The following is a 42,798-nucleotide window of genomic DNA, read 5'->3' as shown; positions in this document are numbered from 1 at the left end:
ACCTCCACGAAACCGCAAACCAACAAGGCATCCGCGCCCGCAAAATCCCCGTCGACTACGCCTCCCACACCACCCACGTCGAACACATCCAAACCCAACTCGCCCACCTCCTGGACGGACTGCAACCCCAGCCACCCCAGATCCCCATGTACTCCACCTACAAAGCGGCCTGGCTCGACCACACCACCCCCCTCAACGCCACCTACTGGTACGACAACCTCCGCCACCAAGTCCGCTTCGCCCAATCCATCCAAGCCCTCATCCACGACAACCACCGCACCTTCGTCGAGATCAGCGCCCACCCCGTCCTGACCACGGCGATACGCGAGACCGTCGAGGGACGGCCCGGGTCGCCGTCCGTCGTCGTGGGGACGCTGCGGCGCAACGACGGCGGGCCCGAGCGGTTCGCGACCTCGCTCGCCGAGCTGTACGTGCGCGGCGTGGACGTCGACTGGCGCGGTCTGCTCGGCCACTCCTCCGGTCTCGACGCGGGGGTGGCCGCGGCCCTTCCCACCTACGCCTTCCAGCACCGCCACTACTGGCTGGAGCAGCGCCGGCCCTCGGGCCCGGCACCCGACGATCTCGAAACCCTCTACCAGGAGAGCGACATGGCCACCGACGTACAGGACCAGGAGACCTTCATCGAACGCCTTGCCGCGCTGGACGCCGACGAGCGTGCCCAGGCGCTCCTCGACCTGGTGCGTGCCGAGACCGCCGCCGTCCTCGGGCACGCCGACGCCGACGCGATCGACGACGACGAGGCGTTCTTCGACATCGGCTTCAACTCGCTGACGGCGGTCGAGCTGCGCAACCGGCTCGCCACCGCCATCGGCACCGAGCTGCCGGTGATGCTCCTGTTCGACCAGCCCACACCCGGGCTGCTCGCCGAGTACCTGCTCGGCGAGGTGGCCGTGCCGGCCGCCGAGCACGCCTGAGCCCCGCCGACCGAACCCGACCACACCGCGAAGGGAACGAATCAAGCGATGTTCGACATCGACCACTATCTGGCAAAGCTCGGCCACAGCGGCCCCCGGCCGGCCCCCACTCTGGAGACGCTACGACGGCTGCACAAGAGTCACCTGATGACCGTGCCGTTCGACAACTTCCTCAACGAGGCGCGGGGCACGGCGATTTGGGCGGGCGTGGATATCGACGTCGACGCCGTCTACAAAGAGGTGATCGTCGGCGGGCGCGGCGGGGTCTGCTACGAGCTCAACGGACTGTTCCGTGCCCTGCTGACCCGGCTCGGGTTCGAGGTTGTCGTGTTCTCCGCCGGGGTGCGCGGGCCGGACGGCTCGTACGGGCCGGAGATGGAGCACCTGTTCAACGGCGTGCGGATCGACGGCGAGTGGTATCTGGCGGACGTCGGCTACTCGGGCCCGTCGCTGATCGAGCCGGTGCGGGTGTCGGAGGAACCCCAGGAGCAGTACGGGACCGAGTTCCGGGTCCTGGAGGGCGACGACAGCTTCCACTACCTCGAGCGCCGGCCGCGCGACGGCGAATGGGGCGTCATCCACCGCTTCCTGCTCAGGCCGCGCAAGTTCTCCGAGTGGCTGGACGCCGACAACCCGGCCCTCGACGCGTATGCGGAGATGCTCGCCGCCCATGTGACGTACATCCGCGGACGGGCCCTGGAGAACGGTCAGATGACGCTGACCGGCCGCCGTCTGCTGATCGTCGAGGACGGCCGTGAACGGGTGCGGGTCCTGGTCAAGAAGGACGACTTCGACGCCGTACTCGACGACATCCTGCTGCGGGCCCCGTCCGCGGCCGCCTGAGGGGAGGGCAACACGATGACGGCAACGGCTGCCGGCCACCACTGGTGGCCCGACGACGTGGCGGACCTGCTGATCGTCGGGTACGGGCCCGTGGGCCAGGTGCTGGCGAACCTGATGGCGCGGCGCGGCCGGCGCGTGATCGCCGTGGAGCGGCACCCGAGGCCGTACACGATGCCCCGCGCGGTGGCGTTCGACGGCGAGGCAGCCCGCATCCTGGCCGCGGCCGGGGTCGCGGACCACCTGGCGGCGGTCGGCGAGCCGTCCGGCGACTACATGTGGCGCAACGGCGAGGGCCGTGACCTGCTCTACATCGACGCCGCCGAGGTGCACGGGCGCAACGGCTGGCCGGAGTCGACCTCCATGTACCAGCCGGGCCTGGAGGAGGCGCTGATCGCGTACGGCAAGCAATTGCCGAACCTCACCGTCCTGCGGGGATACGAGGCCGTGGAACTGTCGGGGACCGACGACGGGGCCGTACTCGACGTGGCGGGCGACGACGGTGTGCGGCGGCGGCTGCGCGGCCGGTGGGTCGTCGGCTGTGACGGCGCGAACAGCTTTGTGCGCCGCGCGATCGGCTCCGACTTCGACGATCTGGGCTTCCACCACGAGTGGCTGATCTGCGACCTGGTGCTCCACGACCGGCGCGAGTTCGTGCCGAACAACCTGCAGATCTGCGATCCGGCCCGGCCGCGCACCCAGGTGTCGGCGGGCCCGGGGCACCGGCGCTGGGAGTTCATGCTGCTGCCCGGCGAACGCAGCGCGGACATGGACAACCGCGAGACGGCGTGGCGGCTGCTCGGGCAGTGCGGGATCACCCCGGACGACGGGTTGATGGAGCGGCACGCGGTGTACACGTTCCAGGCCGCGACCGCCAGGCAGTGGCGCTCGGGGCGGCTGTTGATCGCCGGTGACGCGGCGCATCTGATGCCGCCGTTCGCGGGCCAGGGCATGAGTTCCGGGTTCCGTGACGTCACCAACCTCGCCTGGAAACTGGACCTGGTGCTCGCCGGGCGGGCCGACGACGCGCTGCTGGACACGTACGCCGAGGAGCGGCGGGCGCATGTGCAGCACGCCATCGGGATGTCGGTGAACCTCGGCAAGGTGATCTGCCAGACCGACCCCAAGGCCGCCGCCGACCGGGACGCGGTGATGATCGCGGCCCGCGAGCGCAAACTGGCGCGGCCGCAGCAGTCGCCGTTCCAGCCGCTCACCAAGGGCCTGGTGTGGCGCGACGAGAAGGGCCGCAGGCGGCGCGGTGCGGGCGACCAGATGCCTCAGCCGCGGGTCGCGACCGGCTCGGTGGAGGACCTGTTCGACGAGGTCGTGGGCCGCGGTTTCGTCTTCGCGTCCCTCGACGACCCCCAACAGGTGCTCGACAGCGGGCAATTGACGTTCCTGGAGTCGCTCGGGGCCCGCCTCGTACGGCTGTTGCCCGCCGGCACCGACCCGACGGCGGCCCCCGCGGGCAGCGTGGTCGACGTCGAGGGCGGCTTCCGCGCCTACCTCGATGGCATTGCGGCCCGCAGCGTGCTCGTACGGCCCGACACATACGTGTACGGGGCGGCGGGCGACGCGGCCGCGGCCGGTGAGCTCGTGGACGCGTTGCACCACGCCCTCCAGCCCGCCCTGGAGCCCGCGTGAGATCCCCCGCGAACCCCCTCCGACCTGCGCGATTACCGCGCGGTTGCCGGACGGTGGCCCCCGGCGTGGCGTACTTGATCCACGCGCGGGCGCGAGTGAAGGCGCGCCGGCGGTGAGCCCTCGGTCCGAGACCTGATCACGATGTGACGACGAAAGAAGTGAGTGATGACCCCCCCGAAAGCACAGGCCGCCTCGCGCGGCCTCGCGCTCACCATCCTCTGCGCGATGCAGTTGATGATCATCCTTGACGGGACGATCGTCACGGTCGCTCTTCCGACCATCCAGAACGGGCTCGGCTTCTCCCAGAGCGGCCTGTCCTGGGTGGTGAACTCCTACCTCATCGCCTTCGCCGGACTGCTGCTGCTGTCGGGCCGGCTCGGCGATCTGATCGGCACGAAGAAGGTGTTCCTCAGCGGTCTGGTCACCTTCACCGCCGCCTCGCTGGTGTGCGGTGTCGCGGGCAGTCCCGAGATGCTGATCGCGGGCCGGTTCCTGCAGGGCGTCGGCGCCGCGCTGGCGTCCGCCGTGGTGCTCGGAATGATCGTCGGCCTGTTCCCGGAGCCGAACGAGCAGGCCAAGGCGATGGGCATCTACAGCTTCGTGTCCGCGGGCGGCGGTGCGCTCGGCCTGATCGCGGGCGGCGTCATCACCGACACGTTCGGCTGGCACTGGGTGTTCCTGATCAACCTGCCGATCGGCGCGGTCACCCTCCTCGCGGGCCTGAAGCTGCTGGCCGAGCACCCGGGTCTCGGCCTGAGGGCGGGCGCCGACGCGATCGGCGCGGTCCTGGTCACGGCCGGTCTGTCGCTGGGCGTGTTCACCATCTCGCAGGTGTCCGAGGACAAGTTCAGCGCCGGGCAGCTGTCCCTGTACGGCCTGGTGTCGGTGCTGCTGCTCGCGGCGTTCGTCTGGCGGCAGGCCACGGCCCGGCGTCCGCTGCTCGCGCTGCGGATCTTCCGCAGCCGGGAGATCGTCGGCGCCAACATCGCGGTGGTGCTGGTCTTCTCGGCCGGTTTCGGCTTCCAGTTCCTCAACGCCCTCTACCTCCAGCGGGTGCTGGGCTTCGACTCGATGCAGACCGGCCTCGCCTTCCTGCCTGCCCCGCTGGTGATCGGCACGATGTCGCTGTTCTTCACGGCGAAGCTCACCGCGCGCTACGGCACCCGCCGGGTGCTGCTGACCGGTCTGCTGTTCCTCGGTGTCGGTCTGGTGTGGCTCAGCCGGGCCCCCGTCGACGGCAAATACTGGATCGACATCGCGCCGACGCTGGTCATCCAGGGCCTCGGCATGGGTCTGACCGTCCCGTCGGTCATCATGCGGGCCATGTCGGGCGCACAGCCCGAGGACGCGGGTCTGGCCTCCGGTCTGAACAACACCGCCCAGCAGGCGGGCGCGGCGGTCGGCCTCGCGGTCCTCGCGACGGTCGCCACGTCGCACAGCAACTCGCTCCTCGGCCAGGGAAGGCCCGAGGTGCAGGCGCTGCGCGACGGGTACAGCCTGGCGTTCCTGTGCGCGGCCGCGTTCGTGTTCGTGGCGTGGTTCGTGACGTTCTTCGTACTCAGGGACGCGAAGCAGCCGGCGCCCGCCGGGACGGAGGCCGTGGCGGACGCACCGGCCGCGGGTGCTCCCGCCGGGACGGCGACGACGTCCTGACGTCACGTCACTGGGTCGGAGCGTGACCGGGATCGGCATTTCCCGGTCACGCTCCGACGCGTATGCCAGGTTCTCAACGAAGCACAGTAGCCACGCACTGAACGCACCGAACGCACCGAACGCACCGAACGCACCGAACGCACCGAACACTGAACGAGAGGTATCAACCGTGGCGGACAGGATCCGAGTGGGAGTCGTCGGCGCACACGCCGAGCGGGGGTGGGGCCGTGGCATCCATCTGCCGGCGCTGTCGGCGCTCGACGACTTCGAGGTCACCGCGGTCGCCGGCACCAGTGAGGAGTCGGCGCGGGCGGCGGCCGGGGTGTGGGGCGCCCGGAACGCCTACGCCGACGCCCGCGCCCTGATGGCCGACCCGGACGTCGACCTTGTCACGATCGCCGTCCAACTGCCGCAGCGTGACGGCCTGGTGGAGGCGGCGATCGCGGCGGGCAAGCACGTGTACAGCGAGTGGCCGCTGGCCCTGGACGCGCCGACCGCACAGCGGTTCGAGACGGCGGCGCGGGCGGCCGGCGTGCAGCACGCGGTGGGTCTGCAGAGCAGGCACCATCCGGCCGTACGACTGCTGCGGGACCTGCTGGCGCAGGGCCTGATCGGCGAGGTCCTCTCGGCCTCCCTGCTGTACTCGCTGTCCACGCCCGAGGTGTGGTCTCAGCGGTATGCGGCGCTGTTCGACAAGACCAAGGGCGTCAACCACGTGGCGGTGGTGGGCGGCCACTCGCTGGACATGTTCCAGTACGCCGTCGGGAACTTCACCGAGGTGTCGGCGACGCTGACGACGCGGATCGACCGCATCACGATGGAGGAGACGGGCCGGGAGATCGAGGTGACGTCGCCCGACCAGATCGTGGCGGGCGGGCTGCTGGAGTCCGGTGCGGCGGCGTCGGCGCACTTCATGACGGGCGGGCCACGCGGTGACGGCTTCCGCATCGAGGTGCACGGGCGGGCGGGACGCCTCGTCCTGGTCTCCTCGGACGACTCGCTGGTCGGCCCGCAGTTCACGCTGACGCACGCGACGGCAAACGGCTCGCCCGCGGTGGAGGTCCCCGTCCCCGACACCTACCGCCCCCTGCTGCCGGGTCCCCCGTCCCCGGTGAGCAACGTAGCCCAGGTGTACACGGACCTGGCGACGGCGATCCGCACGGGCGCCCCGTTCGCACCGGACTTCTCGACGGCGGCCCGCACGCACCGCTTGCTGGACGCGATCAAGTCATCGGCGGAACAGGGCGTCCGAGAGCGACTCACCTGCTGACGTCCGTACGCCCACATCTTGGGGCCGCCTCCCGTTCGTTCCGGGAGGCGGCCCCAGCGTTGTACTCACGAGGCCGACAGTCCCGCAGTGCCAGGCCTCCGAGCTGACCAGAACCACGCAGCCACGAGCCACAAGCCGCCAGGCCGCAAGCCCGGGGCCGCAAGCCCGGGGCCGCAAGCCCGGGGCCGCAGACCCGGGGGCCGCAGACCCGGGGGCCGCAAGCCGCCAGACCACCAGACCACAGGCCGCAGGCCGCAGGCCCGGGGGACCACAAGCCGCAGGTCTGAGAGCCACACAGCCGCGCGACACCAACCACAAAGCCCGCCAGGCCGCAGCCGCAGGCCGCCAGGCCGCAGGCCGCCAAGCCGCCAAGCCGCCAAGCCGCCAAGCCGCAGGCCACCAGGCCACCAGGCCGCAGGCCGCCGGCCACAGGCCGCCAGGCCGCCAGGCCGCCAGGCCGCCAGGCCGCCAGGCCGCCAGGCCACACAGCCGCGGGACGCGCCCCAAAGCCCGGCAGGCCGACAGCCCGCCAGGTCTGAGAGGGCGCCAGGCCCAAGAGGCCGGAGCCCGCAGCGCGGGCTTCGGCCTCTCCGGGCTTCGCGGCCCTCAGGTATTCGCGGCCTTCGCCGCGTTCACACGCTGCGCGGTGTTCCGGCGAGCCTCACGGGCGCGGTGGCGTGCTCCTGCGCCCCGCTCGATCAGCCACCACTCCGCGATGAGCAGCGGCAGGATCCAGCCCGGCCAGGATGCGAGGCCGGCGCGTTCCTGGCCCCAGGCGATCAGGGTCGCCACGTCCTGGGTGTGGGGCGGGGGCAGGATCGTGTGGTCGTAGACCACGCCGAGGACACGGCTCACGACGATCGACAAGGTGAGCGCGAAGCTGCGCACCATCCAGCGGCGATGGTCGGCGAGGCGGCCCTGCCGCGCCATGCGAAAGCCCGCCACGGCCGTGCCGATCCACAGCACCGACGTCGTCATGGTGCTCATCTGCATCGACAGACCAGACGGGCTCGCGTAGGCCACCGCGAGGCCTGCAAGGCCGCCCGGCAGGACGCCCGCGGCCACGTACAGCCGTCCGCTGATGCGGTGCACCTTCGGACAGTGCGCGCGCAGCGCCGGCCACACCTGCAGACAGCAGGTCACGATGGCGACCGTGCCGCACAGCACGTGCACCACCAGCACGGGGTAGTGCCAGGGGTACTGCGGGTTCGGCGGGATCTTGGACTTGGCCGGGTCGAAGGTGAGGTAGCGCGGGATGCCCATGACCAGGAACACCGCCACCACCAGTGCCAGCGGACCCACCCAGGGACGCCGCCACCAGCGCGGCGCCGCGTCCTGGCCGTCGGCCGTGCGGCGGGGGCCCGCCTCGTCGCCCGGGGACCGGCCCCGCTCCGTCGTCGTGATCGTCACGCCGTTCTCCTGTCCGTCCCCGAGTCCGTCCGGGACCGGGTCAGTCCGTGGCAACCAGGGCTTCGCCCGTTGCCTGGTCGGTGATGTGGATGGCCCGGTAGGGGCAGTAGTCCGCGGCGTCGAGCACGTCCTCGTCGGGCTCGATGCTGGACTCGACCGGCTGCGCCTTGCCGCCGACGAGACGGAACCGGTCCGGCAGCGTGCCGTTGCACAGCCCGGCGCCCATGCAGGAGCGCCGGTCGACCTCGATCTGCCAGGTCACGGCGGTCACCACCGCACGGGCAGCGCGGCGACACCGCGCACCACGTGGTCGCGCTTCCAGGGCACCTCGGCGGCCGGCACGGCCAGTTCCAGGCCCGGCACCCGGCGCAGCAACGTGCTGAGCGCGACCTGGAGTTCGAGCCGGGCGAGCGGCGCGCCCAGGCAGTGGTGGATGCCGTGGCCGAAGGCGATGTGCGGGTTGTGGCCGCGGGTGAGGTCGAGCTCCTCGGGGCGTTCGAAGACGCGCGGGTCGCGGTTGGCGACCGCGGGGAAGACCATGACGGCCTCTCCGGCCTTCACCAGCTGTCCGCCGATCTCGATGTCCTCGACGGCGATACGGGTGTTCTCCGAGTACGGGCTGAGCGGGGTGACACGCAGCAGTTCCTCGATGGCGGTGGGCAGCAGCTCCGGCGCGGCGACCAGGCGCTCCCACTCCTCGCGCCGGCTCAGCAGGATGTAGAGGTGGTTGGCGAGCTGGTTCGCGGTGGTGTGGTGGCCGGTCGCGAGGAGCGCGATCGACATCGTGATCAGCTCTTCCTCGCTGAGCCGGTCCTCCTCGTCGCGGGCGGCGACGAGCGCGGACAGCAGGTCGTCGCCGGGCCGGGCGCGCCGCTGGGCGATCAGTGAGGACATGTACTCGGGCAGCTTCTCGAAGCGTGCCTCGTTCATCTCCTCGAGCGTGTGCTCGTTGCCGATCGTCAGCCAGGTGTCGATCCAGCCGCGGAACTTGTAGTGGTCCTCCAGTGGCACGGCGAGCATCTCGCAGATCACGGTGATCGGCAGCATCCAGGCGTACTGGGCGGCCAGGTCGCCGGTGTTGTCCTCGGACGCGAGCAGCTTGTCGAGGAGTTCGTCGGCGATCTCCTGTGCACGCGGGCGTATCTGCTCCACACGGCGCACGGTGAACGCCTTGGCGACGAGCTTGCGCAGCCGCGCGTGCTCGGGGTCGTCCATGGAGACGATGTTCTGCTCCTCGTACGCCTTGCGCACTCGCGGCACGTCCTTGCCGACGGTGGCGGCGCGGCTGAAGCGCGGGTCGGCGAGGACGGTCTTGATGTCGGCGTGCCGGGTGGCGAGCCAGGCCTCGCCGCCGTACTGCATGTTGACGCGGGTGAGGGCCTGCTCGGCGCGCACCTCGGCGTACTTGGGGTGCAGATCGGTGGCCTCGGGCTCGCCGAAGGGGTAGTTCAGCACCTGGTGCATGGGGCATCCGGGCGGCGGCGTTGCGGCTTCGCCGGGCCGGTTGCTGGCGTGGTCGGTGACCGTCATCGGAGGGTCGCCCTTTCTTCCGCAAGATGTGTGAAAGGTGGCTGTGATGGGGTGATGCGAGGGACCGTCAGTTGCCGATGGCGCGCGGGAAGTCGAACAGCCGGTACGGGTCGTAGGCCCGCTTGAGCGCCTTCAGGCGGTCGTAGTTGGCGCCGTAGTAGGCGTTCTGCCAGCCGCCGAGGTACTGGTCGGGGAAGTTGATGTACGACTGTCCGTCGGACAGCGGGTCGATGACGGTGAAGCCCTTGGTGGCCCAGTCCACGGCGGCGCCGGACTCCTCCTCGCTCGGTGTGGCGGTGCCCAGGGCCACGCCGTAGCCGACGTGGAAGAACGCGTCGCGGTGGACGAACGCGGTGTCGCCCGGCGCGTGGTCGCCGACGGCTCCGCCGAGGCCCATGAAGCTGAGGTAGCGGGTCTGCCCGGAGCGCGGTTCGGCCTCGTACGCCCTGAGCGCCGCGGCGGTGCCGGCCGCGCCGAGCGGCCTGCCGACCAGGCGGGCCCGCATGCGCTGCCACTGGGTGCGCGGGTGGGAGCCGCCCTCGGCGAGTCCGTACACGTACTGCATGCCCTCGTCGAAGGCCAGGTCGAGGACCCTGCTGGTCGCGGGCTTCGCCCCCACGAGCGAGGCGAGTTGTGCGAGCCCGGCGTCGGCCTGCTGCTTGGTGCCGTAGTAGGCGCCCTGCTGGAGGATGACCGGCGGGTTTCCGGAGCCCGCGTCCGGCTGGATGACGATGACCTGGCCGTTGGACTCACGCGGGGTGGTGACGTACCACTCCTGCCAGACGGTGAGGAACTTCTCGGCGTCCGCCCAGTCCCACGTCTGCTCGTAGAACACCATGCGCGGCGCGGAGATCGGCCGGATCTCGAAGTCGACGACGACGCCGAAGTTCCCGCCGCCGCTGCCGCGCAGCGCCCAGAACAGGTCGGGGTTGGAGACCTCGCTCGCGGTCACCAGGCGGCCGTCGGCGAGCACCACCTTGGCGGAGACGAGCCGGTCGGAGCCGACGCCGAAGCCGCGGCTCTGGAAACCGAGGCCGCCTCCGGACACGAAGCCGCCGACCGCTACGTCGTGGCAGGTCCCCGTGACCAGCTGCTGGTTGTGCGGCTTCAGCGCGTTCAGCGCCTCGATGCTCCAGGTGCCGGGACCGACGTGCACGGTCGGGGAGCCGCCGCCGCTGACATGGTTGATGCGGCGTACGTCGAGGATCAGCTCTCCGGAGGACCAGCCGAGGAAGTTGTGGCCGCCGCTGCGCACCCGGGGCTTGATGCCGTTGTCCCGGGCGAAGCGTACGGCCGCCTGGACGTCCTTGGCGTTCTCGGCGTACACGATGCCCCGCGGGGCCAGGTTGTCGAACTCGCCGATGGCCAGCTTCTTGGCGGTGTCGTACGAGGCGTCGCCGGGCAGGACGACATCGCCGCTGATCGCCGCGCGCAGCCCCTGCCAGTCAGGGGTGGAGCCGGCCGCCCGGATGGCGGCGGACGCCGACTTCGTGACGGCCGACCCCGCCGCCGCCGACGCGGCGAGGACGCCGCCGGCACGGAGCAGGTTCCTTCGATCGAGCATGTTTCCTCCGGTCATTGGGGGGGGCAGAGCGGTCACCGAATGCGATGAAGCCGTGAAGCCGAGAAGCCGAGAAGCCGAGAATACGCGAGAACACTATGGGCAGCGGGCCGGAACTGAATTCCCCTGACACCCCCCTGATTTCATACATGGCGCCCAATAGGGGAAATCTACGGGTGTCACCGGCTCCCGGCTCCTCCTAGGCTCCCTGTCCAGCCACCCCCACCGCAGTCATCTGAATTCACCGCCCAGGGAGAATCGGGAGAACACCGTGACCGCTACCATGCCGGATCTGGATTCCGGCCCGCACATACGCAACCGAAAAGCACTTCCGTCCCTGACGGGCATGCGTTTCTTCGCCGCGCTCCTCGTGTTCTTCATCCATGCGCTGCAGCCGATCGGACCCGTCGACCCCACCGGTCCGGTCAATCCGTTCGCCGACAAGTCGATCGCACAGGGACTGCTGAAGTTCTTCGGACCGGCAGGTTATCTCGGGGTTTCCTTCTTCTTCCTGCTGAGCGGATTCGTCATCACATGGTCGGTGAAACCCGGGGAGCGGGTCACCGCGTACTGGCGTCGCCGGATCGTGAAGATCTTCCCCAACCATGTGGTGATGTGGGCGGCCGCGATGATTCTCTTCGCATCCGCCTACACACCGATGAGCACCTGGCTTCCGAATCTGTTCCTGGTGAATTCATGGATCGACAAGTTCACGGTGCAGATGAGCGTGAACGCGCCGTCCTGGTCGCTCTGCTCGGAATTCCTCTTCTACATGTCGTTCCCGCTGCTGCTGCTCGCCGTGCGGCGCATCAGGGAGGAGCGCCTGTGGTGGTGGGCGGGTGCCATGGTGGCGGCGACGGTCGGCGTCGGTGCGGTGACGACCCAGCTGCTCCCGGACACCCCGCGGCTGCCGGTGATTCCGCTCTCCCCGACGCAGAACTGGTTCAACTACACGTTCCCGCCCATGCGGATGTTCGAGTTCGTGCTCGGGATGCTGCTCGCCCGGATCGTGATCGCGGACCGCTGGCCACGCATCCGCGCCGTGTGGGTGGTGGCGCTGCTGGTGGCCGGCTACGCCGCGGCGATGTACGTGCCCGCGCCGTTCAACTTCGTCTCGGCGACCATCGTCCCGTTCGGGGTCGCGATCGCCTCCGTGGCCGACGCCGACGTGCGCGGGGTACGCACGCACCTCGACGGCCGGGTCCTGGTGTGGCTCGGCAATGTGTCCTTCGGCTTCTATCTGTGCCAGGGCGTGGTCATTTTCTGGGGCCGCCAGGCGCTGCTCGGCAACGGACAGTTCAGCACGCCGGTGGCGATCCTGGTGATGATCGGCATGTTCGCGGCGACGCTGCTCGGCGGCTGGATCCTCTACGCCTTCGTGGAAACCCCGGCGATGCGGTACTTGAGCAAGTCCCGCCGTTCCGGGGGCCTCGGCCCGGAGCGGACGGCCGCGCAGGTCGCAGGGACCGCCGCCATGGCCGGGAGCACGCCTGCCGCTCCTGCGGCGCAGACCGCGCCACCCGTGGGGCAGAGCTCCGTCCGCTCCTCCTGAAGACCCCCTTCGTACCCGTCCATTCCCCCGCCCGGGTACGGAGGGTCCCCCCTGCGGCGGGCGCGGCACCTGCCGTGCCCGCCGCCCAGCCGTATGCCGAGGTCCACGCCATCGCCGTCGCAGAACGGTCATCCGCGCATCAACTCAGCGACGAGGAAGGCAAGTTCGACGGACTGTTCTGGGTTGAGCCGTGGGTCGCAGAGGGTCTCGTAGCGGGCCACGAGCGAGGTGTCGTCGAGCTCGCAGGCACCGCCGAGGCACTCGGTGACCGGGTCGCCGGTGAGCTCCACGTGCAGCCCGCCCGGGTGGGTGCCGAGCGCGCGGTGCACCTCGAAGAAGCCGCGCACCTCGTCGAGGATGTCGTCGAAGTGGCGGGACTTGTAACCGCTTGCCGTCTCGTGGGTGTTGCCGTGCATCGGGTCGCACTGCCAGACGACGCGGTGGCCGAGCGCGGTGACCTTCTCCACGATGGGCGGCAGGACTTCGCGGACGAGGCCGCGGCCCATACGGGAGATCAGCGTGAGCCGGCCGGGTATCCGGTCGGGGTCGAGCCGCTGGACGTACTCGACGGCCTGCTCGGGAGTCGTACCGGGTCCGATCTTCAGGCCGATGGGGTTGGCGAGTTGCGCGGCGAGGGCGATATGGGCGCCGTCCAGGGCGCGGGTGCGCTCGCCGATCCACAGGTAGTGCCCGGACAGGCCGTACAGCGCCTCGCGGCCGGTGTCCTCCTCGACGACGTTGCGCAGCATGGCCCGCTCGTAGTCGAGGAGCAGCGCCTCGTGGGCCGCGTACACCTCGGTGGTGTGCAGGGCGCGGTGGTCCGCCTTGCACGCCTTCATGAAGCGCAGACCGCTGTCGATCTCGGCGGCGAGGGCGCGGTAGCGTTCGCCCGCCGGCGAGGCCTGGATGAAGTCGAGGTTCCAGCCCTGCACACGGTTCAGGTCCGCCATACCGGAGTCGGTCATCGCGCGGACGTGATTGAGGCTGGCGCCGGCATGGGCGTACGCCTCGAGCATGCGACCCGGGTCGGGGATCCGGGCGGCGGGGGTGGGCTCGGCGGAGTTGACGATGTCGCCGCGGTAGACGGGCAGGTGCAGCTCGTCGGCGGACTTCGAGCGGGGCTTGGCGTACTGCCCGGCGATCCGCGCGACCTTCACCACGGGCAGGCTCGCTCCGTACGTCAGGACGACGGCCATCTGCAGCAGCGTACGGATGTTGGCGCGTACGTGATCCTCGGTATTGCCCTCGAAGGTCTCGGCGCAGTCCCCGCCGTGCAGCAGGAACGCGTGCCCGTGGGCGACGTCGGCGAGCCGCCGGCGCAGCCGGTCGACCTCGCCCGGCAGGACGAGCGACGGCAGCCGCTCCAGCGAGGCACGCACCTCGGCGACGCGCACCGGGTCCGGGTACTCGGGCTGCTGGGCCGCGGGCCTGGCGAGCGCGTCGGCCACCCGCCCGGCCACGGCGGCGGGGAGGGCGGCGGAGCGCGCCGCGCCGATGGTCTGTATGAGTGGAGGCATGTGCAGGACGGTAGGCAGGGCACGGCCCGCACCAGGCCACTCGGTGGTAACCGGGTGCCCATCACCTGCGAGGGTCGAGGGCGCCCGGCCACGGCGCGGCGCCCGGATCGACACCGCGCCGCCGAGCGGGCCGCAGCGGCGCCACGACCGACCACCGGGGCGGCCCCGCCGACAGCAGAGACCACCGCCCGGCCGACAGCGAAGACCTCCGCCTGACCGGCAAGACCCTCTCCCGGCCGACAACCAGGTCTTCCGCCTGGCCCGGCTCCGGCCGGAGACGGACCGCTCTCCGACTGACCTCGGCCCACGACCTCCGTCCAGGACCACGGCCTCACCCCAGTCCGAAGAACTCCCGGTACAGCGTGATCTGTTGCGCCAGCATCGGCTCCCCGTAGTGGATCGCGAGCCCCGCCTCACCCGCCGTGCGCAGCAACGCCGTGTTCCGGGGCTTCATGATGATGTCGGACACCAGCGTGCCTGCCCGCAGCGCGGTCGGGTCGAAGGGCAGTGGGTCGTCGGGCAGCAGGCCCATCGGCGTGGCGTTGACCGCGAGGTCCGCGTCGACGTGGCCGGCGGAGGCGACGATACGGCCCGGGAAGTGCGGAGCAAGCCGGTCCCGCAGTGCCGCCGCGCGGCTCGCGTCGGCATCCCAGACGCTGACGTGCGCGCCCGCCTGCAACAACGCCACCGCAATCGCGGAACCGGCGCCTCCCGCCCCCGCCAGACACACCGTCGCGCCGCGCGGCTCGTGTCCGGCCGCGCGCAGGCCCCGTACGAAGCCCTCCCCGTCGAAGTTCGCGCCCTGCCAGCCCCCGCCCGGCACCCGCCGCATGGCGTTGACCGAGCCGCTGAGCGCCGCGGCCTCGGTGACCGAGTCGGCGAGTTCGCGGCAGGCGTTCTTGTGCGGGACCGTGACCAGGAGTCCGTCCAGATTGCGTACGGCCATCAAGCCCCGTAGGACTTCCGGCAGTTGGGCCGGCCGCACCTCGACCGGCACCAGGACCGCATCCCGGCCGAGCCGGGCGAACAGCGGGTTGAGCAACGCCGGCGCCCGCACCTGTGCCACCGGGTCGCCGAGCACCGCGTACAGACGAGTCGTACCGCTGACGGTCACGGCGTCCACGTCCGGACCACGCCCCGGGGCGCGACGCAACTCCATGGCACTCTCCCCGTCCTGTGGTGAGGCCGGCGCAGTGGACTCGCGCCGGGAAGACAGGAAGACAGTAGGGCGGCGCCCCTCACCCGACATCCCCTGACGCCCCCCTGACGACTTATTGCCGCAGTTGTCAGGATCGATATGCAATAACAAGCCGTAGGCCACACGAGCACATATCCAGGCCGCACGACTTATGGAAAAATCACACCAGGAGTCGGGCCAAAGGGAGATTCTTCGTGAGCAACCCCGCCGACAAGCTCGATTACTCGCAGATACGGCTCGACCGCACGGGTCAGGCCGAGGCCTTCGACGCCATCGGCAACCGGTACGACGAGGCCTTCCCCCACAAGGACGGGCAGGTCGCAGCCGTCGAGTGGCTCATCGGGTCCCTGCCGACCGGGTCACGGGTGCTGGACCTGGGGTGCGGCACCGGCCTCCCGACCGCGCGCCGGCTCACGGAGGCGGGCTTCGAAGTCGTCGGCGTCGACCTGTCGGGCGGGATGGTCGCACTGGCCCGCGAGCATGTCCCCGGTGCGGTGTTCCACCAGGCGGACATCGCGGACCTGCGGCCCGGAGGCCCCTGTGACGTCGGCCGTTTCGATGCGGTCGCGGCCTTCTTCTCGCTGCTCATGCTGCCGCGCGCCGAGATCCCCCTGGCTCTGGGGACCGTACGCCATCTGCTGGTTCCCCACGGCCTGTTCGTACTGTCGATGGTGGAGGCCGACGTGGACGACTTCTCGATCCCGTTCATCGGAAGGACCATCCGGGTGTCCGGCTATCTGCGGGACGAACTGCACGAGGTGGTCGAGGCGGCAGGCTTCGAGATCGTCGACGAGTGCTCGTACACGTACGCACCCGCGACCGTGGACGTGCAGCCCGAGGAGCAGATCTTCGTGTGCTGCAGACGGCGCGGCTGAGGACGCCCGGGCCCCGCCGCGGCACGGGCCCACACCGACGGAAGCAATACCCGTGACCAAGCACCACGGAGCCCATGAAGGCCCCGGCAGCCACGCTGCCAGGGCCGGACAGCATGCCGCTCCCCCGGGGTCGCCGCCACGCCCCGCTCCCTCGCCCCCACGCGCCGGCCAGGCCTCGCAGCAGTCACCCGCGCCCGGCGACCGTACCCCCACGGAATATCCGTGGGACGGCAGTACGAGGGGCGCCCGGCCTCAGACAGACCGACCCCAGACCGACCAGCCTCAGACCGACCAGCCCCAGACCGACCAGCCCCAGACCGACCAGCCCCGGACCCACCAGCCCCAGACCGACCGACCCAGACCGACCGACCCCGGACCCACCAGCCCCAGACCGACCGGCCCAGACCGACCGACCCCGGACCCACCAGCCCCAGGCCCACCAGCCCCGGACCGACCAGCCCCGGACCGACCAGCCCCAGACCGACCAGCCCCAGACCGACCAGCCCGGACCGACCGACCCCGAACCGACCAGCCTCAGACCCACCAGCCCCAGACCGACCGACCCCAGACCGACCAGCCCCGCCGCCGTGTGCCGTCTTGTCTTGCCGTCCTGAAGCCCGCTCGGAAGATGCCGAGTTCAGGGGCAGCTGCCCTCTTCCCGGGCCACCCTTCTAGGCTGGGCCCGTGACCAGCTTCGATCAGGCAGGCAGCACCCCCCGGCCACAGTCGCTGATGCTCAGTTTCTTCGGCATCCATGTTCTCGGCCGGGACACCGCCCTGGCGGCCGGCAGCCTGATCGAGGTCTTCGCGCAGGCCGGCATCACCGAGGAAGCCGTGCGCTCGACGCTCACCCGGATGGTCAAGCGCGGCCTTCTGGAGCGGCACCGGCGTGGCCGCAAGACGTACTTCGGCCTGACACCACGCGCCGCCCGCGTCCTGCAGGAGGGCCACGACCGGATCTGGCGGACCGGCGCGGTCAACCGCGACTGGGACGGCACCTGGACCCTGGTCGGCTTCTCGCTCCCGGAGGCCTGGCGCAGCGAGCGGCACGATCTGCGGTCCCGTCTGGTGTGGAACGGCTTCGGTCCCTTGCAGAACGGCCTTTGGGTGGCGCCCGGCACGGTGGATGTGCCCACGGTGGTGGCGGGACTCGGCCTGGACTCCTGTCTGCGGGTCTTCACGGGAGCCACGGCCGTCGCTCCGGCCGACGCGCGCACGGTGGTGCACACGGCGTTCGACGTCGAGGCCATCGCGAAGGGCTACGACGCGTTCCTGGCCCGGTGGACGAGGGACGCAGACGGGACCGGGACCGAAACCGCGGACCGCGACGGTACGGCCGACGTGACCGACGCGCTCGTACGGCAGCTGCTGCTGCACACCGACTGGCTGGACCAGGTCCGCCAGGACCCGCATCTGCCGGCCGAGCACCTGCCCGAGGACTGGCCGGCCGCCCGTGCGGAGGAACTGTTCCAGCTGCTCGCCCGGCGCTACGAGGGACCGGCCCGGCAGGAGGCCGCGCGCACGCTGGACGTGATCAGCACCGCCACCCCCGACGCCTGAACGTCCCCGCCCGGCCCCCTCGCGAACACGTCCGTCACCGTCCCGGGCACACACCTGTCGATCGACATTGGGCACTCTATTGACCGTCGTTGAAAAACTGCCCTACATTCATCGCGTTCCCGACGCCGTCGCCTCCGCATATCTCGTCATATATCGCACATATCGCGATATCCCGCGCCCGTCGCGCACGCCCCGCATGTCTGCCGCTCACAGGGGAGCCCACGTGTCCACTGAAACGCGCACGCAACCTGATCCCACCCTCGAGAGGACACCCTCCGGCGGGCTGCCCGTCGGCACCCTCGTCGCGGGCTGTTTCGCGGTCTGCCTGGCCCAGATCGCCCTCGCCATGCCGGCCACTCTGAACGGACTGTTCCAGCAGGACCTGCACCCGATCGGCTCGCAGCTGACCTGGATATCGGACGCGTTCCTGTTGCCCGTCTCCGTCCTTGAACTGACCTTCGGCGTGCTCGGCGACCTCTTCGGACGCAAACGGCTGCTCGTCGGCGGCGGTGGTCTGCTCGTCGTCGGCGAGGCACTGGCCGCCTCCAGCACCGGTATCCACATGCTGTGGGTCGGCCAGGCCATCGCCGGGCTGGGCGCCGCGGCGCTGTTCCCGACGTCCCTCGCGGTGATCGCCGCGGGCACCCACACCGCCCGGGACCGCGCCCGTACGATCACGATCTGGGCCGCCGCCCTGTCCAGCGGCGGATTCATCGCCCCCGTCCTCGGCGGAGTCACCGGCAACTACGGATCCTGGCGCTGGGCCTTCATCGTCGTCACCGGCCTGGCCCTGATCAGCACCGTACTCAGCCAGCTGCTGGCGCAGAACTCCAGCGCCCCCGAAGGACGTTCACTCGACCTGGCCGGCCAGATCACCATCGGCATCGGCATGTTCGCCCTGCTCTACGCCGTGATCCAGGGACCGGCGGACGGCTGGACCGCGGCGCCGGTGGTGATCGCCTACATCGTCGCGGCCGTCTTCATCGGGCTGTTCATCGTGGCCGAGCGGCGTGCCGCCTCGCCGCTGCTGCGGCTCGACCTGTTCACCAACCGGGCCTTCGCGGTGGCGTCGTTCGTGGCCGTGGTCGGCATGTTCAGCTACCTCGGCACCGCCTATGCGACCAGCATCCGGCTCGGCCCCATCCAGCACCAGAGCCCGCTGCGCGGCTCGTTCGCCTTCATTCTGCTCAACTGCTGGACCCTGCTGCTGATGCCGCTGATCTCCCGGCTCCTGGAACGGGTCAGCCCGCGCTGGGTGCTCGGCGCCGGTCTGGCACTGATGGCCGCCGGTGACTTCGTGGCCGCCACGCTGTCGGTCCACGACCGCGCCCTGACCTCGCTGATCCTCCCCATCGGCCTGGTCGGCATCGGCTTCGCACTCACGGTCTCCTCCATCACCGCGACCGCCGTCAACACGGTGGAGGTCCACTACGCGGGCATGGCCAGCGCCTCGACGAGCCTGTTGCGCGACTTCGGCTTCACGCTCGGGCCGGCCGTCATCGGGGCGATCGCCCTCAGCCGCGCCGCCGACGAGTTCACCCGGAACCTCACGGCCTCCGGCCTCGGCACGCAGGTCAAGGCGGCGGCAGGCCAGGTCGCAGCCGAGGGCGGACCCCTCGCGGTCAACTCCGTACCCCCCGCCTCACCGCCCTCGGGCGCGGCACCGCTCGCCCTGGAGGCCCTCGGCAACGGCTACGCGATCGGCTACATCGTCTGCGGCATCGCGGCCCTGGCGTGCTGCCTCCTCAGCATCGTCGCCCTGCGCGGCGAGGCGGACGAAGAAGCGGTCGTGGGCATCACCAAGGAGGCAGAGCCCACGGCCGCGTGACACAGCGCCTCTCCCTCGCAAGACGTCGCAAAAACACATGGACGGTGCCGTCCGACCCGACCGGCACCGTCCGTGTGCGTCTGAGGGCCCATGCTCCCCAACCACCGCTGAAGGACCGGAACAAGCCATGCCGAGTGCCCCGCGTGACGGAAGTGATTGAAACCCTGAACACACGCCGGAGCTGGGTTAGCCTCATCTTCTCTTGGGGGCGAACTGGCATACGGCGAACATCACTTCGGGGGATCCGTGTCAGAACAGCGGCGGCCGGTGCCACCGACATCAGCGACGAACGAGGCTGCCGCGCTGCGGGCGACCGGCGCTTCACCCCTGCACCCCGGCGACCCGGCCCGCGTCGGCCCCTATGTGCCGCTGGCGCTGCTCGGCAGCGGCGGTATGGGACGGGTGTATCTGGCGCGCCCGGTGGACGGCAGCCCCGGTCTGGTCGCGGTGAAGGTGATCAGGCCGGAGTACGCGGACGACGTCAGGTTCCGGCGTCGGTTCGAGCGTGAGGCGCTGGTGCACGCCCGGCTCCGTACGCCGCACACTCCGCGACTGTGCGGTACGGGCTTCCGGGACGAACTGCTGTGGATGGCCACCGAGTACCTTCCGGGGCTCGATCTGGCGGATGCCGTACGGGAGGGCGGTGCGCTGGAGACGGCCGCGGTCTGGCGGCTGGTGGCGGAGTTGGGGCGGGCGCTTGCCGACCTCTCCGCCGCGGGGATCGTGCACCGGGATCTGAAGCCGTCCAACGTACTGCTGTCCGTCCGGGGTGCGCATGTGATCGACTTCGGCATTTCGAAGGCCGCGGACGCGAGTGCGATCACCGGCACGGGCAACCGGGTGGGCACCCCGGCCTACATGTCGCCGGAACACCTCAGGACGGGCCGGAGCGACACGGCGTCGGATGTGTTCTCGCTGGCCGGGACGCTCGTCTACGCGGCGACGGGGCGTGCCCCGTTCGGCGACGGCACGGGTGTCGACGTGATGCACCGGGTGGCGTTCGAGGAGCCGAATCCGCAGCTGATCGGTGAGCTCTCGGCGGCCGACCCGGCGCTCGGCTCGCTGCTGTCCGCCTGCCTGGCCAAGGAGCCCGAGCTGCGGCCCACCCCGCAGGATCTGATCGACGCGGCCGGGGCGGACACCGGGGCCCCGGACTGGCCCGGCCCGCTGGGCGGCAAGGTGCTGGCTCGTCAGCGGGCGTACGAGGTGCTGCACCGCCTCCCCATCGAGCGGAAGGATCGCCTCGGGCCCCCTGCCGACCGGCCGAAGGCGGCGCCGTCGGCCCCGGCCGAACAAGACGGCGGACCCGCTCCGGCCGGCATCGGACCCCGGATGGAGACAGCGGATCCCTCCGCCGTCCCACGGCAGGAGCGGTTACGCGCGGCAGGAGCCCGCACCTGGGCACGGAGGAAGCAGGTCCGGGCCATCGCCGCGGTCCTCACCCTCTGCGCGGTGGCCGCGGGGATCTTCGTGATCACTCATCGGGACTCACCGCCGACCGCTTCCTCCCCGGGGGCCGGTACCAGGACCGCCGCCGGTGCCATGCCGGGCGCTGCCGCCTTCTCACCGAGGCCGAACGGGACATCTGCCCGGGGCGGGTCCGGCAAGGATGCGGGCGGCTCCGTCAGCGCGGACGGCGACGCGTCACGTACTGAGGTCTCCGGCTCCGACGGCAACAGCCACCGAAACGCCCCCTCCGCTCCCGCCACCAAGCCCGTCGCGTCGGCCGACGCCTCTCCGTCCTCCCCGGGCAGCCCTCCCCCGGAGCCCTCGACTCCGCCCTGGATCTCCGACTGCACCTACTACTCCGGCAACGGACGCACACACCAGGGAGACAGCGGCAAACGCGTACTGCAGGTGCAGTGCATGCTCACGAAGCGTGGGTACGGCGTGGGAAGCACCGGCGCGGACGGCGAATTCGGCTCCGGAACGGCATCCGCGGTGCGCAGCTTCCAGAGCGACAAGGGGCTGGACGTGGACGGCATCGTGGGCCAAGAGACCTGGACGGCGCTGCGCAGCGCGGAGTGATCTCATCAGGGGAGCGTCCGGAGGACGAGAGGAACCGCGCACAGCGGTGGCCGGGTGCGGGGTCACCGAGGCGGTCCCCGGCGCACAGCTCGGTGGTTGCCGCGCCCGACAGGTGGTGGTGGAGGTCCGCTCCTTTGGGCAGGGCCCTGAAGAACAAACGCGGGCGTCGTCCAGCGCCACGGCGACGACGGCGACCGGTTCGGCCAGTCCGACGACTGCCGCTTCGGCATCGGCACCGGCACCGGTCCCACCCGCACCTCCGAACCCGGCCCCCGGCACGATCCCGGTTCCGACCAGGAGCTCGCCCCGCATCGGCGTCCCGCTCGTGACGCACAGGCGCAGCCGAGCCGCCGACCGCCGCACTCCCCACGGCCCGCTCCCGCCCCCGCACCCCCTGTCTGCGACGATCCCTCCGTGGACCACCCGAACGACCAGGCCCCTGGCGCCCCCGTCCGCTCCGGCATCCCGGAGCACGGCCGCATCCCGAAGTACTACGCGGTGAAGGCGCAGATCGACCACCTCATCGACGAGCTGGGGGAGGGCAAACTCATCCCGACCGAGCGCGACCTGTCCCAGCAGTACGGGGCGGCGAGAGAGACCGTGCGGCAGGCGCTGCGCGAGCTGGTGCTGGAGGGGAAGCTGCGCCGGCAGGGGCGGGGGACGGTCGTCGCCGGGCCCAAGCTGGCCCAGCCGCTGTCACTGGCGAGCTACACCGAGGGCGTACGGCGGCAGGGCCGCACCCCCGGCCGTACGCTCGTCACCCTCGACCGCTTCCCCTGCCCCGAGGCGCTGGCCGCCGAGACCGGCCTCACGCGCGGCGAGCCGGTGTGGCATCTGGAGCGCGTGCTGCTCGCCGACGACGAGCGGGTCGGCCTGGAGAGCACGTACGTCGCCGTGGCCAGGGTGCCGCGCCTGGACACCGACTTCGACCCCGACTCCTCCTTCTACGCCTACCTGCACGCCCAGGGCATCGCCTTCGGCGACGCCGACGAGCGCCTCGAGACCGTGCTCGCCACCCCGCGCGAGGCCCTCCTCATCGGCACCCCGCCCGCCCTGCCGATGCTGCTGATCCACCGGGTGTCGAGGGACACGGCGGGGCAGCCGCTGGAGCGGGTGCGGTCCCTGTACCGCGGGGACCGGTTCTCCTTCACCGCGCACCTCAAGGGCTGATTCACCGCGCACCTCAAGGGCTGATTCACCGCGCACCTCAAGGGCTGATTCACCGCGCACGTCAAGGGCTGATTCACGGCGCACGTCATGGGCTGATTCACGGCGCACGTCATGGGTTGAGATCGCCTTCCCCGACACTCCAGGCAAATATCACAAAAAGATAACGGGTCTAGTCCAAACGTGATGGGTCCTTCACGCTCTGGTTGGCAACCGGACCCTTTCGGTTCCCCGATCCCGAGGAGCGTGAGCGCCGTGAGAGTGACAGTCGTCGGAGCAGGCGTGGTGGGCACCATGCACGCCTGGCAAGCAGTGGAGCGCGGCCACAAGGTCGTACAGATCGAGCGCGAGGCGGAGGCTCGCGGCGCCTCGTTGCGCAACTTCGGGCAGATCTGGGTGAGCGGCCGAGCGGGCGGGGAGGAGCTGGAAACCGCCCTGCGGGCGCGGGAGCTGTGGGAAGAGACCGGCCGACGGGTGCCGGCCCTCGGCTTCCGGGCCAACGGGTCCCTGACCCCCGTCCGCGGGCCCCTCGAACTCGGCGTCGCCGAAGCCGCCATGGCCCGCGCGGATGCCGCCGCCCGTGGCTACAAGCTGCTGACGCCCGACGAGGCGCGCGCCCTGAACCCCGCCCTGCGCGGCGAGTTCAGCGCCGCCCTGTACTGCGAGCGCGACGCCGCCGTCGAGCCCCGTACCGCCCAACTCGCCCTGCGCGCCGAGCTGCTCAAGTCCCCGAACTACACCTTCCTGCCGGGCCGCGAGGTCCGTGAGGTCGTCGGCGCCGGCGCCGTCCGCGACGACCACGGCGATGTGCACACCGCCGACGCGGTCGTGCTGTGCACCGGAGCCTGGCTCGGCGGACTGGTCCGCGAACTCGCCGGGCCCGAACTGCCCGTGCGCCGGGTCCGGCTGCAGATGATGCAGACCGACCCGCTGGGCGAGCCGCTGCCCACCTCTGTCGCGGACGCCGACAGCTTCCGCTACTACCCCGCGTACGCGTCCCCCGCGCTGGACGAGCTCAACGCCCGGCAGCCGCAGCCGGAGACCGCCGCCGCGCACAGGATGCAGTTGCTCATGGTGCAGCGCGCCGACGGCTCCCTGACCATCGGCGACACCCACGAGTACGAGCACCCCTTCGCCTTCGACACCCTTCAGGACCCCTACGAGCACCTCACCGAGGTCGTCGAGTCCCTCCTCGGGCGCCCGCTGCCGAGGATCCGGCGCCGCTGGGCCGGGGTGTACGCGCAGTGCACCGAGCCGGGCCGGCTGGTGCACCGTCAGCAGGTGAGCGACGGGGTGTGGCTGGTCACCGGGCCCGGTGGGCGCGGCATGACCTGCTCACCCGCGATAGCCGAGACGACCGCAGAGCAACTGGGCTGGTGACACTAATGACTTCGACCTTTGAGGACATCCGCCTCGTCGTCCTGGACATGGCCGGCACCACCGTCGCCGACGGCGGCCTTGTCGAGCGCGCCTTCGAAGCGGCCGCGGCCGAGATGGGTGTGGCGCCCGGCTCCGCGGACCACGCCGAGAAGCTCGACCACGTCCGCGCCACCATGGGCGAGTCCAAGATCTCCGTCTTCCGGCACCTCTTCGGCGCCGAGGACCTCGCCCGGCGCGCCAACACCGCCTTCGAGAAGGCGTACGGCGAACTCGTCGACGGCGGCCTGATCGCCCCGGTCCCCGGCGCCCGCGAGGCCATCGAACAACTGCAGGCCGACGGCCGCACCGTCGTCCTGACCACCGGCTTCGCCCGCGTCACCCAGGACGCCGTCCTCGGCGCGCTCGGCTGGCGGGGCCTCGTCCCGGTGACCCTGTGCCCGGCCGACGCCGGCGGGCGCGGGCGGCCCTTCCCCGACATGGTGCTCGAAGCCTTCGTCCGGACGAAGGCGGCCGACGACGTACGGCAGGTGGCCGTCGCCGGCGACACCTCCTACGACGTGCTCAGCGGTGTGCGCGCCGGGGCCGGCCTGGTCGCCGGGGTGCGCACCGGGGCGCATGGCGACGCCGAGTTCGACGCGGCAGGCGCGACCCATGTGCTCGACTCCGTCACCGAACTGCCCTTGCTGCTCAGGGGAGTTCTGTGAGACGGGCATCCGCTTCGACTCCGTCACGGTCGCCTGCGGCGGCAACGTCGGCAGCGCCGCTCTCGAATCCCTCGACCTGACCGTCGAGCCCGGGCGAGGTGATGGCGCTGCTCGGGCCGTCCGGCTCCGGCAAGACCACCGCGCTGCGGGCGGTCGCCGGGTTCGTACGGCCCGTGGCCGGGCGGGTCTTTCGCGGCGACCGGGACGTCACCGACCTGCCGCCGCACCGGCGGGGCATCGGGATGGTCGTCCAGCAGTACGCGCTCTTCCCGCACATGCGGGTCGAGGACAACGTGGCCTTCGGCCTCAAGGCCCGCAGGACCGCGAAGGGCGAGGTCCGCGAACGGGTGGCCGCGGCCCTTGAGATGACCGGCACACTCGCCCGGCTGCACCGGGAGTTGCCCGACGTGTCGAGCCTCTACCGCACTGTCGACGCCTACCTCACGGACGGGCATCTGCCGAAGTTGGGGGTCCCACTGGTTCTGTACGACGAGGGCGCCGACCGTGTTGTCGATGCGAGTGGTCCGTTCCGCCGCACGTAACCTGCGATTTCTCAGCTCGGTGAGCGCACCCCGCGCTCGCACGGCGAGCGGGGTGGTCCACTCACCGGCTGCTCGCGGTGGCAGCGATCGCCGGGAGGACCACCAGGGCCACGACGCCGCCGGTGAGGGCGAAGACGGGGTAGCCGGCGGCGGAGACGACGAGGCCGGAGGTGAGGCCGCCGGTGGCGCCCGCGATGGCGATGGAGACGTCGACCATGCCCTGGGCCTTGGCCCGGGTCGCCGGCGGCACGGCGTTGGTGATCATCGCGGTGCCGGAGACGAGGCCGAGGTTCCAGCCCAGCCCCAGCAGGGCGAGCGCGAGAGCGAGCAGAGCAACGGAGTCGGCGGGCGCCGCGGCGGCGGTGATTCCGGCGGTCAGAAGGGTGAGGCCGGATGCGGCGGCAACTGCTTTGGGGCCGATGGGGGTCCCCCGCGCGAGCGAAGCCGAGCGTGGGGGAAGTCGACGAGCCAGCCGGTCAGCGGTGAGGGCAGATACATGGCGCCGACGTGGATGGCGATGACGAGGCCGGAGGCCGCGGTGCCATGGCCGTGGTCGTGCATGTGCACCGGGGCCATCGTCATCACGGCGGTCATGACGAGCTGGGTGAGGATCATCGTCAGCGCGCCCGGTATCAGCCCTGGCCCGCGAGTCTTCGCAGCCTCGACCTCCATCGGCTGCCGGAGGTCGAGGCTGCGGGCGAACAGCAGGGGGTCGGGGCGCAGCCAGACGGCCAGGACGAGGGCGGCCAGCGCGTAGGCGGCGCCGGAGAGCAGGAACGGCCCGGCCAGGGTGGGGATGCCGAGGCTGTCGGCGAGGTGGCCGGTCGGCGCGGCGAGGTTGGGGCCGACGACTCCGCCCAGCGTGGTGGCGACCAGGACGGTGGAGACGGCGCGGGCGCGGTGGGCGGGCGCGGCGAATCGATCAGGGCGATGATCCGATCCCGGACCGTACCGAGGTCGGAACGAGCAGTGGCTGCCCGCAGCTCCAAACGCCGGCGTAGTTCCCGGTCCTCAGCGACCTGCTCCCGCACCAGCGCCAGGAGTTCGTCACGTGACAGCGCCGAAAGCCACACCTCCAAGACGGAAGACCGCGCCCGTGCTGCGGCTTGCTGATGCGGGATCGCCTTCGCCCGCCGCAGCACCGTCAGCCCGACCGCCACCCAGTGCTTGCAGAAGTTGGCCTCCCGTCCGTACGGGCAGTCGCACCATCCCGAGATCCCCTCCTCGCCGCCGAGGGTGAGCTCCACCTCGTAGACATCCGTACCGTGCACCACGGCGGTGACCGAGCCCTCCCCCACCTCCAGACCGCTCACCGCGTCCAGATACCCCAGCCCCCGCTCGAAGGACCGAGCCCCGGCCAGCGCCCTCAGATCGCCCTCATCGAATCCCACCACTTTCCGTGCCACACCGGTATTCAACCGCGGAAGGCGCGGTGCCGACCGAGCTGCACGAGGAGTGGGTGGAGGCCCCCGCTACATGGGACTTGACCTTGCCGACCAAGGGCCGCCTCTACCCGATCGGGACAGAAAACGGCGAGACAGGCCGCCCTGCCCACCGAACCCACTGACTAGCCGCAAACGAGACCACCGAGTGGCCTTCGATACACCACTCCAGCGGACACGCCGGGATCTGTGGACACGATCAAGACTCGTACTATATCTTGTACAAGTCGAGAGAGGGGACAGCAAGCATGTCCATCACCGCCAGCGAGGCGCGTCAGAACCTGTTCCCGCTGATCGAGCAGGTCAACGAGGATCACGCTCCGGTTCACATCACTTCCCGCAAGGGGAACGCCGTCCTCATGTCCGAAGAGGACTTCAGCTCTTGGACCGAGACAGTGCACCTCCTGCGCTCCCCCAAGAACGCCCGCCGCCTGCTCGACTCCATCGCCGAGGCGGAGGCCGGCAAGGCCCAGAATCGCGCGCTGATCGACCCCGACGCGGAGCGTGCGTGAAGATCTCGTTCACGTCCCACGCCTGGGAGGACTACACCTACTGGGCCGAGAGCGACCACAAGATGGTCAAGCGCATCAACAAGCTGATCGACGACACCATGCGCGATCCATTCAAGGGCATCGGCAAGCCGGAGCCCCTGAAGGGTGACCTCCCGGGCTACTGGTCTCGGAGAATCGACGACACGCACCGACTCGTGTACAAGCCGACCGACGATGAGTTGATCATCATCCAGGCTCGATACCACTACTGACTCGGTCCGAAGAACCATCACCGGCCCAAAACCGTGGCGACGCCGCCGACGGAGAGCACCCAACCGCTCGTCCCGTTCGTAGCGGTGGGCCGAGCCGGCAGCCGAGTGCGGGCGCTCCAGTGCGAACACGCCGACCGCCGATATGCCCGCCCCGGAACTGCGGCGCCCCGGCGTACGGAAGAGGCAGCCCAGAGCCGAGGCCTCGCTCGACGCCTTCAACCCACGGCGCCAATCAGGCGATACGACCAATTCCGGCTATGACTCGCATGTCGCCTGACCGTGTCCCCTGCACGTCCCCTGGATCTTGGACTGAACGAATGAACGGGGGTCCCCACCCTGGAGTGGTGCCCCCGCTCTCGCGTATCCGCAGGTAGAAACGGTTCTCTGGGAGAACCTTGGGGTGGGGCGGGTGGGACTCGAACCCACGGCCGACGGATTATGAGTCCGCTGCTCTAACCGGCTGAGCTACCGCCCCGTTACGGCGCGTCGCGCACATTTGTGCGCGCCGTCTGCCGCAGCATAGCCGCTCATACGATCTCCTGCTTCGGATGGTCGGCTACACATGACCTTGAGGACTCCGCCATGGGCGCGGCGGTTCCGGCGGACATGAAAAAGGACCCCGGAGGGTCCTCGTTCAGCATGCTCCCCCGACTGGACTCGAACCAGTAACCTGCCGGTTAACAGCCGGCTGCTCTGCCAATTGAGCTACGGAGGACCGAGCTCCCCCGACTGGACTCGAACCAGTAACCTGCCGGTTAACAGCCGGCTGCTCTGCCAATTGAGCTACGGAGGAATGCCTCGTTGCATCGAACGCACCTACCTGGGTATTCGCCAGAGGGCGCGCGCTCGCTGCGACACATACATTAGCGCAAGCAGGGGGGTGCTCCGCCAATCGGTTCCCCCCCGTGACCGATGCCCACGCAAGGGACGACGCAGACGCAAGGGAAGGGTGGCCGCCATGCGCTATCGGCTCACGTTCGTCGCCGGGCTGGCTCTGGGTTACGTGCTGGGCACGCGCGCCGGGCGTGAACGTTATGAGCAGCTGAAGAAATCAGCCCGCCAGGTCGCGCAGAACCCCGCCGTGCGCAACACCGCCGAGACCGCCGCCCACCAGGGGCGCGAGATCGCCGGCCGGGCCTTCCACGTGGTGAGCGACAGGGTCGGTGACCGCGTGCCCGATTCGGTCGCCGCCCGCGTGCGCTCGCTGCGTGAACGGAACGCGAACGGCAGCGGTGAGGACGACTGGGGCACCAGCAACACCTGACCACCGCGGATGCCGGAACCGGAGGGAGATCGCCGGCGTCCGCCGTCCGGGGAGAGCCGTGGCGGGCCAGAAGGACGACACGGCCACCCCTCTCGGTGCGGCAGAATTTCCGGCATGGGGATAGTCGCCGGGTTGGACAGTTCGCCCGATTTCACTCGCATCGTCGTCTGTGACACGGACACGGGGGCCGTGCTCAGGCAGGGGTATGCATCGCATCCGGTGGAGAGCCCCGAGGGTGGCGGCCGTCCCTCCGACGTCGACCCGCAGGCCTGGCTGCTGTCGCTGGGGGAAGCCGCCGGCGGCGGGCTCCTCGAAGGGGTGCAGGCCATCGGCGTGTCGTCGCAGCAGAACGCGCTGATCCCGCTCGACAGCCAGGGCGCCACCGTGCGGCCAGCCATGGTCGGCGGCGACAAGCGGGCGCAGGTCGCGGCGGCCGACCTCATCGACGCGCTCGGCGGCCGGCAGGCCTGGGCGGAGGCCGTCGGCTGCGTACCGCAGGCAGCCCAGCCCGTGACCAAGCTGCGCTGGCTCGCCAAGACCGAACCCGACAACGCGCGGCGCACCGCCGTGCTCATGCAGGCCCACGACTGGCTGGTGTGGCAGCTGCTGGGGCGGCCTGTGAGAAGGACCACCGACCGCGGCGGTGCCTCGGGCACCGGGTACTGGTCGGCGGCGACCGGCACGTACCGCACCGACCTCGTCGAGCTGGCGCTCGGGCACCAGGCCATGGTGCCCGAGGTGCTCGGCCCGTCCGAGGCGGCGGGTACGACACCGGAGGGGCTGCTGATCTCCGCCGGCACCGGAGAGACCATGGCCGCTGCTCTGGGCCTGGGCATCGGGCTGGGCGACGCGGTCGTCTCGCTGGGCGCCTCCGGGTCCGTGATGGCCGTACACCCCGAGGCGCTGGTCGACTCGACCGGGATGATCACCTCGCTCGCCGACGCCACGGGCATGCACCTGCCGGTGGTGACCACGCTCAACGCGGTGCGCACCCTGCGCGGCACCGCCGAACTGCTCAGCCTGCCCGATCTGGAGTCCCTGTCGGAGCTCGCCATGAAGTCGACGCCCGGCTCGCACGGGCTCGTCCTGCTGCCCTACCTGGAGGGCGAGCGGACCCCGAACCTGCCGCACACCGCGGGCACCCTGTCGGGGCTGCGGCGCGAGTCGATGAAGCCCGAACACCTCGCGCGGGCCGCGTTCGAGGGCATGCTGTGCGGACTCGCGGACGCTCTGGACGTACTGCGCGGGCGCGGGGTCGACGTACGGCGGATCTTCCTGCTGGGCGCCGCCGCGGAGCTGCCCGCCGTGCAGGCGGCGGCGCCCGCGCTGTTCGGCGTGCAGGTCGTGGTGCCACAGCCCGCCGACTACGCGGCGATCGGCGCGGCCCGGCAGGCGGCCTGGTCGCTCGGCGTGTCCCAGGGCACCCTCGACCCACGCACCCCGCTCGTCTGGCAGGGCGCGGTCGCCCAGGTCCTGGAGCCGGGCGAGGAGCTGGCGGTGGGCCAGGCAGTGCGCCAGCAGTACGTGTCGGTACGCGAGCAGACGCATCCGGGGGCCTTCCGGTCGTAGGGCGCCCGCCCTGTCGTACGGCTCACATGGAGTCGTACGCGTGCGGGTCTGCCCGGTACGAGGGGTACGAGGTCTGCCGCACCCCATCGGCCTACGTCTCCGGACCGAAAAAAGCTGAAACCGGCTCAGTACCCGCCCGGTTGTCGGCTTAATCGGTTGAGGTAACACCGGTGGAGTGTCCGACGATAGGGGGTGGTGCATCACCGACCGCCCTGCCGTCGACGACTCCGAGAGACCTCGCGTGCTCATACGACTTCTGAGGGCCCATCTGGGCCCGTACAAGAAACCCATCGTCCTGCTGGTGCTGCTGCAGTTCCTGCAGACCTGCGCCACGCTCTATCTGCCCACCCTCAACGCGCACATCATCGACCACGGAGTGGTGAAGGGGGACACGGGTTACATCCTGACCTTCGGCGCCCTGATGATCGCGGTCTCGCTGGGCCAGGTCGTCTGCAACATGGGCGCCGTCTACTTCGGCGCCCGTACGGCGTCGGCCATCGGACGGGACATGCGGGCCGGCGTCTTCGACCGGGTCCAGTCGTTCTCCTCACGTGAGGTGGGCCACTTCGGGGCCCCGTCCCTGATCACCCGCACCACGAACGACGTGCAGCAGGTGCAGATGCTTGCCCTGATGACGTTCACCCTGATGGTGTCGGCGCCGATCATGTGCGTGGGCGGCATCGTCATGGCGCTCGGCCTCGACGTTCCGCTGTCCGGCGTCCTGGTCGCCGTGGTGCCGGTGCTCGCCATCTGCGTGACGCTGATCGTGCGTCGGCTGCGGCCCCTGTTCCGCAGCATGCAGACCCGGCTCGACACGGTGAACCGGGTGCTGCGCGAGCAGATCTCCGGCAACCGGGTCATCCGCGCCTTCATCCGCGACGACTACGAGAAGGACCGCTTCCGGGGTGCGAACACCGACCTCACCGAGGTGTCCCTCGGCACAGGCCGCACCCTGGCGCTGATGTTCCCCATGGTGATGACCGTGGTGAACCTCTCGTCGATCGCCGTGGTCTGGTTCGGCGCGCACCGCATCGACAGCGGCGGCATGCAGATCGGCGACCTCACCGCGTTCCTCGCCTACCTCATGCAGATCGTGATGTCCGTCATGATGGCCACCTTCATGTTCATGCAGGTGCCGCGCGCGGAGGTGTGCGCCGAGCGCATCCAGGAGGTGCTCGGCACCGAGTCCAGCGTCGTGCCGCCCACCGCGCCCGTCATGGAGCTGCGGAGCCACGGGCACCTGGAGATCCGTGGCGCCGGATTCCGCTACCCGGGTGCCGAGGAGCCGGTCCTCAAGGCCATCGACCTGGTGGCGCGGCCCGGCGAGACCACGGCCGTCATCGGTTCCACCGGCAGCGGCAAGTCGACCCTGCTGGGGCTGATCCCGCGCCTCTTCGACGCCACCGAGGGCGAGGTGCTCGTGAACGGCGCGAACGTCCAGGAGATCGACCAGAGACTGCTGGCGAAGACGGTCGGGCTCGTCCCGCAGAAGCCGTACCTGTTCGCGGGCACCGTCGCCACCAACCTGCGGTACGGCAATCCGGACGCCACCGACGAGGAGCTGTGGCACGCGCTGGAGGTGGCGCAGGCCAAGGGGTTCGTCGAGGCGCTGGAGAACGGCCTCGACTCCCCCATCGCGCAGGGCGGCACCAACGTCTCCGGCGGCCAGCGGCAGCGCCTCGCGATCGCCCGCACCCTCGTCCAGCGCCCGGAGATCTACCTCTTCGACGACTCCTTCTCCGCCCTCGACTACGCGACCGACGCGGCGCTGCGCGCGGCGCTCACCCAGGAGACCGCCGAGGCGACCGTCGTGATCGTCGCCCAGCGCGTGGCGACCATCCGGGACGCCGACCGGATCGTGGTCCTGGACGAGGGCCGGGTCGTCGGCACCGGCCGCCACCACGAGCTGATGGCGGGCAACGAGACCTACCGGGAGATCGTGCTCTCCCAGCTCACGGAAGCGGAGGCAGCCTGATGGCCGGGCCCATGGGACGCATGATGGCCGGGGGCGGCCCCGACCAGCGCTCGATGGACTTCAAGGGGTCGGGGAAACGGCTCCTGGCCCGGTTCAAACCCGAGCGCGGCCTGATGTACGCGATGCTGGCCTGCGGTGTGCTGAGCGTCGGGCTGTCCGTGATCGGCCCGAAGATCCTCGGCAAGGCGACCGACCTGGTGTTCGCCGGGATCATCGGCCGTCAGATGCCGTCGGGGGTGAGCAAGGAGCAGGTCCTCGAGTCCATGCGGAAGCGGGGTGAGGGCGGCGTCGCCGACATGCTCTCCGGCACGGACTTCACGCCGGGCAAGGGCATCGACTTCGACGCCGTGGGCCATGTCCTGCTGCTCGCGCTCGGCGCGTTCGTCCTGGCCGGCCTGCTGATGGCGGTGGCCACCCGGCTCTCCAACCGGGCCATCAACAAGACCGTCTACCGCATGCGCGAGGACGTACAGGCGAAGCTGTCACGGCTTCCGCTGTCGTACTTCGACAAGCGGCAGCGCGGCGAGGTGCTCAGCCGCGCGACCAACGACATCGACAACATCCAGCAGACGCTCCAGCAGTCGATGGGCCAGCTCATCAACTCGCTGCTGACGATCGTGGGCGTGCTGGTGATGATGTTCTGGGTGTCGTGGCTGCTGGCGCTGGTCGCGCTGGTGACCGTACCTCTCTCCTTCGTCGTGGCCACGCGGGTCGGCAAGCGCTCGCAGCCGCACTTCGTGCAGCAGTGGCGCACCACCGGCAAGCTGAACGCGCACATCGAGGAGATGTACACCGGGCACACGCTGGTGAAGGTGTTCGGGCGCCAGGACGAGTCGGCCAAGCAGTTCGCCGAGCAGAACGACAAGCTGTACGAGGCCGGGTTCAAGGCGCAGTTCAACAGCGGTGTGATGCAGCCGCTGATGATGTTCGTGTCGAACCTGAACTATGTGCTGGTGGCCGTGGTCGGTGGCCTCCGCGTCGCGTCCGGCTCCCTGTCGATCGGCGACGTCCAGGCCTTCATCCAGTACTCGCGGCAGTTCTCGATGCCGCTGACGCAGGTCGCGTCGATGGCGAACCTCGTGCAGTCGGGTGTCGCCTCGGCGGAGCGGGTCTTCGATCTGCTGGACGCGGAGGAGCAGGCGGCGGACCCCGAGGAGGGGCTGCGGCCCGAGGAGCTGCGGGGACGGGTCGCGCTGGAGAACGTGTCGTTCCGGTACGACCCCGACAAGCCGCTCATCGAGGATCTGTCCCTGAAGGTGGAGCCGGGGCACACGGTCGCGATCGTCGGCCCGACGGGAGCGGGGAAGACGACGCTCGTGAACCTGCTGATGCGGTTCTACGAGGTCTCCGGCGGGCGGATCACCCTCGACGGGGTCGACATCGCGAAGATGTCCCGGGACGAACTGCGGGCCGGGATCGGGATGGTGCTCCAGGACACCTGGCTGTTCGGGGGCACGATCGCGGAGAACATCGCGTACGGCGCCGCACGCGAGGTCACGCGCGGGGAGATCGAGGAGGCCGCGCGGGCGGCGCACGCGGACCGGTTCATCCGTACGCTGCCGGACGGCTACGACACCCTGATCGACGACGAGGGCACGGGGGTCAGTGCGGGTGAGAAGCAGCTCATCACCATCGCGCGGGCGTTCCTGTCCGACCCGGTGATCCTGGTCCTTGACGAGGCGACGAGTTCGGTGGACACCCGTACGGAGGTCCTGATCCAGAAGGCGATGGCCAAGCTCGCGCACGGCAGGACCTCGTTCGTGATCGCGCACCGGCTGTCGACGATCCGGGACGCGGACACGATTCTGGTGATGGAGAACGGGGCGATCGTCGAACAGGGGTCGCACACCGAGCTGCTCGCCGCCGACGGGGCCTATGCGCGGCTGTACAAGGCGCAGTTCGCGCAGGCGGTGGCCGAGGTCGACTGAGCCCCTGGGGCCGCCCACGCGGGCGGCCCCCTTTCAGTCCAGATAGCCCCTCAACTGGTCCGCGAACGCGTGGTCCCGGAGCTTGTTGAGGGTCTTCGACTCGATCTGGCGGATCCGTTCGCGGGTCACGCCGAAGATGCGGCCTATCTCCTCCAGCGTGCGGGGGCGGCCGTCCACCAGCCCGTACCGCAGCTGTACGACCTTCCTCTCCCGTTCGCCGAGGGTCGACAGGACCGCCTCCAGGTGCTCCCTGAGCAGCAGGAACGCGGCGGACTCGACCGGGCTCGTGGCGTCGCCGTCCTCGATGAGGTCGCCGAGGGCCACGTCGTCCTCCTCGCCCACGGGGGCGTGCAGCGAGACGGGCTCCTGGGCGAGCCGCAGCACCTCGCTGACCCGCTCGCTGGGCAGGTCCAGGTGTGCGGCGACCTCTTCCGGGGTCGGTTCGTAGCCGCGTTCCTGGAGCATGCGGCGCTGGACGCGGATGACGCGGTTGATGAGCTCGACGACGTGGACCGGGACGCGGATGGTGCGGGCCTGGTCGGCCAGGGCGCGGGACATGGCCTGGCGGATCCACCAGGTCGCGTACGTCGAGAACTTGTACCCGCGGGCGTAGTCGAACTTCTCGACGGCCCTGATCAGGCCGAGGTTTCCCTCCTGGACGAGGTCGAGCATGGTCAGCCCGCGGCCGACGTACCGCTTGGCGACGGAGACGACGAGCCGCAGGTTGGCCTCGATGAGCCGCCGCTTGGCCATCCGCCCCATGACCACCAACCGGTCGAGGTCCAGGGCGAGTTGGGTGTCCAGGTCGGGGGTGTTGCCGAGTTTCTCCTCGGCGAACAGGCCGGCTTCGACGCGGCGGGCGAGTTCGACCTCCTCGGCGGCCGTGAGCAGCGGGATCCGGCCGATCTCGCGCAGGTACTGGCGGAACAGATCCGAGGAGGGGCCGCTGGTGTCGGCGCGGCCGCGGAGCGATTCGACGGGCTCGGGCGCCTCGGCGGCCTCGATGGTCTCCATCTCGCCGGCAGGGGGATCGGCCGGCTCGGGCGGGCCCTGCGGCTCCGCATCCGTCTCGGGGTGGTGCGCGAGCCGGCTCTGCGGGGGCATGGCCGCAAGGCCGTCCGTCTCCGCGTCCGGCTCGTCGACATGAATCTCGGTCTGTGTGAGGGTCTGGGTCTGCACGGGGGCGACCTCCAGGAATGTCGCTGCTGAGGCATGCGGCAGCGGTACGTCGGGGATGGGGCCGACGGTCCGCCCGCCGGCCATCCCGTAGTCAATGAGCGGAACCGCGGGGGTGTCGGACCCGCCGTGGGCGGGTCGGCCGCGCTCCGAGGACTCAGGCACCGCAACCCAGTGTGGGGTACGACACATCGCCGCCACGAGGGGCGTGCGGCCACTTTTTGAGTCCGGTCCGTGACCGGGCGGTTACCCTCACAGAAACCCGAGTGCCGCCACCGGGCCTGATCTGGCACGATCCGCGAGTGTCCGCTTCCTTGTACGAAACGCATGTCACGGTCCGCTGCGACAGCGCCGCCGACTCCGAGCGGCTGCGCCGCTGGGCGGCAGCGGCCGGTCTCAAGCTGGCCCACATCGTGCTGGCCCGGGGCCGGATGCCCGTCCAGCCGATGCTCACCCTGTCGGGTTCCGCGACGTACGCCCTCGAATCGGTGCGGGCACGGGAAGTGACGGCGCTGCTGCGCGCGGACGGCTTCGAACCGGTCCGCGTCAAGATCGAGTCGGCTCCGTGGGCGCCCGAGGTGCCACGCGAACCGTGCGGCGGTGAACGGTACTTCGAGCACCACGTCAAGCTTCTGCTCGACGCCGACGCGGACCTGGCCGCCCTGGCGGCCCGGGTCGTTCCGCACGGCGCCCATCTGTCGTGGAACGCGCGCCGGGTGCGGGGACACGGGCGGCACGAGCGGTTTGTGACGCAACGGTGCCGCGGGGTGGACGCGGAGGGTGCCGGGCGCGCGCTGGAGCGGTTGCTGGCGGAGCTGGCCGGGCTCGAAGTGATCTGTGTGGAGCGGGAGTTCGTGCTCCACGACAGTGATGTGTCGGTGGACGACGGCTGGCTCGAGGAAACCGTGGAACAGGGGGTGCAGGGATGACCGGGACGTGGCAGAGCTTCGGCTGGGCGAGCGGCGAGATACCCAGGGAGCCACTGGACGACGCGACCCGCACGGCGGAGCAGCTGCCCCGCACGCTGCGTCCGGTGCCGGGGGACGACGTGCTGCAGCGCCCGGTCTTCGAACCGGCCCTGAAGCATTACCGGAACGCCTACCGGGCGACCGACCCCACGTTCACCGACCCGGCGAAGGGCGAGGCCTGGCGGATGGCCCGGCGCCGGGCCCTGGACCTCGTGCCGGCCGCGATCGCCGGCTCGGAGTGGGTCGACTCGCTGGTGCTGCGGGGCAGCATGCTGATGTCGACGTGGTTCGGCGAGGCCGCCCGCGAGCCGGGTGACCTGGACTTCGTCGTCGTACCGCACACCTGGCGGATCGACGACGGGCGAACCGACCGCATGCTCGACGGGATCGCGACGGCGGCGCAGGCACTGGCCGAGGACCGCGGGCCAGGGGTCGGGATCTCGGCCTGCGGCGCGGTGATCGAGGACATCTGGACCTACGAGCGGGTACCGGGCCGCCGCATGGTCCTGCCATGGGAGTCTCCGGGTCTGCCCGGCGGCCATGTCCAGCTCGACTTCGTCTTCAACGAGAGGCTGCCCGAGGCGCCCGAACCGGTGGAGCTGCCGGGCGGTGCGATCGTGCAGGCGGCGACGCCTGCGCTGTCGCTCGCCTGGAAGATCATGTGGATCGTCAACGACATGCACCCACAAGGCAAGGATCTGTACGACGCGGTGCTCCTCGCCGAACGGCACCCCCTCCCGTACGAGCTGCTGCACGAGGCGTTCCGGCTGTCGGGCGAGTGGCCCTACCCGTACCGCGAGAAGGTCGTTCTGGACGATGTGGCGGAGGCGGTCGGTTACGTGGAGTGGAACCACTTTGCGACCGAGTACCCGCAGTTCGCGGAACGGGAGAGGGAGTTCGCGGAACGGCTGGTGCGGGCGGTGGGGCCGACGTTCGAAGGGTGAATGGGTGCGTGACCGGATGGTTACTCAGCTCGTTTGACCATCGGATTGATGGCCGGGGACACTGGAACCCGCTGACTGGGGCAGGATGGGAAGCATGGGCGAGATCGAGGAGCTGCGGCGGGCCGATATGCAGCTGATCCGTGCCCTGAGGGACACCCAGCTCGAACAGGGCAGGACCCTGCAGCAGCACAGCGAGTTGCTGGGAGCACTCGTAGCGGGTCAGGTCGAGCACGGCAAGATCTTGGCCGAGCACAGCAAGATGCTCGGCGAGCACGGCAAGATGCTGCGAACCTTGGCCGCTGGGCAGGCCACGATTCTGGAGCACCTCGGCCTCATGCTCCCCGCGTCGGAGGAGTAGCCCCCTACAACGCCGCCGCCCCCCTCTCCCGCAGCGTCCGGTCGTACTGCTGCAGCACCCACAGTTCGTTCTGTACCGCGGACAGGTGGGCCGGATCCGCGTTCGGGCCAAGGCGGGTCAGGGTGCTCTGGATGTCGCGGACGCGGCGTTCCACCGCGCGGCGGCGGACCGTGACGAGCACGGTGCCCGCGTACACCTCATCCACCGTCCTGCGCAGGATCGCCTCGACCGCCAGTTCCGTGACCATGGCACGGACCGTGTCGTCGGGGGCCGCCTCGCGGACGCGGACCAGGTACTCCTGCGCGTCCTGCGCTCCGTACTCGGCGCCGCCCGCCTCAATGATCGCCTCGCGGACGGCCGCATACGGCTGCGCGGTGAACTCGTCGACCCCGTACGCGTCGAACGCCGGGGAGACCAGCTCCGGTCGCTGCAGGGCAAGTTTGAGCAGCTCGCGCTCGGTCGCGTAGACCGGGTTGCGGAGGTTCAGTGCCGGGCCCGAGACCGTGGGACGCAGGGCGGCGTCGTACTGCTGCGGGGGCCGCTGTCCGGTGGGTGCCGGTCCCCTGCCGCCCCGGTCGCGCGCCCAACGGGCCAGCTGCGCCACCCGTTTGACCACGAACTGCGTGTCGAGGATGCCGAGCATGCCCGCGAGCTGGACCGCGACCTCGTGCTGCGCGCCGCTGTTCTTGATACGGGCGACGACCGGGGCCGCCTCGTCCAGGGCGGCGGCGCGGCCCGCGGGGGTTTCCAGGTCGTAGCGGCTCACGATCTGGCGGAGCGCGAACTCGAAGAGCGGCGTACGGGGTTCGGCCAGGTCGGCGACCGCCTCGTCGCCCTTGGCCAGGCGCAGTTCACAGGGGTCCATGCCGTCCGGCGCGATCGCGATGTACGTCTCTGCAGCGAACTTCTGGTCGTCCTCGAAGGCCCGCAGCGCCGCCTTCTGGCCTGCCGCGTCGCCGTCGAAGGTGAAGATCACGCGGGCCGATCCATTGTCCATCAGCAACCGGCGCAGGATCTTGATGTGCTCGCCGCCGAAGGCCGTGCCGCAGGTCGCGATGGCCGTGGTGACACCGGCGAGGTGGCAGGCCATGACGTCCGTGTAGCCCTCGACCACCACCGCCCGGCTCGCCTTCGCGATCTCCTTCTTCGCCAGGTCGATGCCGTAGAGGACCTGGGACTTCTTGTAGATCGCCGTGTCAGGGGTGTTCAGGTACTTCGGGCCGTTGTCCGCCTCGTACAGCTTGCGCGCGCCGAAGCCCACCACGTCCCCGCCGATGTCGCGGATCGGCCACATCAGCCGGCCGCGGAAGCGGTCGATGGGGCCCCGGCGGCCCTCCTGGGAGAGGCCGGACAGGAGCAGCTCCTTGTCGGAGAAGCCCTTGCCGCGCAGATACCGGGTGAGGTGGTCCCAGCCCTGGGGGCTGTAGCCGACGCCGAAGTGGACCGCGGCGGCCTGGTCGAAGCCGCGCTCGGCCAGGAACTTCCGTCCCGTCTCCGCCTCGGGGCTGACACCGAGCTGCTCGGCGTACCACTGGGCGGCGAGCTTGTGGGCCTCGACCAGGCGGATGCGCTCGCCGCGCTGGTGGGTGGGGTTGTACCCGCCCTCCTCGTAGCGCAGGGTGATGCCCGCCCGGGCGGCCAGGCGCTCGACCGCCTCCGAGAAGGTGAGGTGGTCGACCTTCATCACGAACGTGATGGTGTCGCCGCCCTCCTGGCAGCCGAAGCAGTGGAAGAGCCCCTTGCTCGGGCTGACCTGGAAGGACGGCGACTTCTCGTCATGGAAGGGGCACAGGCCCTTGAGGTTCCCGCCGCCCGCGTTGCGCAGCTGGAGGTACTCGGACACGACGGAGTCGATCGGGACCGCGTCCCGTACCGCCTTCACGTCCTCGTCGTTGATCCGTCCTGCCACGCGGTGATTCTACGGGGGTGCGGTGACAGCCATGGGGCTCGGCAGTGCGCCCCGGAGGGGCGCGGGGCTGTGACATTGCGCGGCTCCGCCACGTGGGCGCGGGCAACCAGGAACAACCCGCACCCGCCCGCCGGGAGAACCCCGCAGACGCCTAGGCCGAAAGGCTCTCCAGAGGCACCCCGGGATCCGCCAGAGCCTCCGGATCCACAAGGACCCGCTCCCGGATCAGCTTCTGAATCGGCTCTGTGACGTCCCACACATTCACATTCATCCCGGCCAGCACGCGCCCTTCCTTCAGCCAGAACGCGATGAAGTGCCGCTTCCCGGCATCGCCCCGGATCACCACCTCGTCGTACGACCCCGGCGGCGCCCACCCCGAGTACTCCATCCCCAGGTCGTACTGGTCGGAGAAGAAGTACGGCACCCGGTCGTACGTCAACTCCCTGCCGAGCATCGAGCGGGCGGCCGCCGGGCCGCCGTTCAACGCGTTGGCCCAGTGCTCGACGCGCAGCCGGGTGCCGAACAGCTCATGCGGGAAGGACGCCACGTCACCGGCCGCGTAGATGTCGGGGTCGGACGTGCGCAGCCGCGCGTCCACCGCGATGCCGCCCCCGTGCGCGCGGTCGGCCAGCTCCAGCCCGGCCGCCTCCGCGAGAGCGACCCGCGGTGCCGCCCCGATCGCGGCGAGCACGTCGTGCGCGGGGTGCTCCTCGCCGTCGTCGGTACGGGCCGCGAGCACCATGCCGTCCTGGCCGACGATCTCGGTGAGCCGGACGCCGAAGCGGAAGCGGACGCCGTGCTCGCGATGCAGCTCGGCGAAGAGATTGCCCAGCTCGGGGCCGAGGACTCCGTGCAGCGGCGTCGGCAGCGGCTCGATGACGGTGACCTCCGCGCCGTACTCGCGGGCCGCCGCCGCGACCTCCAGGCCGATCCAGCCCGCGCCCGCGATCACGAGGTGGCCGTTGTCCCGGCCGAGTGCCGTGAGGACGCCCTTGAGGCGCTCGGCGTGGGCCAGCCGGCGCAGATGGTGGACACCGGCCAGGTCCGTGCCCGGGATGTCCAGGCGGCGGGGCTCGGCGCCGGTCACCAGGAGCAGCTTGTCGTAGTGGACGAGCGTGCCGTCGTCGCCGAAGCGCACCGTCTTGGCGGCGCGGTCGATGGCGTCGACGGTCTGGCCTAGGTGCAGTTCGACGTCGTTCTGCGCGTACCAGGCGGGCTCGTGCACGAAGACGCTGTCGCGCTCCTCCTTGCCGAGCAGATAGCCCTTGGAGAGGGGAGGCCGCTCATAGGGATGGTCCCGTTCGTCGCAGATCAGTATCACGCGGCCGCTGAAGCCCTCCGCTCGGAGCGTCTCGGCCGCCTTCGCGCCGGCCAGACCTCCTCCGACGATGACGAATGTCTGATCCGCGTCGACCACTTGATGCCTCCTCGTAAGGATGTCGCCACATGCGAGCCTCCCGCACGGAGCGTGATGCGGGAAGAGGGAGTGCCCCGATCAGGCCAGGCCGGGTCACGTCCAGGTCTTGGGTTCCCCCCTCAGTCGCGCGTGCAGGGAGCGTGCCGAGGCGTCCGTGAGCGAGGCGATCTGGTCGACGATCACCCGCTTGCGGACGCGGTCGTCGGCCGCCCCCTCGTACAGCGCCCGGAACTGTGGATCCAGCCCGTCGGGCGCGCGGTCGGTGAGCGCCTCTGCCAGCTCGGCGACGACGACCCGCTGGTCGGCCCTGAGGCGCTCCTGCTCGGCGCGCTGCATCACATACAGGTCGGCGACCGCCTTGAGGACCGCGCACTCCATGCGGGCACTCGCCGGTACGACGAGTTCGGCGGCGTACCGCGTCAGGCGACCGCTGCCGTACGCCGCCCGGGTCGCACCCTCGGCGGCCAGACAGAAACGGCCGATGAGCTGGCTGGTCGCGTCCTTGAGACGGGCCTGGGCGACCGCGGAGCCGTCGTAGCCGCGCGGCCACCACTCCTGGACGAGGAGCCGGTCGAGAGCCTCGGCGAGCTCGGCCGGGTCGGTGTCCGCGGGCACGTACCGTCCGCGGGCGACGGCGAAGACCGCCTGCCGCTCGGGCTCGGCATGCAGGCAGTTCGGGTCGACGTGGCCCGCGTGCAGGCCGTCCTCGAAGTCGTGCACCGAGTAGGCCACGTCGTCGGCCCAGTCCATGACCTGGGCCTCGAAGCAGGTGCGGTGGCCGGGGGCGTCCTTGCGGACCCAGTCGAAGACGGGGCGGTCGTCCTCGTAGACCCCGAACTTCGGGGACCTGGGGTCGGTGGGGTGGGCGCCGCGCGGCCAGGGGTATTTGGTGGCGGCGTCCAGGGCGGCGCGGGTCAGGTTCAGACCCACGCTGACGGGCTCGCCCGTCTGTTCGGAGTGGACGAACCGCTTGGGCTCGATACGGGCGAGCAGGCGCAGGGACTGGGCGTTGCCCTCGAAGCCGCCGCAGTCCTCCGCGAACTCGTTCAGCGCCTGTTCGCCGTTGTGCCCGAACGGGGGGTGGCCGAGGTCGTGGGAGAGGCAGGCGGCCTCGACGAGATCGGGGTCGCAGCCGAGGGCGGCGCCCAGCTCACGGCCGACCTGGGCGCATTCCAGCGAGTGGGTGAGCCGGGTGCGGGGGCTGGCGTCCCAGGCCTCGACGGGGGTCCCCCCTGTTCGAGCGGAGTCGAGAACTTGGGGGAGGGTGCCCGGGGTGACGACCTGGGTCTTGCCCGCCAGACGGCGCAGCGCGGCCGAGTGCAGCACCCGCGCGCGGTCGCGCTGGAAGGCGGTGCGGCCCGGGCGTTTGTCGGGCTCGGGCGCCCAGCGCTCGACGGCCGTCTCGTCGTACGCCGCGGCGCCCGCAGAGCCGTTCTCGTACCGCGCGGACGTCTCGTAGGCCTTCGGTGCAGTCCCGTCCATGACCCGACAGTAGACGCAGCCGGTGACAATCGGGATGTCGGCGTCCGTTTCCGGCCGGGGGTTTCCCGCAGCGCAGCCAGGCGTAGAGCCCAGGCCGGCACCGTCGGTTTTCCAGCCCGTCGTGGGGGTCCGCCCTGCTCGAGGGAAGCCGAGAGCTTGGGGGAGTTCGGGGACGAGGCCGTTCAGGCCGAAACGGGGGTCTGGGGGCGGCAGCCCCCAGGGACCGGAAGGGCAGGGGCGGCGGGGCGACAACCCTCACGGCGCACCCCCACCGCCCGGCAGCCGTCCGGGCGTCCCACCAGGCCGTCTCGCGCCGCGAAGCCGATCGCTCAGGCCGAGGCCAGCGCCCTGGCGGCCGCCGTCCCGGCGGCCGCGACGGCCTGGTCGTAGCGGTGCAGGACCAGGCGGG

General features: G+C 70.6%; 32 protein-coding genes, 3 tRNA genes and 3 pseudogenes. 23 read left to right on the top strand and 15 right to left on the bottom strand.

Features of this window, described 5'->3' with window-relative positions; translation table 11 throughout:
* From ABT186_RS37265 to ABT186_RS37245, 5 genes are all read left to right on the top strand, one after another.
* Window positions 1–935, top strand: a 935-nt coding sequence (locus ABT186_RS37265; protein ID WP_351928883.1) for an acyltransferase domain-containing protein, incomplete at its 5' end; no start/stop codon positions are given.
* 48 nt (window positions 936–983) lie between these two features.
* On the top strand, window positions 984–1,778 hold the full coding sequence (locus ABT186_RS37260) for an arylamine N-acetyltransferase family protein (protein WP_351928881.1): 795 nt from the start codon (window positions 984–986) through the stop codon (window positions 1,776–1,778).
* Between the two features lie 15 nt (window positions 1,779–1,793).
* Window positions 1,794–3,419, top strand: coding sequence for a bifunctional 3-(3-hydroxy-phenyl)propionate/3-hydroxycinnamic acid hydroxylase MhpA (mhpA, locus tag ABT186_RS37255; RefSeq protein ID WP_351928879.1), 1,626 nt, complete (start codon window positions 1,794–1,796; stop codon window positions 3,417–3,419).
* 165 nt (window positions 3,420–3,584) lie between these two features.
* Window positions 3,585–5,072 carry an MFS transporter gene (locus ABT186_RS37250; protein WP_351236157.1) on the top strand — a complete coding sequence of 496 codons (1,488 nt, stop codon included), beginning with the start codon at window positions 3,585–3,587 and terminating at the stop codon, window positions 5,070–5,072.
* 169 nt (window positions 5,073–5,241) lie between these two features.
* Window positions 5,242–6,342 carry a Gfo/Idh/MocA family protein gene (locus ABT186_RS37245; RefSeq protein WP_351928877.1) on the top strand — a complete coding sequence of 367 codons (1,101 nt, stop codon included), beginning with the start codon at window positions 5,242–5,244 and terminating at the stop codon, window positions 6,340–6,342.
* 606 nt (window positions 6,343–6,948) lie between these two features.
* Here ABT186_RS37245 and ABT186_RS37240 read toward each other — a convergent pair.
* The 4 genes from ABT186_RS37240 to ABT186_RS37225 form a co-directional block, all read right to left on the bottom strand.
* A complete protein-coding gene (locus ABT186_RS37240) occupies window positions 6,949–7,752 on the bottom strand; it encodes a DUF2306 domain-containing protein (RefSeq protein WP_351236161.1) in 804 nt (267 codons plus the stop codon).
* Between the two features lie 40 nt (window positions 7,753–7,792).
* Window positions 7,793–8,014 carry a ferredoxin gene (locus ABT186_RS37235; protein WP_351236163.1) on the bottom strand — a complete coding sequence of 74 codons (222 nt, stop codon included), beginning with the start codon at window positions 8,012–8,014 and terminating at the stop codon, window positions 7,793–7,795.
* 5 nt (window positions 8,015–8,019) lie between these two features.
* Entirely contained in the window at window positions 8,020–9,216 is a 1,197-nt protein-coding gene (locus tag ABT186_RS37230; protein ID WP_351928875.1) for a cytochrome P450, read from the bottom strand.
* Window positions 9,217–9,349: 133 nt separating this feature from the next.
* Window positions 9,350–10,846: an FAD-binding oxidoreductase gene (locus ABT186_RS37225; RefSeq protein WP_351928873.1), complete on the bottom strand. Its 1,497-nt coding sequence runs from the start codon at window positions 10,844–10,846 to the stop codon at window positions 9,350–9,352.
* A gap of 268 nt (window positions 10,847–11,114) precedes the next feature.
* On the opposite strand from ABT186_RS37225, the gene ABT186_RS37220 reads away from it, so the two are divergent.
* Window positions 11,115–12,395 (top strand): acyltransferase family protein, encoded by a 1,281-nt coding sequence (locus tag ABT186_RS37220; protein ID WP_351236168.1) that lies wholly within the window; start codon window positions 11,115–11,117, stop codon window positions 12,393–12,395.
* A gap of 128 nt (window positions 12,396–12,523) precedes the next feature.
* Here the strand turns inward: ABT186_RS37220 and ABT186_RS37215 are convergent, their stop codons facing one another.
* Window positions 12,524–13,912, bottom strand: a complete 1,389-nt coding sequence (locus ABT186_RS37215; protein WP_351228709.1) for a class II 3-deoxy-7-phosphoheptulonate synthase — start codon at window positions 13,910–13,912, stop codon at window positions 12,524–12,526.
* A gap of 331 nt (window positions 13,913–14,243) precedes the next feature.
* Complete coding sequence (locus ABT186_RS37210; RefSeq protein WP_351928871.1) at window positions 14,244–15,071, bottom strand: shikimate dehydrogenase family protein; 828 nt, start codon at window positions 15,069–15,071, stop codon at window positions 14,244–14,246.
* Between the two features lie 233 nt (window positions 15,072–15,304).
* Between ABT186_RS37210 and ABT186_RS37205 the strand changes: the two genes are divergently transcribed.
* The 8 genes and pseudogenes from ABT186_RS37205 to ABT186_RS37170 form a co-directional block, all read left to right on the top strand.
* On the top strand, window positions 15,305–15,985 hold the full coding sequence (locus tag ABT186_RS37205; protein WP_351928869.1) for a class I SAM-dependent DNA methyltransferase: 681 nt from the start codon (window positions 15,305–15,307) through the stop codon (window positions 15,983–15,985).
* A 684-nt stretch (window positions 15,986–16,669) separates the two neighbouring features.
* A complete protein-coding gene (locus tag ABT186_RS37200; RefSeq protein ID WP_351228703.1) occupies window positions 16,670–17,545 on the top strand; it encodes a PaaX family transcriptional regulator in 876 nt (291 codons plus the stop codon).
* A 223-nt stretch (window positions 17,546–17,768) separates the two neighbouring features.
* A complete protein-coding gene (locus tag ABT186_RS37195) occupies window positions 17,769–19,373 on the top strand; it encodes an MFS transporter (RefSeq protein ID WP_351228701.1) in 1,605 nt (534 codons plus the stop codon).
* 393 nt (window positions 19,374–19,766) lie between these two features.
* Window positions 19,767–21,401 carry a protein kinase domain-containing protein gene (locus tag ABT186_RS37190; RefSeq protein ID WP_502973445.1) on the top strand — a complete coding sequence of 545 codons (1,635 nt, stop codon included), beginning with the start codon at window positions 19,767–19,769 and terminating at the stop codon, window positions 21,399–21,401.
* A 414-nt stretch (window positions 21,402–21,815) separates the two neighbouring features.
* The gene (locus tag ABT186_RS37185; protein WP_351228697.1) at window positions 21,816–22,571 is read left to right on the top strand and encodes a GntR family transcriptional regulator; all 756 of its coding nucleotides are present in this window, start codon (window positions 21,816–21,818) and stop codon (window positions 22,569–22,571) included.
* A gap of 252 nt (window positions 22,572–22,823) precedes the next feature.
* Complete coding sequence (locus tag ABT186_RS37180; protein ID WP_351928865.1) at window positions 22,824–23,948, top strand: TIGR03364 family FAD-dependent oxidoreductase; 1,125 nt, start codon at window positions 22,824–22,826, stop codon at window positions 23,946–23,948.
* A gap of 5 nt (window positions 23,949–23,953) precedes the next feature.
* Window positions 23,954–24,652 carry an HAD family hydrolase gene (locus ABT186_RS37175; RefSeq protein ID WP_351928863.1) on the top strand — a complete coding sequence of 233 codons (699 nt, stop codon included), beginning with the start codon at window positions 23,954–23,956 and terminating at the stop codon, window positions 24,650–24,652.
* A pseudogene (locus tag ABT186_RS37170) lies at window positions 24,600–25,155 on the top strand (ATP-binding cassette domain-containing protein); the annotation flags it as partial. The gene ABT186_RS37175 and the pseudogene ABT186_RS37170, both read left to right, overlap by 53 nt.
* Window positions 25,156–25,255: 100 nt before the next feature.
* On the opposite strand, the pseudogene ABT186_RS37165 reads toward ABT186_RS37170, so the two are convergent.
* Window positions 25,256–26,112: pseudogene (locus ABT186_RS37165) on the bottom strand (MFS transporter); the annotation flags it as partial.
* Window positions 26,112–26,588, bottom strand: a pseudogene (locus tag ABT186_RS37160) (SWIM zinc finger family protein); the annotation flags it as partial. The pseudogenes ABT186_RS37160 and ABT186_RS37165, both read right to left, overlap by 1 nt.
* A 296-nt stretch (window positions 26,589–26,884) precedes the next feature.
* Between ABT186_RS37160 and ABT186_RS37155 the strand changes: the two are divergent.
* Both ABT186_RS37155 and ABT186_RS37150 read left to right on the top strand, forming a co-directional pair.
* Complete coding sequence (locus ABT186_RS37155; RefSeq protein WP_351228691.1) at window positions 26,885–27,148, top strand: type II toxin-antitoxin system Phd/YefM family antitoxin; 264 nt, start codon at window positions 26,885–26,887, stop codon at window positions 27,146–27,148.
* The gene (locus ABT186_RS37150; RefSeq protein WP_351928861.1) at window positions 27,145–27,399 is read left to right on the top strand and encodes a Txe/YoeB family addiction module toxin; all 255 of its coding nucleotides are present in this window, start codon (window positions 27,145–27,147) and stop codon (window positions 27,397–27,399) included. The genes ABT186_RS37155 and ABT186_RS37150 overlap by 4 nt, the downstream gene beginning before the upstream one ends.
* A gap of 401 nt (window positions 27,400–27,800) precedes the next feature.
* Here the strand turns inward: ABT186_RS37150 and ABT186_RS37145 are convergent.
* From ABT186_RS37145 to ABT186_RS37135, 3 genes are all read right to left on the bottom strand, one after another.
* Window positions 27,801–27,874 (bottom strand) — tRNA-Ile (locus tag ABT186_RS37145).
* A gap of 167 nt (window positions 27,875–28,041) precedes the next feature.
* Window positions 28,042–28,114, bottom strand: a tRNA-Asn gene (locus ABT186_RS37140).
* 5 nt (window positions 28,115–28,119) lie between these two features.
* Window positions 28,120–28,192 (bottom strand) — tRNA-Asn (locus ABT186_RS37135).
* A 165-nt stretch (window positions 28,193–28,357) separates the two neighbouring features.
* Between ABT186_RS37135 and ABT186_RS37130 the strand changes: the two genes are divergently transcribed.
* The 4 genes from ABT186_RS37130 (at window position 28,358) to ABT186_RS37115 (ending at window position 34,135) form a co-directional block, all read left to right on the top strand.
* Window positions 28,358–28,663, top strand: a complete 306-nt coding sequence (locus ABT186_RS37130) for a YtxH domain-containing protein (protein WP_351231593.1) — start codon at window positions 28,358–28,360, stop codon at window positions 28,661–28,663.
* Window positions 28,664–28,777: 114 nt separating this feature from the next.
* Entirely contained in the window at window positions 28,778–30,232 is a 1,455-nt protein-coding gene (locus tag ABT186_RS37125; protein WP_351928859.1) for a xylulokinase, read from the top strand.
* 241 nt (window positions 30,233–30,473) lie between these two features.
* Window positions 30,474–32,207, top strand: a complete 1,734-nt coding sequence (locus ABT186_RS37120; protein ID WP_351231589.1) for an ABC transporter ATP-binding protein — start codon at window positions 30,474–30,476, stop codon at window positions 32,205–32,207.
* On the top strand, window positions 32,207–34,135 hold the full coding sequence (locus ABT186_RS37115; RefSeq protein ID WP_351231587.1) for an ABC transporter ATP-binding protein: 1,929 nt from the start codon (window positions 32,207–32,209) through the stop codon (window positions 34,133–34,135). Before ABT186_RS37120 ends, ABT186_RS37115 begins: the two co-directional genes overlap by 1 nt.
* 33 nt (window positions 34,136–34,168) lie before the next feature.
* On the opposite strand, the gene ABT186_RS37110 is transcribed toward ABT186_RS37115, so the two are convergent.
* The gene (locus ABT186_RS37110) at window positions 34,169–35,476 is read right to left on the bottom strand and encodes an RNA polymerase sigma factor (protein WP_351231585.1); all 1,308 of its coding nucleotides are present in this window, start codon (window positions 35,474–35,476) and stop codon (window positions 34,169–34,171) included.
* Between the two features lie 137 nt (window positions 35,477–35,613).
* On the opposite strand from ABT186_RS37110, the gene ABT186_RS37105 reads away from it, so the two are divergent.
* From ABT186_RS37105 to ABT186_RS37095, 3 genes are all read left to right on the top strand, one after another.
* Window positions 35,614–36,240: a hypothetical protein gene (locus ABT186_RS37105; protein ID WP_351231583.1), complete on the top strand. Its 627-nt coding sequence runs from the start codon at window positions 35,614–35,616 to the stop codon at window positions 36,238–36,240.
* Entirely contained in the window at window positions 36,237–37,223 is a 987-nt protein-coding gene (locus ABT186_RS37100; RefSeq protein ID WP_351231581.1) for a nucleotidyl transferase AbiEii/AbiGii toxin family protein, read from the top strand. The genes ABT186_RS37105 and ABT186_RS37100 overlap by 4 nt, the downstream gene beginning before the upstream one ends.
* 94 nt (window positions 37,224–37,317) lie before the next feature.
* Complete coding sequence (locus ABT186_RS37095) at window positions 37,318–37,581, top strand: hypothetical protein (protein WP_351231579.1); 264 nt, start codon at window positions 37,318–37,320, stop codon at window positions 37,579–37,581.
* A gap of 4 nt (window positions 37,582–37,585) precedes the next feature.
* On the opposite strand, the gene dnaG is transcribed toward ABT186_RS37095, so the two are convergent.
* The 3 genes from dnaG to ABT186_RS37080 all read right to left on the bottom strand — a co-directional run bounded on the left by dnaG (window position 37,586) and on the right by ABT186_RS37080 (window position 42,389).
* A complete protein-coding gene (gene dnaG, locus ABT186_RS37090) occupies window positions 37,586–39,490 on the bottom strand; it encodes a DNA primase (RefSeq protein ID WP_351231577.1) in 1,905 nt (634 codons plus the stop codon).
* 151 nt (window positions 39,491–39,641) lie between these two features.
* Entirely contained in the window at window positions 39,642–40,907 is a 1,266-nt protein-coding gene (locus ABT186_RS37085; RefSeq protein WP_351234121.1) for an NAD(P)/FAD-dependent oxidoreductase, read from the bottom strand.
* A 93-nt stretch (window positions 40,908–41,000) separates the two neighbouring features.
* Window positions 41,001–42,389, bottom strand: coding sequence for a deoxyguanosinetriphosphate triphosphohydrolase (locus tag ABT186_RS37080; RefSeq protein ID WP_351928857.1), 1,389 nt, complete (start codon window positions 42,387–42,389; stop codon window positions 41,001–41,003).
* Window positions 42,390–42,798: the final 409 nt, after the last annotated feature.

Origin of the sequence: Streptomyces sp. NPDC001634, from assembly GCF_040298185.1 — a bacterium.
In the GTDB taxonomy this organism is placed as follows: domain Bacteria; phylum Actinomycetota; class Actinomycetes; order Streptomycetales; family Streptomycetaceae; genus Streptomyces.
This window is presented reverse-complemented; position numbering and strand designations above follow the sequence as displayed.

Excerpts from the sequence above, each read along its gene's own strand:
- ABT186_RS37260 (WP_351928881.1), top strand. The coding sequence starts at position 984 with ATGTTCGACATCGACCACTATCTGGCAAAGCTCGGCCACAGCGGCCCC.
- mhpA (WP_351928879.1), top strand. The coding sequence starts at position 1,794 with ATGACGGCAACGGCTGCCGGCCACCACTGGTGGCCCGACGACGTGGCG.
- ABT186_RS37250 (WP_351236157.1), top strand. The coding sequence starts at position 3,585 with ATGACCCCCCCGAAAGCACAGGCCGCCTCGCGCGGCCTCGCGCTCACC.
- ABT186_RS37230 (WP_351928875.1), bottom strand. The coding sequence starts at position 9,216 with ATGCACCAGGTGCTGAACTACCCCTTCGGCGAGCCCGAGGCCACCGAT.
- ABT186_RS37225 (WP_351928873.1), bottom strand. The coding sequence starts at position 10,846 with ATGCTCGATCGAAGGAACCTGCTCCGTGCCGGCGGCGTCCTCGCCGCG.
- ABT186_RS37215 (WP_351228709.1), bottom strand. The coding sequence starts at position 13,912 with ATGCCTCCACTCATACAGACCATCGGCGCGGCGCGCTCCGCCGCCCTC.
- ABT186_RS37210 (WP_351928871.1), bottom strand. The coding sequence starts at position 15,071 with ATGGAGTTGCGTCGCGCCCCGGGGCGTGGTCCGGACGTGGACGCCGTG.
- ABT186_RS37190 (WP_502973445.1), top strand. The coding sequence starts at position 19,767 with ATGGGACGGGTGTATCTGGCGCGCCCGGTGGACGGCAGCCCCGGTCTG.
- ABT186_RS37175 (WP_351928863.1), top strand. The coding sequence starts at position 23,954 with ATGACTTCGACCTTTGAGGACATCCGCCTCGTCGTCCTGGACATGGCC.
- ABT186_RS37155 (WP_351228691.1), top strand. The coding sequence starts at position 26,885 with ATGTCCATCACCGCCAGCGAGGCGCGTCAGAACCTGTTCCCGCTGATC.
- ABT186_RS37130 (WP_351231593.1), top strand. The coding sequence starts at position 28,358 with ATGCGCTATCGGCTCACGTTCGTCGCCGGGCTGGCTCTGGGTTACGTG.
- ABT186_RS37125 (WP_351928859.1), top strand. The coding sequence starts at position 28,778 with ATGGGGATAGTCGCCGGGTTGGACAGTTCGCCCGATTTCACTCGCATC.
- ABT186_RS37115 (WP_351231587.1), top strand. The coding sequence starts at position 32,207 with ATGGCCGGGCCCATGGGACGCATGATGGCCGGGGGCGGCCCCGACCAG.
- ABT186_RS37100 (WP_351231581.1), top strand. The coding sequence starts at position 36,237 with ATGACCGGGACGTGGCAGAGCTTCGGCTGGGCGAGCGGCGAGATACCC.
- ABT186_RS37095 (WP_351231579.1), top strand. The coding sequence starts at position 37,318 with ATGGGCGAGATCGAGGAGCTGCGGCGGGCCGATATGCAGCTGATCCGT.
- ABT186_RS37080 (WP_351928857.1), bottom strand. The coding sequence starts at position 42,389 with ATGGACGGGACTGCACCGAAGGCCTACGAGACGTCCGCGCGGTACGAG.